This window comes from Pseudogulbenkiania sp. AW2-16 (assembly GCF_056824575.1).
The window spans coordinates 2,521,028-2,578,698 of the sequence record NZ_CP157668.1 but is presented as its reverse complement, the minus strand read 5'-3'; the positions used below and the strand labels follow the sequence as shown (position 1 = coordinate 2,578,698).

48 protein-coding genes, 5 pseudogenes and 1 riboswitch (2 of these 54 running past the window's edge) are annotated in these 57,671 nt (G+C 56.9%); of the genes and pseudogenes, 26 read left to right on the top strand and 27 right to left on the bottom strand.

The window, feature by feature from the left end:
* Nucleotides 1–160, top strand: the end of a protein-coding gene (locus ABKF58_RS12580) for an adenosine-specific kinase (RefSeq protein WP_482581020.1). 326 nt of this gene lie to the left of the window's left edge; 160 of the gene's 486 nt are visible here — the last part of the coding sequence; its start codon lies off the left edge, out of view; the stop codon is at nucleotides 158–160.
* A gap of 389 nt (nucleotides 161–549) precedes the next feature.
* On the opposite strand, the gene ABKF58_RS12575 is transcribed toward ABKF58_RS12580, so the two are convergent.
* From ABKF58_RS12575 to ABKF58_RS12550, 6 genes are all read right to left on the bottom strand, one after another.
* On the bottom strand, nucleotides 550–1,113 hold the full coding sequence (locus tag ABKF58_RS12575; protein ID WP_482581019.1) for a YIP1 family protein: 564 nt from the start codon (nucleotides 1,111–1,113) through the stop codon (nucleotides 550–552).
* 125 nt (nucleotides 1,114–1,238) lie between these two features.
* A complete protein-coding gene (locus ABKF58_RS12570) occupies nucleotides 1,239–1,973 on the bottom strand; it encodes a peptidylprolyl isomerase (RefSeq protein ID WP_294866299.1) in 735 nt (244 codons plus the stop codon).
* Between the two features lie 13 nt (nucleotides 1,974–1,986).
* Nucleotides 1,987–2,697 (bottom strand): respiratory nitrate reductase subunit gamma, encoded by a 711-nt coding sequence (gene narI, locus ABKF58_RS12565; RefSeq protein WP_008953537.1) that lies wholly within the window; start codon nucleotides 2,695–2,697, stop codon nucleotides 1,987–1,989.
* Nucleotides 2,698–2,719: 22 nt separating this feature from the next.
* Nucleotides 2,720–3,388, bottom strand: a complete 669-nt coding sequence (gene narJ, locus ABKF58_RS12560) for a nitrate reductase molybdenum cofactor assembly chaperone (protein ID WP_294866297.1) — start codon at nucleotides 3,386–3,388, stop codon at nucleotides 2,720–2,722.
* The gene (narH, locus tag ABKF58_RS12555; RefSeq protein WP_008953535.1) at nucleotides 3,378–4,937 is read right to left on the bottom strand and encodes a nitrate reductase subunit beta; all 1,560 of its coding nucleotides are present in this window, start codon (nucleotides 4,935–4,937) and stop codon (nucleotides 3,378–3,380) included. Before narH ends, narJ begins: the two co-directional genes overlap by 11 nt.
* Entirely contained in the window at nucleotides 4,934–8,686 is a 3,753-nt protein-coding gene (locus ABKF58_RS12550) for a nitrate reductase subunit alpha (protein WP_482581017.1), read from the bottom strand. Before ABKF58_RS12550 ends, narH begins: the two co-directional genes overlap by 4 nt.
* 1,048 nt (nucleotides 8,687–9,734) lie before the next feature.
* On the opposite strand from ABKF58_RS12550, the gene ABKF58_RS12545 reads away from it, so the two are divergent.
* From ABKF58_RS12545 to ABKF58_RS12535, 3 genes are all read left to right on the top strand, one after another.
* The gene (locus tag ABKF58_RS12545) at nucleotides 9,735–10,808 is read left to right on the top strand and encodes a tellurite resistance/C4-dicarboxylate transporter family protein (protein WP_482581016.1); all 1,074 of its coding nucleotides are present in this window, start codon (nucleotides 9,735–9,737) and stop codon (nucleotides 10,806–10,808) included.
* A 312-nt stretch (nucleotides 10,809–11,120) separates the two neighbouring features.
* On the top strand, nucleotides 11,121–12,443 hold the full coding sequence (locus tag ABKF58_RS12540) for an NAD(P)/FAD-dependent oxidoreductase (protein ID WP_482581015.1): 1,323 nt from the start codon (nucleotides 11,121–11,123) through the stop codon (nucleotides 12,441–12,443).
* 97 nt (nucleotides 12,444–12,540) lie between these two features.
* Entirely contained in the window at nucleotides 12,541–12,888 is a 348-nt protein-coding gene (locus ABKF58_RS12535) for a RidA family protein (RefSeq protein ID WP_482581013.1), read from the top strand.
* A 108-nt stretch (nucleotides 12,889–12,996) separates the two neighbouring features.
* Here ABKF58_RS12535 and ABKF58_RS12530 read toward each other — a convergent pair whose 3' ends face one another.
* A complete protein-coding gene (locus tag ABKF58_RS12530; RefSeq protein WP_482581012.1) occupies nucleotides 12,997–13,920 on the bottom strand; it encodes a LysR substrate-binding domain-containing protein in 924 nt (307 codons plus the stop codon).
* Nucleotides 13,921–14,146: 226 nt separating this feature from the next.
* On the opposite strand from ABKF58_RS12530, the gene purU reads away from it, so the two are divergent.
* The 3 genes from purU to ABKF58_RS12515 all read left to right on the top strand — a co-directional run bounded on the left by purU (nucleotide 14,147) and on the right by ABKF58_RS12515 (nucleotide 16,400).
* The gene (gene purU, locus ABKF58_RS12525; RefSeq protein WP_482581010.1) at nucleotides 14,147–15,001 is read left to right on the top strand and encodes a formyltetrahydrofolate deformylase; all 855 of its coding nucleotides are present in this window, start codon (nucleotides 14,147–14,149) and stop codon (nucleotides 14,999–15,001) included.
* A complete protein-coding gene (locus ABKF58_RS12520) occupies nucleotides 14,973–15,881 on the top strand; it encodes a bifunctional 5,10-methylenetetrahydrofolate dehydrogenase/5,10-methenyltetrahydrofolate cyclohydrolase (RefSeq protein ID WP_482581008.1) in 909 nt (302 codons plus the stop codon). The genes purU and ABKF58_RS12520 overlap by 29 nt, the downstream gene beginning before the upstream one ends.
* Before the next feature lie 309 nt (nucleotides 15,882–16,190).
* Nucleotides 16,191–16,400 carry a response regulator gene (locus ABKF58_RS12515; protein WP_482584372.1) on the top strand — a complete coding sequence of 70 codons (210 nt, stop codon included), beginning with the start codon at nucleotides 16,191–16,193 and terminating at the stop codon, nucleotides 16,398–16,400.
* A gap of 391 nt (nucleotides 16,401–16,791) precedes the next feature.
* Here the strand turns inward: ABKF58_RS12515 and bluB are convergent, their stop codons facing one another.
* The 4 genes from bluB to ABKF58_RS12495 form a co-directional block, all read right to left on the bottom strand.
* Nucleotides 16,792–17,547 (bottom strand): 5,6-dimethylbenzimidazole synthase, encoded by a 756-nt coding sequence (gene bluB / locus ABKF58_RS12510; RefSeq protein WP_482581006.1) that lies wholly within the window; start codon nucleotides 17,545–17,547, stop codon nucleotides 16,792–16,794.
* Between the two features lie 37 nt (nucleotides 17,548–17,584).
* Nucleotides 17,585–17,788: riboswitch (cobalamin riboswitch) on the bottom strand.
* Nucleotides 17,789–18,478: 690 nt separating this feature from the next.
* Nucleotides 18,479–18,706 carry a hypothetical protein gene (locus ABKF58_RS12505; protein ID WP_482581005.1) on the bottom strand — a complete coding sequence of 76 codons (228 nt, stop codon included), beginning with the start codon at nucleotides 18,704–18,706 and terminating at the stop codon, nucleotides 18,479–18,481.
* Nucleotides 18,707–19,560: 854 nt separating this feature from the next.
* Nucleotides 19,561–20,340, bottom strand: a complete 780-nt coding sequence (locus ABKF58_RS12500) for an SDR family NAD(P)-dependent oxidoreductase (protein ID WP_482581003.1) — start codon at nucleotides 20,338–20,340, stop codon at nucleotides 19,561–19,563.
* Between the two features lie 207 nt (nucleotides 20,341–20,547).
* A complete protein-coding gene (locus ABKF58_RS12495; RefSeq protein WP_482581001.1) occupies nucleotides 20,548–21,426 on the bottom strand; it encodes a LysR substrate-binding domain-containing protein in 879 nt (292 codons plus the stop codon).
* Nucleotides 21,427–21,626: 200 nt separating this feature from the next.
* On the opposite strand from ABKF58_RS12495, the gene ABKF58_RS12490 reads away from it, so the two are divergent.
* From ABKF58_RS12490 to ABKF58_RS12450, 9 genes and pseudogenes are all read left to right on the top strand, one after another.
* Nucleotides 21,627–22,904 carry a ribulose-bisphosphate carboxylase large subunit family protein gene (locus tag ABKF58_RS12490; RefSeq protein ID WP_482581000.1) on the top strand — a complete coding sequence of 426 codons (1,278 nt, stop codon included), beginning with the start codon at nucleotides 21,627–21,629 and terminating at the stop codon, nucleotides 22,902–22,904.
* 6 nt (nucleotides 22,905–22,910) lie between these two features.
* A complete protein-coding gene (locus ABKF58_RS12485; RefSeq protein ID WP_482580999.1) occupies nucleotides 22,911–24,320 on the top strand; it encodes a four-carbon acid sugar kinase family protein in 1,410 nt (469 codons plus the stop codon).
* Nucleotides 24,321–24,511: 191 nt separating this feature from the next.
* Entirely contained in the window at nucleotides 24,512–24,700 is a 189-nt protein-coding gene (locus ABKF58_RS12480; protein WP_482580998.1) for a triose-phosphate isomerase, read from the top strand.
* A complete protein-coding gene (locus tag ABKF58_RS12475) occupies nucleotides 24,697–24,927 on the top strand; it encodes a triose-phosphate isomerase (RefSeq protein WP_482584371.1) in 231 nt (76 codons plus the stop codon). Before ABKF58_RS12480 ends, ABKF58_RS12475 begins: the two co-directional genes overlap by 4 nt.
* A 327-nt stretch (nucleotides 24,928–25,254) precedes the next feature.
* A complete protein-coding gene (gene pyk / locus ABKF58_RS12470; protein WP_482580996.1) occupies nucleotides 25,255–26,670 on the top strand; it encodes a pyruvate kinase in 1,416 nt (471 codons plus the stop codon).
* 438 nt (nucleotides 26,671–27,108) lie between these two features.
* The gene (locus ABKF58_RS12465; protein WP_482580995.1) at nucleotides 27,109–28,011 is read left to right on the top strand and encodes an IS110 family RNA-guided transposase; all 903 of its coding nucleotides are present in this window, start codon (nucleotides 27,109–27,111) and stop codon (nucleotides 28,009–28,011) included.
* A gap of 379 nt (nucleotides 28,012–28,390) precedes the next feature.
* Nucleotides 28,391–28,767, top strand: a pseudogene (gene tnpA, locus ABKF58_RS12460) (IS66-like element accessory protein TnpA); the annotation flags it as partial.
* 137 nt (nucleotides 28,768–28,904) lie between these two features.
* Nucleotides 28,905–29,924, top strand: coding sequence for an IS110 family RNA-guided transposase (locus ABKF58_RS12455; protein ID WP_482580994.1), 1,020 nt, complete (start codon nucleotides 28,905–28,907; stop codon nucleotides 29,922–29,924).
* A 370-nt stretch (nucleotides 29,925–30,294) separates the two neighbouring features.
* Nucleotides 30,295–30,630, top strand: a pseudogene (locus tag ABKF58_RS12450) (transposase); the annotation flags it as partial.
* A 268-nt stretch (nucleotides 30,631–30,898) separates the two neighbouring features.
* Here the strand turns inward: ABKF58_RS12450 and ABKF58_RS12445 are convergent.
* The 3 genes and pseudogenes from ABKF58_RS12445 to ABKF58_RS12435 all read right to left on the bottom strand — a co-directional run bounded on the left by ABKF58_RS12445 (nucleotide 30,899) and on the right by ABKF58_RS12435 (nucleotide 33,753).
* Nucleotides 30,899–32,808: pseudogene (locus ABKF58_RS12445) on the bottom strand (TRAP transporter large permease).
* On the bottom strand, nucleotides 32,805–33,230 hold the full coding sequence (gene dctP / locus ABKF58_RS12440) for a TRAP transporter substrate-binding protein DctP (RefSeq protein WP_482584370.1): 426 nt from the start codon (nucleotides 33,228–33,230) through the stop codon (nucleotides 32,805–32,807). The pseudogene ABKF58_RS12445 and the gene dctP overlap by 4 nt, the downstream one beginning before the upstream one ends.
* The gene (locus tag ABKF58_RS12435) at nucleotides 33,136–33,753 is read right to left on the bottom strand and encodes a TRAP transporter substrate-binding protein (RefSeq protein ID WP_482580992.1); all 618 of its coding nucleotides are present in this window, start codon (nucleotides 33,751–33,753) and stop codon (nucleotides 33,136–33,138) included. The genes dctP and ABKF58_RS12435 overlap by 95 nt, the downstream gene beginning before the upstream one ends.
* A gap of 472 nt (nucleotides 33,754–34,225) precedes the next feature.
* Between ABKF58_RS12435 and ABKF58_RS12430 the strand changes: the two genes are divergently transcribed.
* The gene (locus tag ABKF58_RS12430) at nucleotides 34,226–34,468 is read left to right on the top strand and encodes a hypothetical protein (RefSeq protein ID WP_482580991.1); all 243 of its coding nucleotides are present in this window, start codon (nucleotides 34,226–34,228) and stop codon (nucleotides 34,466–34,468) included.
* Between the two features lie 71 nt (nucleotides 34,469–34,539).
* Here ABKF58_RS12430 and ABKF58_RS12425 read toward each other — a convergent pair whose 3' ends face one another.
* On the bottom strand, nucleotides 34,540–35,292 hold the full coding sequence (locus tag ABKF58_RS12425; RefSeq protein ID WP_482580989.1) for an SDR family oxidoreductase: 753 nt from the start codon (nucleotides 35,290–35,292) through the stop codon (nucleotides 34,540–34,542).
* A gap of 96 nt (nucleotides 35,293–35,388) precedes the next feature.
* Between ABKF58_RS12425 and ABKF58_RS12420 the strand changes: the two genes are divergently transcribed.
* The 4 genes from ABKF58_RS12420 to moaA all read left to right on the top strand — a co-directional run bounded on the left by ABKF58_RS12420 (nucleotide 35,389) and on the right by moaA (nucleotide 40,309).
* Nucleotides 35,389–36,312 carry a LysR family transcriptional regulator gene (locus ABKF58_RS12420; RefSeq protein ID WP_482580988.1) on the top strand — a complete coding sequence of 308 codons (924 nt, stop codon included), beginning with the start codon at nucleotides 35,389–35,391 and terminating at the stop codon, nucleotides 36,310–36,312.
* A gap of 1,044 nt (nucleotides 36,313–37,356) precedes the next feature.
* Nucleotides 37,357–38,277 carry a bestrophin family protein gene (locus ABKF58_RS12415; protein ID WP_482580986.1) on the top strand — a complete coding sequence of 307 codons (921 nt, stop codon included), beginning with the start codon at nucleotides 37,357–37,359 and terminating at the stop codon, nucleotides 38,275–38,277.
* Nucleotides 38,278–38,297: 20 nt separating this feature from the next.
* On the top strand, nucleotides 38,298–39,137 hold the full coding sequence (fdhD, locus tag ABKF58_RS12410; protein WP_482580985.1) for a formate dehydrogenase accessory sulfurtransferase FdhD: 840 nt from the start codon (nucleotides 38,298–38,300) through the stop codon (nucleotides 39,135–39,137).
* 86 nt (nucleotides 39,138–39,223) lie between these two features.
* A complete protein-coding gene (moaA, locus tag ABKF58_RS12405) occupies nucleotides 39,224–40,309 on the top strand; it encodes a GTP 3',8-cyclase MoaA (protein WP_482580984.1) in 1,086 nt (361 codons plus the stop codon).
* 88 nt (nucleotides 40,310–40,397) lie between these two features.
* Here the strand turns inward: moaA and ABKF58_RS12400 are convergent, their stop codons facing one another.
* From ABKF58_RS12400 to ABKF58_RS12390, 3 genes are all read right to left on the bottom strand, one after another.
* Complete coding sequence (locus ABKF58_RS12400; protein WP_482580982.1) at nucleotides 40,398–40,700, bottom strand: helix-turn-helix domain-containing protein; 303 nt, start codon at nucleotides 40,698–40,700, stop codon at nucleotides 40,398–40,400.
* A 139-nt stretch (nucleotides 40,701–40,839) separates the two neighbouring features.
* The gene (locus ABKF58_RS12395; RefSeq protein ID WP_482580980.1) at nucleotides 40,840–41,835 is read right to left on the bottom strand and encodes an aminotransferase-like domain-containing protein; all 996 of its coding nucleotides are present in this window, start codon (nucleotides 41,833–41,835) and stop codon (nucleotides 40,840–40,842) included.
* Nucleotides 41,832–42,263: a GntR family transcriptional regulator gene (locus tag ABKF58_RS12390; protein ID WP_482580979.1), complete on the bottom strand. Its 432-nt coding sequence runs from the start codon at nucleotides 42,261–42,263 to the stop codon at nucleotides 41,832–41,834. The genes ABKF58_RS12395 and ABKF58_RS12390 overlap by 4 nt, the downstream gene beginning before the upstream one ends.
* Before the next feature lie 251 nt (nucleotides 42,264–42,514).
* On the opposite strand from ABKF58_RS12390, the gene ABKF58_RS12385 reads away from it, so the two are divergent.
* The 3 genes from ABKF58_RS12385 (at nucleotide 42,515) to ABKF58_RS12375 (ending at nucleotide 47,343) form a co-directional block, all read left to right on the top strand.
* On the top strand, nucleotides 42,515–44,842 hold the full coding sequence (locus ABKF58_RS12385) for an FdhF/YdeP family oxidoreductase (protein ID WP_482580977.1): 2,328 nt from the start codon (nucleotides 42,515–42,517) through the stop codon (nucleotides 44,840–44,842).
* A gap of 72 nt (nucleotides 44,843–44,914) precedes the next feature.
* Nucleotides 44,915–46,309, top strand: a complete 1,395-nt coding sequence (locus ABKF58_RS12380) for a cytochrome ubiquinol oxidase subunit I (protein ID WP_482580975.1) — start codon at nucleotides 44,915–44,917, stop codon at nucleotides 46,307–46,309.
* Nucleotides 46,310–46,356: 47 nt separating this feature from the next.
* Nucleotides 46,357–47,343, top strand: a complete 987-nt coding sequence (locus tag ABKF58_RS12375; RefSeq protein WP_482580973.1) for a cytochrome d ubiquinol oxidase subunit II — start codon at nucleotides 46,357–46,359, stop codon at nucleotides 47,341–47,343.
* Nucleotides 47,344–47,836: 493 nt separating this feature from the next.
* Here the strand turns inward: ABKF58_RS12375 and ABKF58_RS12370 are convergent, their stop codons facing one another.
* The 4 genes and pseudogenes from ABKF58_RS12370 to ABKF58_RS12355 form a co-directional block, all read right to left on the bottom strand.
* Complete coding sequence (locus ABKF58_RS12370) at nucleotides 47,837–48,721, bottom strand: hypothetical protein (RefSeq protein WP_482584421.1); 885 nt, start codon at nucleotides 48,719–48,721, stop codon at nucleotides 47,837–47,839.
* A 15-nt stretch (nucleotides 48,722–48,736) separates the two neighbouring features.
* Nucleotides 48,737–49,027, bottom strand: a pseudogene (locus ABKF58_RS12365) (hypothetical protein); the annotation flags it as partial.
* Between the two features lie 161 nt (nucleotides 49,028–49,188).
* Nucleotides 49,189–50,313, bottom strand: a complete 1,125-nt coding sequence (locus tag ABKF58_RS12360; protein WP_482580972.1) for an AAA family ATPase — start codon at nucleotides 50,311–50,313, stop codon at nucleotides 49,189–49,191.
* 3 nt (nucleotides 50,314–50,316) lie between these two features.
* On the bottom strand, nucleotides 50,317–52,959 hold the full coding sequence (locus ABKF58_RS12355) for a Mu transposase C-terminal domain-containing protein (RefSeq protein WP_482580970.1): 2,643 nt from the start codon (nucleotides 52,957–52,959) through the stop codon (nucleotides 50,317–50,319).
* A gap of 302 nt (nucleotides 52,960–53,261) precedes the next feature.
* Between ABKF58_RS12355 and ABKF58_RS12350 the strand changes: the two genes are divergently transcribed.
* Nucleotides 53,262–53,627 carry a helix-turn-helix domain-containing protein gene (locus ABKF58_RS12350; protein ID WP_482580969.1) on the top strand — a complete coding sequence of 122 codons (366 nt, stop codon included), beginning with the start codon at nucleotides 53,262–53,264 and terminating at the stop codon, nucleotides 53,625–53,627.
* A 130-nt stretch (nucleotides 53,628–53,757) separates the two neighbouring features.
* Here the strand turns inward: ABKF58_RS12350 and ABKF58_RS12345 are convergent, their stop codons facing one another.
* The 5 genes from ABKF58_RS12345 to ABKF58_RS12325 form a co-directional block, all read right to left on the bottom strand.
* Nucleotides 53,758–54,252, bottom strand: coding sequence for a hypothetical protein (locus ABKF58_RS12345; RefSeq protein WP_482580968.1), 495 nt, complete (start codon nucleotides 54,250–54,252; stop codon nucleotides 53,758–53,760).
* A 275-nt stretch (nucleotides 54,253–54,527) separates the two neighbouring features.
* Nucleotides 54,528–55,205, bottom strand: coding sequence for a type IV toxin-antitoxin system AbiEi family antitoxin domain-containing protein (locus ABKF58_RS12340; RefSeq protein WP_482580967.1), 678 nt, complete (start codon nucleotides 55,203–55,205; stop codon nucleotides 54,528–54,530).
* A 331-nt stretch (nucleotides 55,206–55,536) separates the two neighbouring features.
* Entirely contained in the window at nucleotides 55,537–56,193 is a 657-nt protein-coding gene (locus tag ABKF58_RS12335; RefSeq protein ID WP_482580966.1) for a hypothetical protein, read from the bottom strand.
* 26 nt (nucleotides 56,194–56,219) lie between these two features.
* Nucleotides 56,220–56,696, bottom strand: coding sequence for a hypothetical protein (locus ABKF58_RS12330; protein WP_482580965.1), 477 nt, complete (start codon nucleotides 56,694–56,696; stop codon nucleotides 56,220–56,222).
* Between the two features lie 24 nt (nucleotides 56,697–56,720).
* Nucleotides 56,721–57,065 carry a hypothetical protein gene (locus tag ABKF58_RS12325; RefSeq protein ID WP_482580963.1) on the bottom strand — a complete coding sequence of 115 codons (345 nt, stop codon included), beginning with the start codon at nucleotides 57,063–57,065 and terminating at the stop codon, nucleotides 56,721–56,723.
* 102 nt (nucleotides 57,066–57,167) lie between these two features.
* Between ABKF58_RS12325 and ABKF58_RS12320 the strand changes: the two are divergent.
* Nucleotides 57,168–57,671, top strand: a pseudogene (locus ABKF58_RS12320) (IS3 family transposase) (it continues 631 nt past the right edge of the window).

The window sequence follows — 57,671 nt, the reverse complement described above, 5'->3', positions numbered from 1 at the left end:
TTGCGCCACGGCCAATCCCACGGAAGTCATTCTTGCCGAAACGGAACAGGGCCGAAGCGTGCTCGGCGTCGTGGATGGCTCCTGCGCCAATGGCATCGAAGGCAACGACGACATTCAGTGGCGGAAGAATTTTCTGCGGCAGATTGGCTACAAGCTATGAGTCGATGCCCTTATGGCAGCCGCTGGTATTGGTCATGAACAGTGCTCCTTGGTGGAGATTATCCACCTTAAGTTAGTGTCCACGGGGAGCGGGACAGACCAGACTTCCTTTTGCAGGTAGAGCGCAGGGAGCTCATGAAGCTTCTGCGGAGCCTCGGGGTAGGATTGGTTGTTGTCAGCTTCGATAAAAGCATCATGTAGCGCCACGTTACCGTGCGTCGGGTCAAAGCGTTGGCGGTAGCTGCGCGACACGGTTTGCATATCGAAGATTTGGTATTCAACCGGGACGTGCTGCAGCAGGGAAATGAGTGGGATCTCGGCCGCAAATCCCAAATCAGGACCCCTGATGCGGCAGGTGAGTAGCCCATGACTGGCTCGAGCTTCGCTCTTTCAGAGGAGCGGCATGACCAGCAAGGCAACGATCAGTGCCCATACCAGCGCCCCCACCGAAAACACCGTGTAGGCCAACGCTTCCGTCCGAACCGAGTCATCATGCTCAAACAGGGCATCAAGACCGTGATAAATCAGGCCGCCCGAGGCCATCAATCCGAGGATGGCGGCCAAAGCGTTGAATATCGGAACGGGAGCGAACAACGACAGGGCCGACAGCCAGATCGGTACCGGTGCGATGGCGGCCAGACGGTAGCAATCGGCATAGGAGGGGCGGGATTCGGTATGCACCGCATAACGGATAAACCAGGCCATCACATGCACACAACCCCAACTGGTCAGCAGGAAAAGCAGCGCGATACCAGACCAATATTCGAACGTGACATGGGTGGAATAGACCTCGCCATGGAACCGGGCGGCGTACAGAATCATGCCGGTTGCCAGCAACGAGGGAATCAGCACGATTTTCAGGAACGAGCCCAAGGGCGAAGGATGGGTCCGTGATATATCGTTCCACCCCTCCTTGGAGGATACGACCATACGAAAAAGCGAGAGGGGTCTCATGGCAACACTCCTCGATAACAACAGGCAGTGAAATCAGTGGGGGCTTCTTCGACTATATAACGGCATGATCGGTTTGCAAGCACGCTAGTCGTGGTGGTCATGCCCGTGTTATGGACCGACTTTTTTCAATAGCGTCGGTCTGACATCAAATCTATGCCATTCACCTCGGCGTTGGATGCCAGCCTTTCCAGGTACTGTTGCAGCGAACGGCCCAGGCTTTGCTCGGCAAGGTCGGAGGCCACACGATCACGCGCCATCTCCAGGGGCAGAAGTTTCCCCGGCTCACGCCGCTCCACCTTGACAATATGGAAGCCGTAACGGGTGCGCACGACACGCGGCAAGACGCCTACCGAGCCATCGGCAAACAGTACCGCCTCGAATTCCGGCACGGTATCCCCCCGTTGCAGTTGCCCGAGACTGCCACCGACCTGCGCCGACGGGCAGTTGGACATTTCGCGCGCCAATTCGGCAAAACGCGAGGCATCGGCCTGGGCCTGATGCAGTATCGCCTCCGCGCGCGCCAGCAGCGGCTGGATCGGTGTCCGTTCCGTCACTTGCAACAGGATGTGCGAGGCAAACACCAGTTCGCCCACCGTGTAACGCCCGGGATTCGCCAGATAATGGCGCTCGACCTCTTCGTCGCCAGCCTGCGGCACCTTGACTTCACGCTCCAGCAAGTGTTCGAGCGCCGCCACAGTAGCAGTCTGGTCCGCATCCGCCGCCAGCAAACCCAGCGCCACGGCGCGCTGGCGGAGCAGTTCCTGCACGGAGGCAAACCGTAGATCGGCCGGCGTCCCCGCTACGATCTCGACGTCGTTGATGCGTGCAGTCAGTGATTGAGGGGTGGATTCGATGGGCATGAGTCAGGGCTCTTTAGGAAATTCGACGGTTGCTCGCCAGCTTTCTGTGGGTGCGCATCAGCTGATAGGGCCGCGAAAGATAGAAGATTGCCGCAAATCCACTCCAGATGTGGACCAAACGGGTAAACGGAAAAATCAGGAACACGGTGAGCCCGAGGAAGATATGGGCCTTGTACACCCAAGGCACCGAAAGGATCAGCGCAGCATTGTCTGCCCGGAAAATCACGATGCCTTGCACATAGGCAATCAACGCACCGAAGTCGTAACCGGGGACATGACTCGAGGAGTAAACCACGGTCAGCAGGCCAAGCGCGAGCTGGAGCCAGATGATCACCAGCACCACCATGTCCGCGGTACGGCTATTGCTCAGGATGCGTGGATCGCTGACCCGACGGTAAATCAGGATGCTGAGCCCGATGATGGAGAACACACCGGCCACCCCGCCCCCCACCATCGCCAACAACTCATGCGCCCTCTCGCTCATCAGTGCCAGCACGATGGGTTCCGGCATCAGGAAACCGATCAGGTGGCCGAAGAAGACCACAAGGACACCGAGGTGGAATAGCATCGAGCCCAGGCGCAGCTGACTCTTGCGCAGAATCTGCGACGAATCGCTTTTCCACGAATACTGCTCGCGGTCGAAGCGGATCAGGCTGCCGATGAAAAAGACCGACAGCGCAATGTAGGGGTAGAGGCCAAATAGAAAATCGTGCAGCGATTTCATGGTGCTTCTCCTCTCAATCCTGCTAGCGTGGCGGGCGCGGCATGAAACGGACCGTGGCGGTCGCGGGTTTGTGCACGCAGCTGGCATCGTCACCAAAGGCCGGGGGCGACTCCCAGTCGGCATCCAGATTCTCTTCTTCCTGAACCGTCAGGCAGGACCAGTCCAGGCCCGGCTGACGGATGCCCAGCAACAGAACGTCCGGCACGGCGGCGTACAGGCTGCCCTTTTCGATCAGGGCCTGCCCTAGTTTGCGCAGGACATCGGCGCAATCAGCCAGCGTCGCATTGGCCTCGCTGAGGGGGCGCCGACTCAGGAATTCGAGCACGGCGGGCAGATAATCCGGCAGTTCGCCTTCGACCAGTGACAAGCCCGCTCGGGCATACGCCAGATGCAGGTCGACCATCGCCGGCCCGCGATCGCGCGACTCCCCATGCACGTGCTCGAACAGGTACAAGGACGTACGGCGGCCCCGGTCGAATAGCGCGACGTAGTCTTCTTCCAGTGATAGCGGCTCTCCTGCTTGCAGCGCCTCGATCAGCCGCCGCAGCCGTTCTCCCGACTCGGCCGGCAGACGCCGGACAAGGGGCGTCAGCAGCTCGCCGATTTCCGGCAGCGCCGCCAGCAGAGCCGGTCCGGGATAGGTTAGCAACGCGCCCAGCGCGTGCAGCTCACGTGGGGTGTCAGTAATCAACGCTGTTCTCCGGATTGTGGCCCGCGATGGTTTTGAGCGGGATGACTTTCTTGCCACCCATCTTGCCGCCGAACAGACTCAGTTCACTGCTGCCGTCCGAGCAGCCGTTGCCAAAGGTAAAGCCGCACTCGCCGCGCAACTGATAGGCATTTTCGGCGTATTCGCGGTGTGAGGTCGGAATGACGTAGCGGTCTTCGTAGTTGGCGATGGACAGGTAGCGATGCATATCCTCCGCCTGGGCGACTGACAGCCCAGCCTGGGCCAGAATGTCCGGACTGTCGCGGCGTTCGAGCTGACGCACCCGGTAGAAGGCGCGCATCGCCAGCATCTTTTCCAGCGCCGCCGCCACCGGCGCTTCCTTGCCGGCGGTGAGCAAATTGGCAAGGTAGCGCAGCGGAATGCGCAGGCTGGAGACGTCGGGGATATGGCCCTTGGCGCCGATCTCGCCGGCGTTGGCACGCGCCTGGATCGGGGAGAGCGGCGGCACGTACCAGACCATCGGCAAGGTGCGGTACTCGGGATGCAGCGGGAAGGCGATCTTCCACTCCACCGCCATCTTGTAAGCCGGCGACTCGCGAGCAGCATCGAGCCACGCCAGCGGCATGCCCTGCTTCAGGGCTTCTTCCCGCACCGAGGCGGAATGGGGGTCGAGGAAGACGGCCAGTTGCGCTTCGTACAGGTCCTGTGGGTCTTCTACCGAGGCGGCGCTTTCGATCCGATCGGCGTCGTAGAGCAACACCCCGAGATAGCGGATGCGACCGACACAGGTTTCCGAACAGACCGTCGGCTGACCCGACTCGATGCGCGGATAACAGAAGATGCACTTCTCGGCCTTGCCGCTCGACCAGTTGTAATAGATTTTCTTGTACGGGCAGCCCGAAACGCACATACGCCAGCCACGGCATTTGTCCTGATCGATCAGGACGATGCCGTCCTCCTCGCGTTTGTAGATCGAGCCGGACGGACAGCTCGCGACGCAGGCCGGGTTCAGACAGTGCTCGCACAGGCGAGGCAGATACATCATGAAGGTGTTTTCGAACTCGCCGTAGATCTCCTTCTGCACCGCCTCGAAGTTGTAATCCTGGCTGCGCTTGGCGAACTCGCCGCCGAGGATTTCCTCCCAGTTCGGTCCCCATTCGATCTTTTCCATCCGTTGTCCGGTCACGATGGAAATCGGCCGGGCCACCGGCGGGGTCGGCATCTCCGGCGCGGTTTGCAGGAATTCGTAGTCGAACGTGAAGGGCTCGTAGTAGTCGTCGATCTCCGGCAGATTGGGATTGCCGAACAGGTTGAGCAGCAACTGCAAGCGCCCGCCCTGCTTCAGCTTGAGCTTGCCGTTGGGCTTGCGCTCCCACCCCCCGCGCCAGTGTTCCTGATTTTCCCAGTCTTTCGGATAGCCGATGCCGGGTTTGGTTTCGACGTTGTTGAACCAGGCGTACTCCATGCCCAAGCGGCTGGTCCAGACGTTCTTGCAGGTGACCGAACAGGTGTGGCAGCCGATGCATTTGTCCAGGTTCAGCACCATCGCGATCTGGGCGCGGATCTTCATGAGCGTTCTCCTCGTGCCGCAAGCGGGGTATCCATCCAGTCCACCTTGTCCATCTTGCGCACGATGACGAATTCGTCCCGGTTCGAGCCGACCGTGCCGTAGTAGTTGAAGCCGTAGGCCAAGTGCGCGTAGCCGCCAATCATGTGCGTCGGCTTGACCACGGTGCGGGTCACCGAATTATGGATGCCGCCACGGTGACCGGTGATCTCTGAGCCCGGGACATTCACGATCTTTTCCTGTGCGTGATACATCATGCACATGCCCTCCTTCACTCGCTGACTGACCACGGCTCGTGCGGCAATGGCCCCATTCAGGTTGTAAAGCTCGATCCAATCGTTGTCGACGATGCCACCTTTCTGCGCGTCGACCTCCGATAGCCAGACGATCGGCCCGCCGCGCGAGAGCGTAAGCATGATCAGGTTGTCGGTATAGGTGCTGTGGATGCCCCACTTCTGGTGCGGGGTGATGAAATTGAGCACGACCTCGGGATGGCCATTCGGCTTTTTCCCGACCAGCGGCGCGACGGTTCGGGTATCGATCGGGGGCCGGTAACTGGCAAAGCCTTCGCCGAAATCCCGCATCCAGGGATGATCCTGATAAAACTGCTGGCGCCCGGTCAGGGTTCGCCACGGGATCAATTCGTGCACATTGATATAGCCTGCGGTGTAGCTGACATGTTCGCTTTCAATGCCTGACCAGGTCGGCGAGGAAATGATCTTGCGCGGCTGCGCCTGGATGTCGCGATACCGGATCTTCTCGTCTTCACGTACATCGGCAAGATGCACATGCTCGCGCCCGGTGAATTGCTCCAGCGCCTGCCATGCCTTGACGGCAACTTCGCCGTTGGTCTCCGGCGCTAGCGACATGATCACCTCGGCGGCATCGATGTCAGTTTCGATGCGTGGCATACCCTTGGTCGGTCCTTCCTCTGACACGATACGATTGAGCCGTCCCAGCCCTTCGACCTCAGTCACGGTATCCCAGCCAATACCCTTGCCACCGTTGCCGAGCGTCTGCATCAGCGGCCCAAGGGCGGTAAAGCGTTTGTAGGTGTTCGGGTAATCGCGCTCGACCACCACGATGCTAGGCGCAGTCTTGCCGGGCAGCAGATCACACTCGCCCTTTTTCCAGTCACTCACGCCATAGGGTTGGGCAATCTCCGCCGGCGTATCGTGCTGCAGTGGTTGCAGCACGATGTCCTGCTCGACACCAAGATGGCCGGGCACCAATTCGGAAAATTTCTTGGCAATGGCCTTGTAGATTTCCCAGTCACTTCTTGTTTGCCAGGCAGGATCAACCGCCGCCGAGAGCGGATGAATGAAGGGATGCATGTCCGAGGTATTGAGATCATTCTTCTCGTACCAAGTGGCGGTCGGCAACACCACGTCGGCGTACAGACAGGTCGTGGACATGCGGAAGTCAAGCACCGTGATCAGATCGAGCTTTCCTTCCGGCGCTTTCTCGTGCCAGACCACCTCCTCCGGCTTGGCTCCGCCGGACTCGCATAGGTCGACACCCTGCATGCCATGTTGCGCCCCGACAAAGTGACGGAGAAAGTATTCGTGCCCCTTGCCGGAAGAGCCGAACAGGTTCGAACGCCAGACGAACAGGTTGCGCGGGAAGTTCTCTGGACTGTCCGGGTCTTCGCACGCCAAACGCACCGCACCGGACTTGAGTTCACGGACCAGGTAGTCCTTGGCATCCAGCCCGGCGGCTCGCGCAGCGTCGGCAATGGACAGAGGATTGCGATCGATCTGCGGCGATGAAGGCAACCAGCCCATGCGCTCGGCACGGACGTTGAAATCGATCAAGCTGCCGCCATAGCGGGCCGGATCGGCCAATGGGGAGAGCAGCTCGCTGGCATGGAGCTGCTCGTAACGCCACTGATCGGAATGCGCGTAGAAGAACGAGGTGCCGTTCATGTGCCGCGGGGGGCGAACCCAGTCGAGGGCGAAGGCCAGCGCCGTCCACCCGGTCTGAGGCCGGAGCTTCTCCTGACCAACGTAGTGCGCCCAACCACCGCCGGACACACCGACACAGCCGCACAGCATCAGCATGTTGATGGCGGCCCGGTAGTTCATGTCCTGGTGGTACCAGTGGTTCATCGCGGCGCCGATGATGATCATGGCCCGGCCTTGAGTACGCTCGGCGGTTTCGGCAAACTGGCGCGCGACGGCTACCACCTGTTCTGCCGGGACGCCGGTAATGGACTCCTGCCATGTTGGCGTATACGGCACATCGTCGTCGTAATCGCGGGCGACGGCCCCGCCCAACCCCCGGTCCAGCCCGTACTGGGCGCAGAGCAGATCGAACACGGTCGCGACATGGATGGTCTCTCCGTTCTGCTCCAGCCGCTTCACCGGGACATGACGCAGCAACACGTTGCCCCCCTGCTCGTTGTGCCGGAACTGCGGGTGTTCGACCGCGCCAAAATAGGGAAAGGCGACTGTTGCCACCTCGTCGCGACGGTCGATCAGCGTCAGCGCCAGATCGAGATCACGGCCATCGGCCCCGTCTTTTTGTTCGAGATTCCACTTGCCGAGATCGCCGCCCAGTTGCTGGCCCCAGCGGAAACCGATCGCCCCCTGTGGTACGGCATAGTTGCCACTGGTCCGGTCGATGCCGACGGTTTTCCATTCCGGGTTGTTGCCCTGCCCGAGCTTGTCGGGAAAATCGCCGGCCCTCAAATAGCGGTCGGGCACGAACTGGTCGCCGTGCTGCTTTAGCGTCACTAGTAGCGGCAGATCGGTCAGCCGGCGGCAGTAATCGTCGAAATAAGGGACTTGCCGTTCGAGATGGAACTCGCGGAGGATGACGTGGCCCATCGCCATGCCGAGCGCCGCATCGGTACCCTGCTTGGGGTGCAGCCAGAGATCGGAAAGTTTGGCGACCTCGGAGTAATCCGGCGTGATCGCCACGACCTTGGTGCCGTTGTAACGGGCCTCGACAAAGAAATGCGCATCGGGGGTGCGCGTCTGCGGGACGTTGGAACCCCAGGCGATGATGTACGCCGAGTTGTACCAGTCGGCCGATTCCGGTACATCGGTCTGCTCGCCCCAGGTCTGCGGGCTGGCCGGCGGCAGGTCGCAATACCAGTCGTAGAACGAGAGCAGCGTGCCGCCGATCAGGCTCAGGTAACGGGAACCCGCGGCATAACTGACCATGGACATGGCGGGAATCGGCGAGAAACCGACCACGCGGTCCGGGCCGTGGTGCTTGATGGTGTACACGTTGGCAGCGGCGACGAGCTCGGTTGCCTCATCCCAGCTCACTCGGACGAAACCGCCGCGCCCCCGAATGGACTTGTAGTCCTTCACCCGTTGTGGATCCTCAATGATCGAGGCCCATGCCGCCACAGGGTCAAGCGTCTTGCGCGCCTCACGCCACAACCGTACCAGACGCCCCCGGATCATCGGATACTTGAGCCGGTTGGCGCTGTACAGATACCAGCTGTATGAAGCCCCGCGCGAACAGCCGCGTGGCTCATGGTTGGGCATGCCGGGGCGGGTCCGCGGATAATCAGTCTGCTGCGTCTCCCAGGTAACGATGCCGCCCTTGACGTAGATCTTCCAGCTACAGGAGCCGGTACAATTCACGCCGTGCGTGGAACGTACGATCTTGTCGTGCTGCCAGCGCTGCCGGTAGGCCACCTCCCAGTCGCGGTCCTCTTCCCGCACCTCGCCATGACCGTCGGCATAGGGCTCGCGTGGCCGGGTGAAAAAGCTCAGACGATCCAGAAAGTGGCTCATGAGGTTCCTCCTCTTTGGCGTCGGCCGCCGTTCAACAGGGCAGGCTGGCGTGCTTTCTCGCGTAAAACACCCAGCAAATCAATGTGCAGCTCAGGTAGAACAGTATGAATACATATAGTGCACCTTCCGTGCGGCTGGTAAGCTTTATCGAAGCACCGAATCCGTTTGGAATGAAAAAACCGCTGTAGGCACCGATGACGCCGGCAAAGCCGGTTATCTCCGCCGCTTCGGTCACGTTATGGGGTCGGCCACGCTACGACTCCTCGCTGTCGCCCTTGACCTTGCACTGGCTCAGTGCAGTGAACACCATGGGGGTCATGCGGGACACCGAGCGATTGCCAATTCCCGATAACAGGTACCGCAGTTGTACTACCTGCCCCCCAGTAATTACCCCCCAGCTACCGTTCCGTTGGACAGTTTTCAAGGCAGGGACCTCAACACACTGAATGTCACCAGCGCCAAATACGACCAGCGACACCCGTGCACCACCGAGATAGTCGAAATCGCTATCCATTTCCAGCCGCGGGTCATGGCGGGCAGAACGCGATAGAAAATGCGTAGCGTCGCACCAGACAGCGATGGCACGGCGGTTAGCATGAAAAGCTGGGCCTTACTGTAGGAGAAACCGGAGAACCACGATGCTCCAGATGACCTGAGGAGAAAGCCAGGATCGGGCAGAGGATCAATACCCTAGACTGCGGCAAGTGATACCCGAACCTTGCGGGCCCCAGAATCGCTCGTCTTCATGCTCTCGGTACGTAATCGGCACTCCACTCACGGCAGGCCCTTCATTGGCGCAGCCAGTTACAACACTAGAATATGCTGCCGTGGTTTCCTAGGAAGACGACCAAAGGAATTATGCTGGTGATATGCCGATTTCAAATATTTTTGGATGAATAGGTCAAAAGTATTGATCTGCCTAGAGTTCAACGTTTGGCATGGCTCTACTTGCGTAATCCGGCGGAGGCAGAGAACTTCCCTGTGATTTCAAGTCCGTGTAGGGTAAGCGGACATCGCCTCGTTCCTTTACCTTGAAGGCCTCTTTTCGATGAACTTGTCCCCCACAACGGTTCAAATGTCCGTCGACTCCGACTTGGCCAACATGTCCCCAGCCTACTTCGGCATGGTCATGGCTACCGGCATCGTCTCGTTGGCTGCCTACCAGCAGGGTATCCTGGGCCTGGCACAGGTACTGTTCTATGCAAATATCGTCTTTTATGCAGTGCTATGGATGCTGACGGTACTGCGCGCAGTGCGTTATCCGCAACAGTTCCTCGACGACATGATCGATCACCTGCGCGGGCCAGGTTTTTTCACGATGGTGGCTGCCACCAGTCTCATCGGCAGCCAAGCCGTTGTACTCAATGGCAATTTCGCAGTCGGCATGACGATGTTCGCCGTCGCCGTCGGGCTGTGGGTCCTGTTGACGTACACAGTCTTCACCGGCTTCATCGTCAAGGAGACCAAGCCCACGCTCGACAAGGGCATCAACGGCGCTTGGCTGTTGGCGGTGGTGGCGTCGCAATCGCTGGCGGTGCTCGGCACGCTGGTGGCGGCCCATATCCAGCAGCCCAACCGGCTAGAAGTCAATTTCCTCGCACTATCGATGTGGCTGTTGGGCGGCATGCTCTATATCTGGACGATGTCGCTGATCTTCTACCGCTACACAATGTTCCGGTTCTCGCCAGCCGACCTGTCACCGCCCTACTGGATCAACATGGGCGCCATGGCCATCTCCACGCTGGCGGGCTCGATGCTGATCCTCAATGCCCCGGATGCGTGGTACTTGCGCTCGCTGGAGCCGTTCATCAAGGGCTTCACCGTCTTCTACTGGGCCACCGGTACATGGTGGATCCCGATGCTGCTGGTACTGGCCGCGTGGCGCCACATCTATCGACGCTTCCCGCTGCGCTACGACCCGCTGTATTGGGGCGCGGTGTTCCCGCTGGGCATGTACTCGGCCGGCACCCACCAAATGCTGCAGGCGATGGACTTTGGCTTCCTGTGGTTCCTACCACAGGCGTTCTTCTGGGTCGCGCTGGTCGCCTGGTCGGCCACTTTCCTCGGGCTGGTGCGCCAACTCATGCAACTCGTGGCGGCACGCTACGCGCGCCGGAGTTGAGCCGGTACGCCCCCGGGAACCCGCAGCGCGTGGGGCCTATCCGCTGCTGCCAAACCGCTTCCTGCCAGCTTCTTAGCCCAGCCACCCAGGTTACTTTCCATAATCGCAGGCTTTGCATAACCGGCCTTAACAGTCACGCTGGACATAGTCGAGTATTGGCTGCGTTACACAAAAATTCGGACTCACTCACGGTAGTGAGCAATTGGACTGCTGCTCAATACATTCCATCATGGAATCCATCAATGCCAAAGCTTCGTTTGAAAACATGCCATAGCAAGTTGAAACTTAGGCAAGTTTCAAAGGAGCAAGGCCATGCACAAAGTAAGCAGACTTCCGCGCATCGATGGTGACCTGGGGTGGTTCGAGACCGCGCCGGATCGCCAGATTCGTCTCGGCAAGCGCCTCAAGGGCGTCCATCAGTTCGACGTGGCCATCATCGGCGCTGGTTTTACTGGTGTTTCGCTGGCATATCGTTACGCCGAGATCAATCCTGGCGCGCGCATTGCCTTGATCGATGCGCTGCAGGTCGGGCAAGGAACGTCTGGCCGCAACTCGGGCTTCATCATCGATCTTCCCCACAACCTGGATGCGGGCAAGCCGGACGTTGAGCATGATCGTCGACTGTATCAGCTCAATACTTTCGCCATCGAACGCTTGCGGCAATTCAAGAATTCTCTCGACATCAACTGCAGTTGGCTCGACGTGGGCAAATATATGGCGGCCCATGAGGAACGCAATCTATCTGGCCTCGACAGTTTTATCCAAACCCTGAAGGCTTCGAATTTCGAATACGAGGTCGTTGAAGGCAAAGCCCTGGAAAAACGTCTCGGCACCAACTATTACCGCGCCGCGGTTTACACACCGGGCAACGTCTTGGTTAATCCCTCTGCGCTGATACGCGGATTGGCTGCCGGGCTGCCCAAGTCGGTCTCGCTGTTTGAAGAGAGCCCGGTCATGGCGTGCGAATACGGCTCTCCCCATGTGCTGAAATTCGTTGGCGGCACGATCAAAGCCAAGGTTGTCGTGCAAGCAGCTAACTCGTTCAACGAGGAGTTCGGCAAGCTTTCCAACCGGATTGCTCCTGTCTTCACCTATGCGAGCCTGACCGAGCCGCTGACAGATAAACAATATTCAGAGCATTTCAAGGCTGTTCAGCCTTGGGGAGTAACCTCGGCACATCCGGCGGGAGCCACCGTGCGGTTTACTGCCGACCGCCGCATTTTCGTTAGGAACATGCTCGATTTCGAACCCGGCCTGCAAAGCACCCAAGAGGGGCTGCACAAAGCCTGGATGCAACATCGCCGGTCATTCGAAGCACGCTTCCCATTCTTGAAATCGATGGCTTTCGATTTCACCTGGGGCGGCATGCTGTGCATGACGCTCAATCACGAGCCGGTGTTCAAGGATACCGGCGACGGCGTGTATCTGCTCGGCGGCTGCAATGGCGTGGGCGTGGCGAAGGGGACCTACCTCGGCTACTACATGGCGGACCATATGAACGGCATCAAGAGCGATAACCTCGGTTTCCTCCTTGCCAATAGCAAGCCAAGCTGGGTGCCGCCGGATCCTTTCCGGAAGGCCGGAGCCCGTCTGCGCCTCAAGTACGAATCGGAAAACGCCGGCGGCGACATATAACCTGATGGGGCTGGCGCGGGGCATCCGGCCGAGTGTTGTCTAGGCAGGCAATCGACGTTTCATGGACTTTGATGGAAACTTAACCAGGACTTGCATAATGATTACCCGAACAAAGCAAAACCAGCGGATGTCGCAACTCGTCAAATACGATGGGTTCATCGAAACGGCGGGGCAGGTGGCGGAAACCCCTGCGCTCGATATCAAAAGCCAGACCCTGGAAGTGTTGGGCAACATCGAAGCCCTGCTGGCTTCCGTCGGGGCGAGCAAGCAGAACCTCACGCGCATCCAGATCTGGTTGGCCGACATGGGCGATTTCGATGCCATGAATGCGGTCTACGAAGACTGGCTCGCGGATGTGGAAAAGCCGGTCAGAGCCTGTGTGGAGAGTCGTCTGGCCGCACCGGAGTACTTGATCGAAGTACAAGCCTTCGCCTATCTCAAATAGCGCCTGGCATCCCTTCAGTAATGAAATCCATAGCCCTGGGGTTTTCAATCTCAGGGCTTTTGCACAATTTATCCAGGAATACCAGGGGAAGCGGGACCGATATGCGGGCTATCCATGTGTATTGGCATGCTCTGCCTGCAGGTCGGCCAGCAGCCAGTCCCGGAATACCATGGCGGAAGGGCTCAGGGAGCGGCTTTTCCCGTAGACCAGATAGTCACTCTTGCCAGGCGCGTAATAAAACTCACTGACGCGCTTGATGTCCTTGTTCGCCAATAGGGCATGCGTCATGAACTCCCATCCCAAACCGATGCCCATGCCTTGAACGGTCGCATCCAGGGCGAGGGTGACCTGATTGAACAACTGGGCATTCTTGGGGATGGTGTAGGCAATGCCGAAATGGGCGAACCAGTCGATCCAGGTGGGCCAGCGCCATGCGCTGGGGTCGAGATGAATCAGACGTTGTTGGAGCAGTTCTTCCGGCGTCAGCAGTTTGTCGATGGGATAGTCGTAGCGACTGACGGGATAGATCCGTTCTTCGAAGAGCATGTGGCTGTGCAAGGGCACTCGCCAGTTGTTGTCACCGTTGAGAATGCCGAGGTCGAAGCGCAAGCAGGACATTTCCGTGATCTCATTCGTCGCATAAATGTTGACGGTGATATCCGGGTGCTGCGTGTTGAACCGCGCGATGCGCGGGAACAGCCAGTAGTGTGACACCGCCTGGGTGCAACTGATGGTCACGCTTTGCCCTTCCGCCCAGCTGCGGATGCGGCTGATGCTCTCCGTCAATTGCTGGAGCATGGCATTCACGTCGCTATGGAGTTCCTTCCCGGCATCGGTCAACAGCAATTGCCGCGCCTCCCGCCTGAACAGTTCGAACCCCAGACTTTCTTCCAGAATCCTGATCTGCTTGCTGACCGCACTCTGGGTAATGAACAACTCATCCGCCGCCTTGGTGAAACTGCGATGCCGTGCCGCCGCCTCGAAAAACACTAGCGTATTCAAAGGTGGCAGATGCCGAAAAGTTGTTTTCATGGAAACGTTCCCGTATGCGGACTATTGCAACAGTTTACCTCGGTTAGGCACGGTTTTCGCATTCCATAATGGAATGCATATATGCCAAGAAATCCTTTGTTGCAAAAAGCCGATTGGCTCATATTTCACCATGAAAACCGCAGCTTATCGAACACGGTGAACGGTTTGAAGAAGAATGATGAGCTACCAGAAAACATCCACCCCAGCTTCTTTTTCGGAGCCAACCATGAGCGTCAAGAAATTCGTTCTCACCCTTGCCTGCGACGACCGTAAAGCGATCGTCGCAGCCGTCGGCAACTGCATCGCGGCCCAGAGCGGCAACATTATGGAGAGCGGCCAGTATGTGGACCCGGATAACCACCGCTTCTTCATGCGCGTGTGCTTCGAGGTCCACGAGAAAATGACCATCGACGATTTCAGGCAGGGTTTTGCGCCGGTGGCGCTGGCTTATGGCATGGATTGGCACGTGTTCGACTTGGATATCAAGCCGCGTGTGATGATCATGGTGTCGCAGCTCGGCCATTGCCTGAACGATCTGTTGTACCGCAACAGCATTAACCAACTGCCGATGGAGCTGATCTCGATCGTCTCCAACCATCAAACCTTTGCCCGCCGTGCCGAGCACGAGGGCGTCCCGTTCCATCATCTACCGATCACCGCTGACATCAAGGAGGAGCAGGAGGCAAAGCTGCTCGAACTGGTGCGGGAGCAGAAAATCGACTTGGTCATACTGGCGCGCTACATGCAGGTGCTGTCCGACGATCTGTCGCGCGAATTGGCCGGCCATGTGATCAACATCCATCACTCCTTCCTGCCCAGTTTCAAGGGTGCACGCCCCTACCATCAGGCGCACAAGCGCGGCGTGAAGCTGATCGGCGCCACCGCGCACTACGTGACGGCGGATCTGGACGAAGGCCCGATCATCGAGCAGAACGTGCATCGCGTCGACCATTCGGCCACCGCCGACGACATGGTCGCCATCGGCCGCGACACCGAGTGCCAGGTACTGGCCAAGGCGGTGAAGCTCCACCTCGAACATCGGATTCTGCTCAATGAAGATCGCACCGTCATCTTTCACTAACCAGCCTTACCTCATCGATGGCAAGGCTTCGGCCAGCCAAGTCATCGCCAGTGTGACAGCGGCAGTCAGGGCGGAGCGACTGCGTCCCGGCCTGGCTGTCATCCTGGTTGGAGACGATCCTGCCAGCACCGTGTACGTGCGCAACAAGAGCCGCCGTGCCGAAGAGTGTGGATTTCTCTCGCGGCAATACACCTTGTCGGCCGAAACGCGGGGAAGCGAGCTGTTGGAATTGATAGGCCGGCTCAACGGCGATCCAGAAATTCACGGCATCCTCGTGCAGTTGCCATTGCCCAGGCATATCGATGCCTGCCGGATCATCAAGGCGATTGATCCGAGCAAAGACGTGGACGGCTTTCATTACGTTAACGTCGGACATCTCGCCACCGGGGCTCTGCACGAGGCGCTGGTGCCCTGCACCCCACTGGGGGCGCTGCACCTGATCCAGGAGGTGCTCGGCGACAAGCTGTGCGGCCTGCACGCCGTGGTGATCGGACGTTCCAATATCGTCGGCAAGCCAATGGCCAACCTGCTGCTGCAGCACGATTGCACCGTGACCATCGTTCATAGTCGTACCTTGTCCCCCGAGGCGGTGTGCCGCCAGGCCGATATCGTCATCGCCGCTGTCGGGGTGCCGGGCCTGGTTAAGGCCGATTGGGTCAAGCCGGGGGCCGTGGTCATCGACGTGGGCATCAACCGTATCGACCAACCGGGGGACTATTCGCGGCTGGTGGGGGATGTGGACTTCGACGAGGTGAAAACCGTGGCGTCGGCCATCACGCCCGTTCCCGGCGGTGTTGGCCCGATGACCATCGCGATGCTGATGCAGAACACGCTGAATGCCGCCAGGAGAAGCCGTATCCAGCAAGCAGCGGTGGTTTGAGGCGATGGCCCCCGCTCTTTTGCCTCGACTTACTATGGTCGGAACAGATGAGCGATGGGGCAGCTCAATGGCGCACCGCTTGGGGCTGCTAGTAGTGGACGAAATGGCGGAGACGGAAGGACAAGTGATGCTACTGGCAGCCCATGGTTGTGAGCTGGTACAGGGACATTACTTCAGCAAGGCACTCTCTGCCGAGGCCTGCGAGAGGTTAATTGGGGCGGGCCCTTTAACGCTGCCGGTGGTCTCAATAAACAGAATCATCCCCCCACGCTGTTGGTTCTGGACGATGATCCTTTCGTCACGGACTTGGTGAGTAGGGAGCTACGAAATGCCAGCTATCGCATACTGGTGGCCAATGACGTCGATGCCGCCTTCGAACTGCTGGCGTGTCATCAGGTTGGAGTGGTGCTGAGTGACCAGAGCATGCCCAAACTGACAGGAACCGAGTTTCTTGGCCACGTACAAACAACTGTACCCACAGACGGTAAGATTATTGTTCAGCGCCTACCGGAACTTTGAGCTCGCCACTGCAGCAATCAATCTGGGCGCGGTACACCACTTCCTGACGAAACCGTGGAACCCAAATGAGCTGAACCAGCTTATCGCCCAAGCCTTCACTACTCATGCACGCATGGCATGGAGGAGTCCCGCATGTTCAAACGAACTAACCCTTTCGTTATGCAGAAGGGCTCCGACGAGCTAGGGTGTATTCACAGTAGGAAATTAATTACGTGGTCAATGTCGACAAAGTGTAACCCGAAGAATTCTCACGCACACAGAAAAACTGACAGGCTTAGCCGGTCAACCGAACCGGCGCGCTCAACATGACAGATGAGCGTCTCAGAAGGCAGAAGCACTCTATCATTTCGTCGCTAGGGCCTGCCAGTTGCTGTACAACATTTCTCTCCATTTATTTCCAGTCAACGAACCCGTTATTCTGTATATCCGCCTGTTGTTGGCGTATGTGATCGACCACCTTCCCATGGCTGTCGACTCCATGCGACCACTGCTCAAAATAGACTAGTTCGTCGAGCGGCAGACGCGGTAGCCAACCAGCCTCCTCCAACTCTGGCCTCTGGTAGAAATGGCTCACATAACCGAGGCATAGATAGGCAATCGGCGTAATGGACAGTGGAATGCCCAGAATCTGTTTCAATTCGTTCGGCTTGAAAATGCTGACCCAGCCTACTCCCAGTCCCTCCGCTCTGGCGGCTAGCCATAGATTCTGGACTGCGCAGACGGAGCTGTAGAGATCCATCGTTTTCATATGTGTCCGCCCGATAACGATAGGGCCAGTCCGCTTCCGGTCGCAGGTGATGCACAAATTCACCGGCGATTCCAGAATGCCTTCGAGCTTCAGGCCTCGATAGATGTCCCTACGCTCGCCATCGAACATAGCGGCGGCTTCGTCGTTTGCGTTTTGGAAGAGATCATGGACGCGCCGTTTGACGCCCTGCGAGCGGATCACGATGAAATTCCACGGCTGCATGAAGCCTACCGACGGCGCATAGTGCGCGGCCATCAGGAGGCGGCTGAGCACCTCGTCTGGAATCGGGTCGGGCAAAAACTGACCGCGCACGTCGCGGCGGCTGAAAATGGCACGGTACACCGCATCACGGGCATCGTCAGAAAAATGATGAGTATTTTGGATGGTTGGGCTTTCCATTTTGTCCCCTTCTGGAAAATGGACTGCCAGTCCAGGCAGCCTGCTTCATCTTCCGGCCGGTCTTCTGACTCGGACTCATCCGTCCGGAACGCCTTCCCGACCTGAGTCAGTGGCTTGGGGACTTACAATTCCCGTTGTTCCGTTCGTCCTCCTCACAGCGTTGGGCACGTGGCGGAATTGCACCGCCTTCCCGATTCTCCCCAGGGCTTCCCCTGTAGGCACCGAAAGACGAGCCGTGTAAGAACCCTCACGGCTTGGGGCGATGCTAACTTGTGGTTTCGACAGCGGCCATACGTCATTGGAACGGCAAAGACTCATCACAAAGGATACGTGCTTGTGTGGCGTGTAAAGGGTAGGCCGCCCAGCCGCCAGCCTCCGCTGCAACGTCCGTCCAAGGCGTACAGAGACAGACAGGTGGCATTCCGAGTGCGATGTGCCCAGTTGCGGCATACGGGGCTGCCATCACCCACTCCCCGGTTCTGCTTGGGGTGGATTTGCACACACTGCGTTCTCACCAAGTTCCTCTAAACAAACAGCTGGGCCATCTGCTCATAGGGCGATAGCCCTTTCGAAGGGGCTTCATGATGGGTAAAGGGGCGCAAATGAAAGGAAAGCAAGGCAGGAAGCATAAGCTGGCCACGCACCACGATTCGGAAGCATAAGCTGGCCGCGCTCTGGGGCGGCTGGGTCAAACGAATTGGCGGACCAAACCCTTGCGTGGCAAGGGTTTCAGGCGATGGGGAAACTCAAACGGCCGGAGTCGATCAGAAAAAGCGATGAAATTTGCGACTCATCGGAAGCATAAGCTGGCCGTTTGGCCACTTTATGCTTCCGGTCACACACAACTGAAACAGGACGCATTTTTATGCACATGCCTAGAACCATATTTCTGCAGAAAATCGGCAGATTTGGGTATCAATGTGGACCATTTTCAAGCCTGGTGATACCCAATTTTTTGCACTTTGTCAGAAAGTGACTCATATCCTTGCAGTTTGTAAGCGATGACATCGCTGTGTGGGCGCAGGGGAGGCTGACCGCTCGTTCCGGTATTCGCAATCGCTTCGGCATCGTTGGCGCCGTTCTTCGTGTGCCGGCTCATGCGAAACGGCTTCACAAACTCTGGCGCCATGATTCTCAACACCAATCCCATCGTTTTCATCTTCCGACCTCAGTAGCGGATCCGTACTACACGTCCCGACCCTGAACTCCACAAGCCCTTCGGCTAGGGCCGTGAAGCGGAGGTAGCGCCGCTCTGCCGGCTTGCCGTCGTCCAGCCCACGCACCTTGATGATGTTCTTTGCCAAACCGATGCCAACGGTCTTAATATCCATAGTGCCTTCTCCTCCGCAATTCAGATCGAGCTACAGGCGGCGTTGCGTTCAACCTGGAATGGGGAGATGGATTACACGCGACAGGAAGCGGTCCTTACGCTCCTTATGCTCCTTATGCTCCTTGATCGGAAAGAATAAAGTCTGTCACGTGACAATGAAGTCTGTCATGGCAATGACATGATCAGTTTGGTACCACTAGCTCGAAACAAAGAGGCCCGAAAGGGCCTCTTTTCGTATGCGATTGCTTGGTTTGGTGAGTAGGAAATTCCTGGGCTACAAGGTCTGATGGTCGGCCATTGCCGCCGTTCGGCTTGCCGGTCCGATAAGTCGGCAATGGGTTGGTTACCAGCCACTCACCCCAGAATTCCTTTGAACGTCAGCTATTCGATCCAGCGAACTCACACTGCCGACCCTAAATTGCCGTTCAGCCTCCCGTAAACCGAACGGCCGCCTCCGAGGGCATAACTGACACTCGCACGCAGACATAGCGCGGACTGATCTCTTGCTATCCCAGGGCAAACTCATCCAGACAGCTGTCCGCCTGCTAAATGCCTCAGGAACCGCTGGAAGGTCCGCTGGGGCCAATCAAGCCGTTGGTCACCGACCCGGCCGGATTTAGAACGCAATCCGGGCACTATCTGTTGATTCCTGCGGTTGCTGTAAAGGAACCCTCAAATGCCGTTCAAACCGCCCCTGCTCCCCACGCGAGAAAGCCACCGTCCACCGGAAGCACGACCCCGTTTGTATATCCTGCGTCCTCTGATGCCAAGTAGCAGACGGCCGCCGCGATTTCCGATGTCGTGCCGTATCGCTTCATCGGAATCGCATTTGAGTATTCAGCGCGGAACTCTTCGCTATGGAGCGCCTTAGTCATCGGCGTATCAACTGGACCCGGAGCGACTGCGTTAGCGGTGATGCCGTAGTCACAGAGTTCCACCGCCATCTGGCGCGTTAAAGCGATGACAGCCCCTTTCGACGTGCCGTAGGCCGTGCGTCCTTTACCGACCGCTCGCATGCCTGCCACCGAAGCTATATTGATTATGCGGCCCCAGCGGTTCTTTACCATCAGGCGCGCGGCATGCTGAGAACATAAAAACGCGCCAGTTACATTGACCTGCATGGTTTTGAGAAACGTGTCGAGGGGATAGTCTATGAATGGCACCAGCTTGGCAATGCCGGCGCCGTTCACCAAAACGTCGCAACGCCCATGCGTCTTGTCGATCGCATCGAACGCAGCGGCAATCGATTCGGCGTTTGAAACGTCCATCTCAATAGCCGAAACTGACAGGCCCGCGCGCCGGAAACCTGACGCCGTTTCTTCTGCAGCGCTCTTATTGATATCGGCAAGAACGACGTGATAGCCACGTCTTGCAAGCTGTTCTGCCGAATCTGCACCAATGCCCATAGCGCCGCCCGTGATCACGGCTACGCGACTTGCGCCGTTTTGCTTCGTCTGCTCCACGTTGTCTCCTTCAGAGTAAGACCGCTGTGCGGCTTCGCGTGCGATGCCTGGTAGCGGATCAAATGACGGCGCTGCGCGCCATCTCGTGTGCAGATTATTGGAGCCTTGGCTGGCAAGGTCAAAGGATAATAAAGCTCGATATCGTGAGAAAATGTCACACACTAAAGAAACGGATTTCGCATGCTAGCAAGCAAGCCGATGCATGCTTCATGCCTCCATTTCACGCAACTCGTTCCTCAGCCATTCCACCAAAGCAATGGTCTTCGGCTGACTCCCGGCGTGAGGAGCAACCCACAGCACGAGGCTCACGGGACCTGGGACAAAGCCGAACGGTGCGACAAGACCAGCTGAGTCGAGTTCGTCTCGGACGAGCATTCTCGGCACTGCTGCGACTCCCAATCCGCACTTAGCGGCCTGAATCTGAAGATAGAAATGATCGAACGATTCAGCGATTTCGGGCGGGTTTTCGAGCACAGTCGAGGTCGCCTTGTACCAGTCGGCCCACGCGGACGGTCGCGTATTGGTTGCTAGAAGGCGCACACGTTCCAGGTCGCTCGGCTTTTCGATCCGTTTTGCGCGCATGTACTCTGGCGAGCACACTGCGCCGATCCATTCCTCAATCAACGGAACCGGGGTGACACCTTTAGGTACTGGGATGGAGGAAAGCCGTATCGCCACCGTTATCTTGTCTCGGGTAAAGTCGATTTCGCCATGACCAGTGTTGAAACTCAGCTCGAGCGATGGGATCGCATTTTTCAGCTTAGAGAGGCGCGGCAGGAGCCAGTACATCATGATCGACGCCGAGCATGAGAGCGTCAACGGCCCCGGCTTTAACTGATCGACGGTCTTTTGTATAAGGTTGAACGCCACGCTCAGGCCTTCGGCCATCTGCGCCCCTTCAGGCGTCGGCTCCGTCAAGTGTGCATTGCGCGACAGCAGTAGGACACCCAGCTGCTCTTCAAGAGCACGTATATGTCTGCTAACCGCACCATGAGTCACGCAGAGTTCTTCGGCGGCGGCACCGAAGCTTCGCAGGCGAGCTGTGGCTTCAAAGGCGCGCAGCGCATTCAATGAAAGGCGAGGCACATGGGCTCCTATGGGCCCGCGGCCCACTGCTTATGGAAGTGACCTATTGTGAGTTTTTCGCTCGGCGTCGAGAAATCATATCGTTTGATGTCGAAAGTCGTCAAATCTATATTCTCCTCATCCCCGGCTTAAGCGCATGCTTCCCACGGCAAGTCCATGCGCCCCGGTTCAGCTCGAATACCCAGGAAGAAGAGTCAAACATGGTCGAAATCTCCCATCAAAGAGCGGAATTCACTGCGCGCTATTTCGTCGAAAGCTCAGTGCCGATTGCCAAAGCCGCAGAAGTCATCGCAGGCGAACAGTCTAGCGGAACGTTTCTGGCGCTCCCGGGAGAGACTGATGCCCTGAAAAATCGTGCCCGGGCTCGTGTCGTCAAGGTGGATTCGCATCCCCCCGTTCTCGAGCCGTCGCTGCGCAGTGCTCACGTCGAACGGAAGGGTTCGCCGACTGTCTATTACCGAGGCGAGATCGAGATCGCATTTCCGGTGGACAACGTCGGCCCCAATCTGCCCACCCTTTTATCCACTGTTGCAGGCAACCTATTTGAGTTAGGGGAAGTTACAGGGCTGCGCCTGCTTGACATCGATCTACCGACAACGTACGCGGCACAATTCCCCGGCCCTAAATACGGTATTGCCGGAACGCGTGACTTCGCTAAGGTCTACGACAGACCAATGATCGGGACGATCATCAAGCCAAGTATTGGCTTGCTTCCAGAACAGACGGCTGCAATCGTCGATAGTCTTTGCGCCGCGGACATCGACTTCATTAAGGATGATGAGCTGCTCGCCGACCCCTCATATGCGAGCTTTGATAAGCGTCTCGCAGCCGTCATGCCGGTCTTGCATCGACATGCCGACCGCATCGGCCGCATGCCGATGTACGCGATCAACATCTCCGGCACAATCGATGAGATGCTCCAGCGGCATGATGCGGTTCTGCGGGCCGGCGGTACGTGCGTGATGGCTTGCATTAACTGGGTCGGTTTTGCTGGCATCGAGCATCTTCGCAAGCATGCCCAACTACCCATCCACGGCCATCGTAACGGCTGGGGTGCGTTCACTCGCTGCCCGCAACTCGGGTTCTCTTTCAAGGCGTTTCAGAAGTTGTGGCGACTTGCTGGAGTGGATCATTTGCACGTCAACGGAATTCGCAGCAAGTTTTGGGAGCCAGATGCATCAGTCATCGATTCGGCCCGTGCCTGCCTGGCACCGTTCGCGGGTGTGCAGCCGTTGATGCCAGTTTTCTCGTCGGGCCAGTGGGCGTCTCAAGCTCCTGACCTATACGCTCAGCTGGGCTCCGTGGACCTGATGCATTTGGCCGGCGGCGGAATCATCGGACATCCGGACGGAATCGCCGCGGGTGTTGCCAGTATGCGAGAAGGGTGGGAAGCGGCAGTCGAAGGCGTAGATTTGAAAACCTTCGCGGAGTCTCGGCCTGCGCTGCGTGCCGCACTGTCTCACTTCCAATCGGCGTGATCCAAGATGAGTGCAAAAACCGAACAATTGGACGCGGCATTGCGTCTAGCTTTCTACGGCGACGACTTCACCGGATCGACTGACGCCCTGGAAGTCTTAGCTTTCGCCGGGCTGCGGTGCGCCCTTTTCTTGAAAGCGCCTTCGTCCGAAAGACTGTCGCAACTCGGCGGATTTGACGCTATCGGTGTTGCAGGCGACAGTCGAGGCATGAGCCCGTCCGAAATGGAAGCATCCCTTCCATCGATATTCGGGGCTCTGCGCGCCCTAAATGCTCCGATCCTTCACTACAAAGTCTGTTCAACTTTCGATAGTGGCCCGGCGATAGGGAGCATCGGAAAAGCGTTGGAGATAGCCCGCGCTGGAATCACCAGTACACCAATTCCGATTGTTGCCGGTACTCCAGCATTAAAACGCTACTGCGCCTTTGGCAACTTGTTTGCTCGATCCGGTACCGACAACAAGACTTATCGAATCGATCACCATCCGATTATGAGTGTCCATCCGGTCACACCGATGATGGAAGGTGATCTTCTGCGTCATCTGGGACTGCAGACAAACTTACCTCTCTCCGGGATCTTCCTACCCAGTCTGGAAGGAACACGCGAAGAAATAGACCAGGCATGGTCGGAAGCAACTTCAACGGGTGACGCGGGAATCTTGTTCGATACAGTGACTCCTCGTCATCTAACCGAAGTCGGTCGCATTCTTGACAATTATGCTACAACCGTCGGTCCCATATTTACCATTGGCTCGTCCGGTGTCGAATATGCCTTAACCCAATGGTGGCGGGAACTCGGCAATCTACCAGATACGCGCCGATCTTACGACCGTATCACGCCCACGAGTCAAATCCTTGCCATCTCTGGGAGTGCATCACCGCTCTCTTCCGCACAGATTGACACGGCGATCGCGGCAGGCTTCGCTGAGATTGGCATCGACGCAAAAGCGCTTGTACGGGAAGAATCTTGGCAGCAAACAGCTGAAGATATCATCGGGCGCACGATTTCGCTGGTCAGAGAAGGGCGAAGTGTCATCATGCATACTGCCCGTGGCCCGCGCGATACACGCATCGCCGAAATGCTCGAGTACTTTACCGCTGATGGACTGACCCAGGACGAAGCTCGGCATCAAGGCGGTCGATTGCTGGGCCAACGGCTTGGCTCGGTCGCGAATGCTGTCCTTGAGGCCACTCATTTGCGCCGCTTGGTTCTCTCCGGCGGCGATACGTCGAGTCAAGTGACACAAACCCTCGGTCCCGATGCGCTTGAGATTGACGGCCGCCTCGCCGCGGGCGCGCCGCTGTGCCGTGTGCTTTCCGATAAGCCCCATTTGCAAAACCTGCAGCTTGCCCTGAAAGGCGGCCAGATGGGCGACGAGAACTTCTTTGTCATCGCACGGGATGGTCTCTCAAGATGATCGCCGCGTCGCACGGCGCAGCCACACTTTTTGGCACTGCAAAGTCGACGCTACCGGAAACTGCGACGGAAAGCGCTTTTCTGTTTGATCAAGCAAACACGTCAGACAATGACCCGACGTTTCGTCGGTTACCAAAAGGAAGATCTTCGCATCGAGTCGCTGGCGTCGCTATCGAATAAGTTTTTGTTCGGATGGAGAACGACTGCAATGTCGTCGCGTTTGAAGGTGGTATTGGCTGGGGCATACAGGATGTTTCTGCACATCTTCAAGTTGCATTCACAGGCGAAGTTGGCGCCACCATGGCGGCTGATTTTGGTTTCCGAAATGTGCTCATGGCCATTCAGAACGTCGGAACTACCATGCTGAGACTTCACAGATAATCGCAACGAAAGCACGTCGTGTACTCGAAGCGAATTTTTTACCTATCTTGTGCATCGAAGAAACACTAGAAGAGCGCATGTCAAACAGGGCAAAGGAGGTTGTGACTTCCCAGCTGGACACTGTCTTTGGCCTGCTTTTGAAGCAGGAACGTCGCCAACTGGTGTTCACGTATGAGCCTATTTTGACAATTGGAATAGGCAAGACAGCTATTCCTGCAGAAGTATAGGGCGTGCATGCCCACATCAGGACATCGTTGGTGGCACGCGCCCCTAATCTAGCTTGTGTACCGCTCATTTATGATGTGAGTGTGAAAGCAGCTAATGCCTTCGAATTGTTTTGAGAAACCGACTCAATGGTGCCTTTGTTGGAGGAGCCTCTCTCGATGCCGACGAATTCACGACTATTTGAGCTGCAGCGAGCCGAGTAATAACACAACCAGCTTCCAGCACTCCCATGTGACTTGCTCGAACTATAGATTTGCGAGTGGAGTGCAAAGCAGCCTATCAAGTACTGCAAATCCAAATCGTATTCGACCGCTATCGAAGGAAATGAGATGTTCAGAAATCGAGCCACCAAAATCATCGCCACGCTGGGACCTGCCAGCACTAGTGAAACCGTTATTGAGGCGCTGCACCAAGCCGGCGCCGACGTTTTTCGCCTGAATTTCAGTCACGGCAGTTACGACGACCACGCCGCACGCCTGTCTTGCATCCGCCGCATCGAGGCACGCCGCGACCGCCCGATCGGCGTGCTGCTCGATCTGCAGGGCCCCAAGTTGCGCGTATCTACCTTCGCGGATGGCAGCGCCGAACTAAGCGCCGGGCAGGCCTTTGTATTTGACCGCGACCCGGCGCCGGGCACTGCCCAGCGCGTTTGCCTGCCGCATCCCGAAATCTTCGCCGCCACCAAGGCTGGCGACATGCTACTGGTGAACGACGGCCAGCTGCGCTTCGAGGTCACTGCCGTTAGCGCCGAGCGCATCGAAACCACCGCGCGGGTGGGCGGCGTCATCTCCGATCGTAAGGGTGTCAACGTGCCGAGCGCGGCGCTGCCGCTGCCGGCGCTCTCCGACAAGGACAAGAAAGACCTGGCCTTCGGCCTCGAGATCGGTGTGGACTGGGTGGCGCTGTCGTTCGTGCAACGCCCGGAGGACGTGCGCGAGGCACGCGCCCTGATCGGCGGGCGCGCCAAGCTGATGGCCAAGATCGAGAAGCCGACCGCGGTGGACTGCCTGGCCGACATCGTGGCCGAGGCGGACGGCATCATGGTGGCGCGCGGCGACCTCGGTGTGGAACTGCCGCCCGAGGAAGTGCCGGCGATCCAGAAGCACATCGTGCGGCTATGCCGCGACGCCGGCAAGCCGGTGGTGGTGGCCACGCAGATGCTCGAATCGATGATCAAGTCGCCGGCGCCGACCCGCGCCGAAGCCTCGGACGTGGCCACTGCGGTGTACGATGGCGCCGACGCGGTAATGCTGTCGGCCGAAACGGCTTCCGGCCAGTACCCGGAGGAGGCGGTGGAGATGATGAACCGCATCATCGAGCGCACCGAAGCCGACCCACTGCAGCGCCAGCTGATGCACGCGGTGGCCACGCGTCACGACGCCACTTCGACCGACGCCATCGGCGCCGCGATCCAGGCCGTGACCGGCGTGCTGCCGGTGGCCGCCACCGTGACCTATACCACTTCGGGAGCCACCGCCTTCCGCGTGGCTCACGAACGCCCGGCCTCGCCGATTTTGAGCCTGACGCCGAACCGCACAGTGGCGCGCCAGTTGGCGCTGCTGTGGGGCGTAAGCTCGCACGAGACGGCCGATGCCAAGAACGTGGAAGACATGGTCGACAAGGCGAGCAAAGCGGCCAAGGATGCCGGCTGCTACAAAGCCGGGAAGCCTCTGATCGTGGTGGCCGGCATGCCGTTCGGCACGCCGGGTTCGACCAACCTGCTGCGCGTGGTGTGGCCGGAGTAAGTTAGACATTGGGAACGGAAAATCCCCCTAGCCCCCCTCTTTGACAAAGGGGGAAATGGTTCGATGGCTGCCAGCGGCAGTGGTGTCGCCCCAGCGTCCCCCTTGTCAAAGGGGAGCGGGGGATTGTCGCCAAGTCACTCGTAGGATGGGTGAAGGCCTTGTGCCAATACCCATCGGCCAGCAGGAGGAAGATGGGTATCGCTTTGCTCAACCCATCCTACGAAAAGGCGGGCTTGGAAAAGGTAGGTTAGGCTGATAAGCCCAACATTTTCAGGAGGGCCAGAAGTTGGGCTTATCAGCCCAAGCGACGTGAAGCCGGATTGAAAAAGATAGCATAAAGGCAAACCCGAGCGGGGTAACGCCCCGAACGTGGGCCAAGAGTCCGGGCGAATGAATATTGATCGATAGAGAGAGCTACCTGCCGGTTGCGTGGTTGGCATGGAAGCGTGCAGTTCCTCACACTATTGGGCCCGACGCATGTTGGCGCTCGGGCTACAGCCACGACTGATGGCCGCCGAATTCGTCAAACCGTTCCGCAAGAGCCGGCGCACCAAGAACGACCATAATGATGCCGAAGCTATTGCGATCGCAGCCCAGCAGCCGACCATGCGTTTTGTCACGATAAAGAGCGAAGCCCAACAGGCCCGCCTATCCTGGCACCGACTGCGCGAAGGCTGGAAGGAAGAACGCACGGCACTGATCAATCGCATACGTGGCCTGCTGCTTGAGTTCGGCTATCCACTCCCCCGCAGTGCGAGCGCGTTCACTCGCGGCTTGCAGGTTGCTACCCTGCACCAATCGTTGCCTCTGCCATTCCGACAACTGCTAATACGCGCGCAAACTCAGCTCAAGCAACTGGACGAGCACCTCGCGGCCTGCGACCGCACCATTGCTCTCTCGGCGCGTCAGTCTGAAGACAGCCAGCGCCTGCAGCAGGTCGGCGACGTCGGACCGCTTACCGCAGATGCCATCCCGGCCACTGTTGGTAAGGCGCTCGATTTCAAGAATGGTCGCCAATTCGCCGCTTGGCTTGGGCTGACACCGAGGCAGTACAGCAGTGGAGGCAAGACCAAACTTGGGCACATCAGCCGGCGTGGCGATGCCTACTTGCGCACCCTTCTGATTCAGGGAGCCCGCTCGACACTGCAAATCGCGCTGAAACGCGGCCCCGATAAACTTAACCGACTCGAGCACTGGGTCGTCGAGCTATACGGTCGGGTTGGGTATCACAAGACATTAGTTGCAATTGCCAACAAACATGCGCGCCAGCTGTGGGCGATGTTGGCTAAAGGCGAAGCGTACAACCCAGAGGCCTGGAAGAAGGGTTCAGCTACGACATAAAGGAGTTCCCCCGACCCTGCGACACACACGTGATAGCCAAACAGGTCAGACCGACCCCCTGCGAACCTGATATGCCTGATGGGCCCGAAGCCTATTACGGTTGATCCCCGTATGACGGTAGCCCGGTAAGGGAATGAGGGCAGGTGGAGCGGTTTATATCTTGGCCCGGGCAAGCTAAGCCCAACAAGGCCGGTTATGGAGATGCAGTCTGCTCTTGTGACGGAAATCGCAGGGGGTCAGGGTCAGGAAAAAGGTGACAGGTTTCGGTTTCGACCACGCACCACTGGTGGTGCGTGGTCGAAACCGATTGAATCAAACCCTGTTTAGGGCATTGGGGGTTGCCGGGGAAGTCCTTATGGATAGGCATACGACTGTGTTTATGACTCACACTAACAACTCCTCCACCGAGGTTCTGGGGCCGGAGCGCCGCCGTCGCTGGTCCATCGAAGAAAAACTGGCCATGGTCCGTGAAAGCTTCGAGCCAGGACAAACCGTGTCGCTGGTGGCACGCCGCCATGGCATCAATCCGAACCAGCTATTCCACTGGCGCAAGCTCCATCAGGACGGCAGCCTGTCAGCGGTGAGTGCAGGCGAAGCCGTGGTGCCCGCCTCGGAGTTAGCCGAAGCGATGAAGCAAATCCGCGAGCTACAGCGCCTGCTGGGCAAAAAGACCATGGAAGCGGAGATTCTCAAGGAAGCCGTGGAGGTCGCCCGCTCGCGAAAATGGATTGCGCGCTCGCCCTTGTTACCGGGGGAATGTAATGAACGTCTCCCATCCCGGTGTTCCGTGAGAGTGAGTGCATAGAAGAAGGTAGATTCTCACGGACCAGCTGCATCAGAGCGCCCATGGAGGAAGATCATAAAAGTCTTCACAGGCAAGCCGGAGAATCCTCATGAAACTTACGCCCGTTGGGATTGATATCGCAAAGTCTCTGTTTCAAGTGCACCACGTGGACATGGAAACGGGAGAGATCGTGAATAAGGCGCTCAAGCGCGCCGGGTTCCTCAAGTACTTTGCAAATCGGGCGCCCTGCCTGATTGGCATGGAGGCGTGCGGGGGATCTCAGCACTGGGCGCGCGAGCTTGTGAAGCTTGGGCATCAAGTCAAGCTGATGCCGGCGCGCTTTGTCAAAGCGTTCAACATCGGCAACAAGAACGATGCGGCAGATGCGAGGGCAATCTGGCTCGCAGTGCAGCAGCCCGGCAAGGCCGTGGCGGTGAAGACGGAGGATCAGCAGGCAGTGCTGGCCATGCACCGAATGCGCCAGCAGTTGGTGAAGGTCCGCACAATGCAGATCAACGCGTTGCGCGGCTTGCTGACTGAGTACGGCGAGGTAATGGGCACGAGTCGTGCCTCGCTGGATAAACGCGTACTCGGAGTGCTGGAGCGGCTTGCCGAGCGCCTGCCGGCGATGCTGATCGACACTCTGCGTGAGCAGTGGAATGGGCTAGCGAAGCTGGACGAGCAGGTCGCAACAATCGAGCGGCGTCTGAAAGCTTGGATGAAACAGAACAAGGCGTGCGCGGCGATTGCCGAAATACCCGGCATCGGGCTGCTCACGGCTACGGCGGCGGTGGCAACGATGGGGGATGCGAAGGTGTACAGGTCCGGGCGGGAATTCGCGGCATACATCGGTTTGGTACCGAGGCAGTCAGGATCGGGAGGCAAGGTCAATTTGCTGGGCATCAGCAAGCGTGGCGACACGTATCTGCGCACGCTGCTGATTCACGGTGCGCGCAGCGTGTTGGCAAATGCGAAAGATCTTGGCCCATGGGTTGAGCAGATCAGGAAGCGTCGTCCACCGAATGTGGTGATCGTAGCCTTGGCCAACAAGATGGCACGAACGATTTGGGCAGTCCTGGCACACGAGAGGCAGTACGAGAAAGCCTATGTCAGCGTGAAGCCGGCATGACTGGCAGCACAGCGTAAGAAAATTACCGTTTTACAGAGGACGAATCATCGAAAGGTTGCGCAGGCGTTTTGCATGTGATGACAAACCAGGTAAGACCGTGACTCGCCAAGCCTGAACTGGTCGTAGAGCCTTGAGCTCGCCGGAGGAATGAGGCACGAGTCAGCGGATTTCATCGGGGCCCGCAGCGGCAATACCGGCTGCAAAAAAGGCCGGATATAGAGCTGCAACCTATCCTGTCCGTCAACACACAAGAAAACCTGCTCAAATGGGAGACGTTCATATAGACGACCAGTGAAACTGGTCAGTGACTGCCTTGGTGTAGCGCGCTCCCATCTGGCCGCCCGACGCAAACGTTCTGCGGATTGGCGCGACGCTCGCCGCCAACCAGGCGTTGATGACGGTGTACGTGATGAAGTCCAGCCTGAAAGCGATCTGGTCAGCCCCGACGGCGTGGGCTTGGAGAACGGCCTGGAAGGAGTGGATGAGGCAGGCCGCCGAGAGTGGGATTGCGCCGCTGATGAGCTTTGCCAAACGGCTGTCTGGCTACTGGCGAGGCATTGTGAGCGGGGTACGCTGGCCGATGCACACTGGCCAGCTTGAAGGAATCAACAACCGGATCAAGGTGATGAAACGGATGGCTTACGGCTACCGGGACAGCGACTACTTCTTTCTGAAGATCAAAGCCGCATTCCCCAGTAATCCGTGATGAACCTAAAATTAACGGGGACTAATCATCCATCCAGCGTATCTTATCGGCACAGGCGAGCTTGTTGCGCGGCACCGCTGTGTTCTCCACTTGGTACCGGCGGCAGCGCCACTGAAGCCGTGTTCAGATCCGCGCTGGCGATAGTTTCTTCGCAGCATCTAATCGTATTATCAACTTATCAACATCGCCAACAATTGCTTGAAGCGACTTCCAAACAAAGAGGCTGGACGTGTATCCAGCCTCTTTGATCTCTGCGTGTACACGCCTCTTAGCTATTCAGGAAGCCGGTCGAAATCCATGGTACCGCTGCGATCACCACGATTCCAATGAACAGTGCAGCCATATAACCCATAATTGGACGAATGCCCAAGTTCGGTGAGATCTTGCTGACTGCACACGCGCCGTAATAGCCAACCCCGAACGGCGGCGAAAACAGCCCCAAACCCATCGAAAGAATGACAACCATTGCGTATTGAACTTCATGGATGCCGACAGCCCGGGCAATGGGGAAAAGTAACGGCCCGAAGAGAACGATGGCTGGTATTCCCTCGAGGACGCTGCCTAAGATGATGAACGTGAAAACTGACACAACCATGAAGGTGAACGCGCCCCCTGGCAGTTGCTGCATGAAATCCGCCAGTCCGTGAGAGAAACCGGACTGTGTGAGCGCCCACGCCATCGCGGTAGCTGTACCAATGATGATGAGAATCGCACCGGAAAGAGCGGCCGTCTCCACGAGCATCGGGCCAACGCGCTTCCAATCAAAGCATCGATACACCATGAGCCCAGCGACAACAGAATATGCGATGCCGACTGTCGAAACTTCCGTTGCTGTGGCCACGCCCTCCACAACAGCCATGCGGATGACAACCGGAAGGGCCAACGCCGGGATGGATACCACAAACGCCTTTCCGACCAAGGACCACGCGGCCCTCGTGGAGGACGTGGGCTCGAATTTTCGAGCCCGCCACCAGACAAGCATGCATAACATTAACGCCAGTACGAGCCCCGGCAAGAGACCGCCGGTAAAAAGCGCAGAGATTGATACGCCAGTAACCGATCCGATCGTGATAAGCACGATGCTTGGCGGGACCGTTTCGGTCTGTGCGCCGGTTGCCGATAGCAGTGCGACGAGCTCGCCGGGATTCTCACCACGCTTTTTCATCTCAGGGAACAGAATCGGAGCAACGGCCGCCATATCGGCCGCTTTTGACCCCGAAATCCCAGAAATGAGGTACATCGCGCCAACCAAAACATATGAGAGGCCCCCCGGACGTGACCCAGCAACGATGCCAGGAAGTTGATCATCGCCCGTGCCATTCCTGTCATCTCAATGAGAAGCCCGAGGAAGATAAACATCGGCACAGCCAACAGAAGGATTTGAGACATTCCTTCGTCCATGCGGCTGACGACAATTTCCAACGGCATGGTGGTTGACATTGAAAGATAAGCAAACACGGAAAGGCCGAAGGAGAATGCGATAGGCATTCCGCTCAAGACGGTGAAACCGACCACACCAACGAAGAAAATCACTAAATTCAGGTTTCCAAGCGATTGCAAAACAGGTCCGGCATGTTCCAGCGCAAACACAGTCACTAGCGACACCGCAATCCCAGTCATTGCAGTCTTCCAACCGATTGCTAACAACTTGACCACGCAGATCAGCAGCATCGACACAATCCCGAAGATGATAGCCGCGACGCGTAGGCCATCATTGAGCTCCATTGTCGGTGTCAGAATGTCCCACTGCTGCTTGAGATAAGCGATCGACGGAACAAGTACGAGGCCGAGAAAAAGCATGCTCGCCATCATCGACATGGTGTCCCAGAAGGGATTCCACTGCTCGCCCATGCGGTTGACCAGTGCCGTCATGCGCATGTGGCTTCCTCGATGCAACGCCGTAGCGGCACCTGTCATTGCGAGCCAGAGAAAAAGAATGGAAGCGAGTTCGTCGCCCCAGATTAGTGGATGGTGCAGGACATAACGAGCAACAACACCGCTGAAAAGCAAGATAACTTCTGCTAGCACCAGCAGTGCCGCAGGCACAGAGACGCACAGGCCTAGCGCGAAGTCCACATGGGACAGCCAGCGGGGAACAGTCTTCGTCGTCTGATGGATGGTTGCGCTAGTTTGTTGCTCGAGTGCGTCGTCAACGTCTTTCAGCGTTTGCGTTCTCATGCCAGCTTCCCCGTGTACTTCTCCACAAGACCCCATTCTTTGTCGCCGAAGAATTGCTTCTGCTCCGTGTAGTAGTTCGCAGATTGCAGGGCGTGGCGGAACGCGTTCACGTCAGCGGTGTTAAACACAAGCCCTCTGCCCTCAAGGGTCTTCCGCAGGGAGGCGTTCAATTGAATCACGTCTTGCCGTTGCTTCAACGCCCCTGCATTGAGGTGCTTTGAGACGATGTCACGGACGGAGGGCGGCATCTTTTCCCACGCTGTCTTGTTACCCAACAACCAGTAGCCGTCCCACATGTGGTTCGTCATCGAGCAGTATTTCTGGACTTCATAAAGCTTCGCGGCGTCTACTACGGCCAGCGCGTTCTCCTGCCCGTCGACGACTTTTGTCTGCAACGAAGAATAGACTTCGTTGAAGCTGATCGACGCCGGGGCTGCGGAAAGTGACTTGAACAGCGAGATCCAGAGACGACCACCAGTGCACGCGAATTTTCATGCCCCGAAGGTCGGCAGGAGCCTTGATGGGCTTCGTACTGGTCGTGATCTGGCGGAACCCGTTGTTCCAGATCTTGTCCAGCACGATCAGATTCGCGTTTCTAATAAGCCCGCGAATATGGGCGCCAAGGTCGCCATCGAATGCTGCAAATACTTGGTCATAGTCTTTATACGCGAAGCCGACGCCAGAGATAGACGCCTTCGGAACCAGAGTCGAAAGGGTATTAGCACCTGAGACCGCATAAAACTCCAGTGCCCCGGCTCGCAGCTGCGAGAACATGTCCGGGTCGCCGCCAAGCTGATTATTGGGAAACACGCGGAGGTCGATTCGACCGTCTGTCTCCTTCCTGATCGCATCCGATGCCTCTTGGAGGCGAACGTTCAGCGGGTGAGCTGCCGGCAGATTCGTCCCGACCTTGTAGGTGAACTCCGCTGCGTAGGCTCGGCGCACCCAAGGACCACCAAGGAGACCTGTCGCTGCAACTGCAACTGCTCCAGTTCCACAAATGAGAAAGCCTCTACGATTTAATCCCATGTTGTCTTCTCCAATGATTTTTTATAATGGCTTGTGACGGACTCGCGCTTTAGATGCTTGCCCACCGATCTCGACTCAATGGTCGAACGGTGCGTGCTCATGCGACTGGATCCGAAGCACCGGTCACATCGGTGCTTGTATTGAGAGTAGCGGAGGTGTCGCCTCGCAACAAACGACTTTATTTCGTCGTATTGTGAGGAAAACTCGCTGTCGCGATCCCCAAACGCGATCGCTCCACCAGAAACTTCCCCGTGTGAAGCAGCCGGCGGCCTAGTGCAGACACATCTTGGCGCGATCTTTTGCCGTATACCTTTGGATTGCCAAGTCAATCAAAGACGGCCTCCGAAAGGCCTGAACGCCGCAACGTCACCATTACAAGCACGCGCGCATGACAATTAAGTTCGCCGTTGCCGCAGGACAACAGCTCGTCACTCTGGATTTTCTTGAAACTCTCCTCGGTGACAAAAAATCGCGGCGCGGAAATAAACGCCCGGGTTCCCATCGCTCAACAATCTGCACGGGCCAGATTCGGATGGAAACGAGCTCTAAATTTTTTCCATCAGCAAGGCCTTTTGGCGCCGCAAGTGGGCTCGTAAAAGCGCCGGATAATCCGCAGAAACAGCGGCTATAACGCTAGCTCTTACCATGAGCTTTTTACGCCAAGCATTGACCTTAGGAAAGTCGGCGAAAAGCGACGCGCCACTAGCCGTTGAGCATGCGGCCTCCATCAACGACGATTTCCGATCCGACCGTCCAACGGGACTCGTCGGAGGCCAGGTACAGCACCGCCTTGGCCACCTCCTCCGGCGTACCGAAGCGGCCGAGCGGGATGGTGGCAGCAATGTCCTTGTTGACTTGCTCGCGATAGGCGTCGGGGATGCCGATCTTGTCGTACAGCGGCGTTTCGATCGGGCCGGGACTGACCGCGTTGACGCGAATCCCGCGTCCAAGCAGTTCGGTCGAAAGGGTCTTCGACATGTTGAGGACCGCGGCCTTGGTGGCGGCATAAACGGAAGAGCGCTCCGCACCGACATGCGCACTAATGGACGTGTTGAGCACTACGGACGCTGGGCGAGCGAACACTGGAAGCAATGCCTGGAACAGAAAGTACGGTCCCTTGACGTTGACATCGAACGAGCGATCGAACATCTCTTCCGTCCATTCCTCGAATGGCAACCAGACGGATACGCCGGCATTGAGGAAGGCAACGTCAAGTTGGCCGTAGTGGTCTTTGACGGCTTGTGCCAGTTCCCTTTGCGCTGCGACGCTGGCCGAGTCGGCGCGCAGAACCGGAACCTCGGATCCAAGTTCGGCTTGGGCCTTCGCGATCGAATCGGGATTGACGCCCGTAACGACGACGCGGGCGCCTTCGGCCAGAAACTGCTTCGCGGTTTCCAGACCGATGCCGCTGGTGCCGCCCGTGATGAGAGTACGTTTACCTTGCAAGCGCGACATTGATTTCTCCTGTAAGTGACAACCAACCGTGGTCGACAGGGAGAAGTGTGCATCCATGCTCGATAATCGATAAGATGTCTCATTTGAATATATTTCATGCTTAAAATGCATGAATTGTGGGGTAGCTTGGACCGATTTCTCTTGATGACATGCTTCGCACGGGCTGTAGAGACGGGAAGTTTCTCTGCTGCAGGGCGAGATTTGGGCTTGGGACAACCCAATGTCAGTCGTTACGTGGCGGCGCTGGAAGATCACCTCCAAACGCGGCTGCTGCACCGATCCACACGCAAGCTTGCCTTGACGCCGGAAGGCGAACGCTACTACGCAGACATCCGGCGAATTCTTGATGCTGTGGACGAATCTGAATCGTCATTCAGGAACAACGTTGATCCATCGGGGCTCTTGCGCGTGGCCTGTCCCACCTCGCTGGCGCATACATATGTGTTGCCACACGTACCGGCTTTTTTGGAGCGTTATCCCAGATTGACGCTGGATCTTCAGATCAGCGATCGCTACGTGAACCTTGTGGATGAGGGGATCGAACTCGCAATTCGCATCGGACATTTGGAGGACAGTGCGCTACGCGCTCGGCGCATAGGAATGTACGAGCGTGTGGTCGTGGCCAGTACGGACTACCTGGCTAAACGCGGAGTTCCGCATATACCGAATGACCTGCGCGACCACGACTGCGTGATCTACACCTTGCTGTCGTCCGGTGCGACATGGCGCTTTCATGACACCGATATTCCGGTTTCTGGCAAGCTGAGGGTTAACTCACCCGACGCCGTTCGCGCAGCGGTCACCACAGGTTTAGGTATTGGGCATGGACCGGAATGGCTGTTTGAGGAAGGGTTAAAAAGCGGTCGCTTGCAGTTAATTCTGACGGGATATACTGCTTCGGCCGTCCCTGTTCAGATCGTCTATGTCGCAAACAGGCTTCTTCCAACACGGGCGATCGTGTTTATTGAATTCATTGCCGACGTATTTTCAAGGATTTCCGCTTTCAACAAAAATATCTGATTGCCCAAGCTGTGGGTGATTGATTGCTACCCGCGCAGGAGCATCCTGTAGACCTCTAGAATGAACACGTTTGGAGGAGCGAGCGCAGCTTCGCTTTAGATAGGATAGAGCAAGTCTAACCCAATTTTGTGGCTGCAAAAGCTTTTGGCAGACCAGCGCTGAGTCCGACGGCGGGCATTGGCCGTTTTTGATGATCCGCTATTGCTAGGTTACCTGCCATTAAGGCGACGAGGGTGTAATCGGCAGCATTGGGTTGACAGTACATGTTCCAACGGTCAGAAAGCTGACGAACTTGGTGACAGAGAAATGGCAGGTATCTGATCCTGAGTTGGCACTCAGACCTGAGGGGGGCGCTTTGGCCGAGTTGTTTGCATAGGGCACCCCCGAAGGTGGCCGTCATAACTGCACTGGAGCAAACCGCAGCAGAGTAACAGCCCCTTCGTCACATCTTAGGCGGCCAATTATGCGTCTCTGCCTCGCGCTGCTTGCACCAGGTATACAGCGCTCATACATCGCCAAATCGGAACATGTCCGAAATCCTTTGTACACCGGCAACAGACTGGACTCGTAGATCGGCAGGTTTGGGTGACCTGCTGTCTATAGGAAGCACAGGCAGTTTGTCGACCAAACCGGACTGTCGGCGCCTATCTCATGATCGGCTGCTACCGACCCGTAGCTGCCGGTCGATCCGTCAACGGTTCAACGGTAGGTATCCGAGTGAAGTAGTCACCCGGTATGGCTATTGACGGACAGCGGTTCGGCCAGAGCGGTCAGACGAAAGAGTCTTCGGATCGTCCGCTTCAAGCAGATGAACCGTCTTCAGAAATACAAATCCTGAACGGAACCGATTACGCCAACGGGCGTGACTGCCGCGCGAACCTGACAGAAGGCCGTCCTGGCGGCAACTGTGCTCTTTTCCCCTACGCCGATGTGTGATCACTAGGCACGCCGGATTGCCCATAACCTTGGAGCTAATCCGATGCCGGCTGTGATGGCTGGTCAACACACGCACCGCTTTCCATCGACTCTTTTAGTGTATCCGTCATGATCATCAGACCCACACCCAACTGGTTCCGCATGCTCTTCATCTGGCACGGTTCGGTTCTCCCATCGATCATTCCGCAACTGGTCTTCATGGCGCTGATCAGCGTACTCGCAATGCTCACCGATGGTCGCCTGTTGGGCGAGAAAATTCCCTTGAACGCGATACCGTTTACCCTGTGCGGCGTTGCGCTGGCCATCTTTCTCGCGTTCCGCAACAACGCCAGTTACGAGCGGTTCTGGGAAGCGCGCCGGCTGTGGGGAAACGTACTGATTTCCGCGCGCGCACTGACGTCGCAGGTGATTGCCTACGCGCCGGACGACCCCGCCGTATTCGATCGCGACGGCTTCGTGCGGTTGCTAATTGCATTCGTCTACGCGTTCAAGCACCAACTGCGGCGCACTGATGTGGCAACCGATCTGGCGCGACTGCTCGGGCCGGACAACGCGATGGCCGTGGCGGGCCGTTTGTTCCGCCCCATCGTTCTGCTCAACGAAGCGCGCTGCCGCCTCGGCGAGCTGAAGCGCAGCGGCGCGCTCACCGACAGCCAGCTTTGGCTGCTCGACACGCAGCTCAACGAACTCGGAGCGGCCGTCGGCGGCTGCGAACGCATCGCGGCGACACCGATTCCGTTCGTGTACGGCGTGCTACTGCACCGTACCGTCTATGCCTATTGCGCGATGCTGCCGTTTGGGCTCGTCGACACGATTAACATTGCGACACCGCTCGTGTGCACGTTCGTGTCATACACGATGATCGCGCTTGAGGCGATCGCGGGCGAGATTTCCCAGCCGTTCGGCGTCGCGCCCAATCAGTTGGCACTCGACGCGATGACGTGCAACGTGGAGAGGGCGCTGCTCGATCTCTGCGACGAGACCGTGCCACCGGAAACCCTGCCCGACGCACGCTATCAACTAACTTGATCTCATCGGAGGAACCCATCATGCAGCCCTGCCCCACCTCTGCCGATCACACCGGCAGCGTCGCTCGCACGGTGATCCGTCGCCGGCACTGCGACACCCGCCGGACTGGCGACCGCATCGTCGAGGAGGTCCCGGTCGCGCTGGTCTTCAACGGCATCGCGCACGCAGTGATGATGGCGACCCCGATCGACCTTGAAGCGTTTGCGCTGGGCTTTGCGCTCAGCGAAGGCATCGTCGAGCGTATGGCTGAGGTGTTCGATATCGAAACGTTCTCGGCAAGCGACAGCGCCGAGGTGCAAGTCACCATCGCGCAGAAGGCCTTCATGGCGCTGAAAGGGAAGCGACGCGCGCTGGCAGGGCGAACTGGCTGCGGGGTCTGCGGAATCGAGAGCATCGAGCTGCTGGATCTGCACCCCGCCCGTATCGCCCATGCCGGCGCCGCCTCCAATATCGGGGCCGATGCCGTCGAGCGCGCAGCGCGCGAATTGCCCACTAGACAGGTTCTGATGCACGAGACCGGAGGCATTCATGCCGCCGCATGGTGTGACCGTGACGGTGCGGTGATCGACGTATTCGAGGACGTCGGCCGACACAACGCGCTCGACAAGCTGATCGGCCACCTCGCGCGCCGTCAGGCGGATACGCGCGATGGCTTCGTGTTTCTGTCCAGCCGTGCCAGTTACGAGCTGGTGCGCAAGGCAGCTCGCTTGCATATCCCGATGATCGCGACCATTTCGGCCCCAACGTCTCTTGCGATCGACGTCGCACAGCAGGCCGGGATACGGCTGCTCGGCTTCTGCCGCGACGACAGCTTCGTCGAATACGCGGCTCCGGAAGACGAAACTGTACTCCTGGGATGAGGAGCGGACTGTGTATCCGGCCCAACGCACCTACGTACTATCCTGCTGGTGAATCGTTTCATCCTCCGAGGAGCATCGGACAGATCATGAACGCCATCGACCACGCGGCACTCGCAGCCGCACTTGCTGACGCCGCCGCGAATCCCATCGACCAACTCGACCGCCCGTTGCGGGATCTGCGTCTGTCTGTGATCGACCAGTGCAACTTTCGGTGCACTTACTGTATGCCACGCGATGTTTTCGATGTGAATTACCCGTTTTTGTCATCATCCGAGCGCTTGTCGTTCGATCAGATGGTCAAGATCGCGCGAGCGTTCGTGTCGCTCGGCGTCGAGAAGATCCGCATCACCGGTGGCGAGCCGCTGCTGCGACGCGGGCTCGAAACGCTGATCGAGCGGCTAGCGGCACTAACAACCTGGAACGGCAAGCCGGTCGAGCTCGCGCTCACCACCAACGGTTCGCTGCTCGCCGGCAAGGCACGCTCGCTACGCAACGCCGGCCTGACCCGCGTGACGGTCAGCCTCGACGCGGTAGAAGACGCGGTGTTCCGCCGCATGACCGATGTCGACGTGCCCGTGGCACGCATCCTTGACGGCATCGACGCGGCGTGTGCCGCAGGGCTTATGCCCATCAAGGTCAATACGGTGATCGAGCGCGGCGTGAACGATAGCCAGATCCTGCCGCTGGTCCGCCTGTTCAAGGGCAGCGGCGTGGCGGTGCGCTTCATCGAATACATGGATGTCGGCGGCGCGGCATTCTGGGCAAGCGACAAGGTGCTCACGTCGCGGCAGATGCAGGACATCATCGAAGCGGAATTCTCCCTCGTTCCTCTCGACAATCACGAACCCACCGAGACATCGGTCAACTATCGCCATGCAGACGGCTCCGGCGAGGTCGGGTTCATCTCGAGCGTATCGCATCCCTTCTGCGGCTCGTGCACGCGTGCGCGCTTATCGGCCGACGGCCAACTGTATACCTGCCTGTTCGCGACGCATGGTACGGATCTTAAGCCCTGGCTGACCGAGGCCGCTTCCATCGAGCAACTGGCCGATGCGGTCCGTCGGAGTTGGAGCCACCGCGACGACCGCTACTCAGAGCTTCGCGCGACGAAGCGCAAGGCCGGATCGGGTAAGGTCTACCCCACCGTCCGCATGTCGCTGGTCGGCGGTTGATGCCTGCCCACCCCGTACGGCAAAGCCCCCCTGAAAAAAGAGACGGCGCGCCCGAAAGCCCGCCGTCTCGCGCTGACAGTCCCCTGCATCAACCCGCGCCGTCGGCCTCGATCCCCGCCACCGTCTCGCAGAGCGCGCGCCCTTGCTCGGTCAGCACGGCCATCCCGCGTCCGTTCTCGTCGATGCTAAAATCGGCCAGTCCTGCAGACTTCAGCACCGTGAGTGTCCGTCGCAACGTGCTCATCGGCAGTCGGGCGCGTTTTGCCAGCTTGGCCAAGGCCCATGGCCTGTCAGGACCATCCTTGGACGACACCCACAGTTGCTCGAGCACCACGGCGACGACCGGGTCGAATTCGCCGTCGTTCGTCTGTCCTGCTTGCACTTCGTTCATGCTCGTCCTTCCCTCGCAACGATGACGACACAGCCGATTCTAGCCGCGGCGCGCAAGCTTGAGGGTGCCTGACGCGCGATCCGCATACTGTACTGGCTGTGCCGCCCGCGAGCTGTACTGCTTTCGCTGACCTCACGCGTCAGCGGGCTAACGTTCCGACCAGCTTGCCGACGGTAATCAACGCCTGTTCGATCTCGCTGGACCATGGACTGCTGTAGTTGAGTCGGATGAAATTCCGGTAGGTGTCCGAGGTCGAGAACATATAGCCCGGCCCGATCGTGATACCCCTCTCGAGAGCCAGCTGATAAAGCCGCATCGAGTCGACCTTGGGCGGCAGCTCGATCCACAGTACATAGCCGCCCGCCGGAGAGGACATGCGCGTGCCGTCGGGAAAGAAGCGAGACACCATCGCCCGCATCAGATTGGCCTGTTGCGCATAGGCCTTCCGGACCCGGCGCAGGTGATGCTCGTAGCCATCCCGTTCGAGAAATTCCGCTATCGCGAGTTGCGGAATGGAGGGCGTCGTCAAGGTGTTGAGGAACTTGAGCCTCTCTACCTCGTCGCGATAGCGGCCGTGCAGCGCCCAGCCGATCCGGTAGGCCGCCGTCAGGCTCTTCGAGAACGACGCGCAATGCAGCACGAGCCCCTTCTTGTCGTAGGACTTCAGTGTGCTCGGGTGCGAAGCGCCGAAGTACAGCTCGTTGTACACGCCGTTCTCGATGACCGGAATGTCCTTCTTGGTGACGAACTCGACCAGCTCGCGCTTGCGTTCGTCCGGCATCTGGAAACCGAGCGGATTCTGGAAGTTCGGCATCACCATGCACGCGGCGATGGGTTGCGATTCTACGATCGCGGCGAGCGCCGCAATGTCGATGCCGTGCTCCGGATGCGTCGAAACCTCGATCGCCTTCATCCCCATCCGCTCGATCGCGTGCAGCATCGCGTAGAAAGTCGGCGATTCAACGGCGATCACGTCACCGGGTTTGGCGACCGCCTGCAGACAGAGGTTGATCGCCTCCGTCGCACCGACCGTGATGATGATCTCGTTCGGATCGACCGACATGCCGTTTTCGAGGTAGCGTCGCGCGATCTGGCGCACAAGTTCCGGATTGCCGGGCGGCAGCGCATTCGTCACGCCCCATTGCCTTTTTCCCGGCCGGCCAAATACGCATAGCGGTTCAGCTTTTCAAACGGAAACAGGCCCGGATCGGGATAGGGCGAGCCGAGCGGCACGGCACCGTCTGTGCTGATCGAACGCAGGGTCGACAGCACCAGCCGGCTTACGTCGACCGACGACGAAATGGCGATCGGCTTGGTGGGCCGGAGTTTGCGTACTTGGCGCTCGCCATCGTCACTGCGCAGGTTGACGAAATAGCCGGACTGAGGCCGGCTTTCCAGCAGGCCGCGGCTCTCCAGCAGCAAATAGGCACGAATCACAGTGGTGATGCTGAGCCGGTGCTGCTGACTGGTCTGCCGTACCGACGGCACGCGATCACCGTGACTGTACACGCCTTGCCGGATCAGCTTCTCCAGATCGTCCGCAAGCTTTTCGTAAAGTTTCATCGCCCCACTCCCGCATCCGATCGCAGCCCGGCCGAATGCGGTGGCATGGGGACGAATGCACTTCAGTATACAGTCCACGCGAATGCGGGAGGATAACAGAACTGTACTCTTGTAAATCGAATGGATGTGTGTGCCCCGCCCCTCCTCCTGCGCTTTTACTCTTCGGCTCATGGAACGCGCCGCATGGCAGAACCCGACTTCAGGCTGCTCGGGCACGACATAGACGACGCGTCATCAATGGAGCCAAGGTTATGGAAAAGGCAACACCGAAGGGAAAAATCGAGGCATACGACCATCCGGCCGCAGGCTGGGGCGCCCTCAAATACGTCGCGATCAATCTGATCAAGGAGCGGGTCGCGGGCGGCAACTATCGAACGCTGTTCAAGCAAAACCAGCCAGATGGCTTCGACTGCCCCGGCTGCGCGTGGCCCGACCGGCAGCACGCGTCGACCTTCGAATTCTGCGAGAACGGCGTAAAAGCAGTCGCGGCCGAGGCGACGACAAAACGCGTGACCCCGGCGTTCTTCGAGGCCCATACCGTCGAGGAGCTGATGAAGCAGACGGACTACGAACTCGAGCAGCACGGCCGGCTGACCGACCCGATGGTGTATGACCCACGGACCGACCGCTACCAGCCGATCGCGTGGCACGATGCCTTCGCGCTGGTCGCGAAGCATCTGAACCAGCTCGACTCGCCCCACGAAGCAGCGTTCTACACGTCCGGCCGCGCGAGCAACGAAGCCGCGTTCCTGTACCAGCTGTTCGTACGCATGTACGGCACCAACAACTTCCCCGACTGCTCGAACATGTGCCACGAAGCGACCAGCCGCGGTCTGCCGACGACAGTCGGCATCGGCAAGGGCACGGTCACACTCGACGACTTCGAGCTCGCGGACACCATCATTATCTTCGGCCAGAATCCCGCAACCAACCATCCACGCATGCTGGGTGAACTGCGCGAGGCATCCCGCCGTGGCGCCACGATCGTCTCGGTCAATCCGCTGCGCGAACGGGGGCTCGAGCGCTTCGCGAGCCCCCAGCATCCGCTTGAGATGCTCACCTTCGGCAGCACGAAGATCGCATCGACGTTCATCCAGCCGAAGCTGGGGGGCGACTTCGCGCTGATCAAGGGCGTCGCGAAGCATGTGATCGAACTCGACGACCTAGCCGTCGCGAAAGGCACTGAGCGCGTGATCGACGTGGATTTCATCCGCGAGCACACGCTCGGCTTCGACGCGTTCGCCGCGGATCTGCGCGCCGAGAGCTGGCCGCTGCTCGAATCCGAATCCGGCGTCGCACACGAAGACATCGAGGACCTGGCCCGCATATATGCAAACGGAAAGAGAGTGATCGCAACCTGGGGTATGGGCATCACGCAGCACAAGCACTCGGTGCAGACCGTGCACATGCTGTCGAACCTGCTGATGATGCGCGGAAACATCGGCCGCGAAGGCGCGGGGCTCTGCCCAGTGCGCGGACACTCGAATGTGCAGGGCAACCGCACTATGGGGATCGAGGAGAAACCCTCGCAGGCCTTCCTCGACCGCCTCGGCCAGGTTTTCAGCTTCGAGCCGCCACGCGAGCATGGCCTCGACGTCGTCGAGACCATCGAACACATGGTGGAAGGTCGTCTGAAGGTGTTCATTGGCCTTGGGGGCAACTTCGCGATGGCGACGCCGGATACGCTGCGCACCTTCGACGGCCTGCGCTCGTGCGATCTCACCGTCCATATCACGACGAAGCTGAACCGCAGCCACCTCGTGCACGGCAAAGAAGCCCTGATCCTGCCGACACTTGGCCGCACCGAGATCGACGCGCAGGCTGGCGTGGCACAGGGCATCACCGTCGAGGACTCGATGAGCATGGTGCACATCTCGTACGGGATGAACAAGCCCGCCTCTCCGAACCTGATGTCTGAGACCGCAATCATCGCGAACATTGCGTATGCAACACTCGGTTATGCCAAGGTGGATTGGCTCGGGTTCGCGCGTGACTACGCGATAATCCGCGACGCGATCGAACAGGTGTTCGATGGCTTCGAGGCCTACAACGCGCGTATTCAACAACCAGGCGGCTTCCACCTGCGCGTAGCGTCGCGCGAGCGCGAATGGGAAACACCAACCGGCAAGGCCAACTTCGTCGTGCATCCGGTGCAACAAGACACGCCGATCGCCCGTGCGAAGAAAATCCATGGCGAGCGCCTCATGACGCTGATGACGACCCGTTCGCACGACCAGTACAACACCACCATCTATGCGCTCGACGACCGCTATCGCGGCGTGTTCGGACAGCGCCGCGTCGTGTTCATCCATCCGGCCGACATCGCGATGCTCGGCTTCAAGAACGGCGACTGGGTAGACATGACGACGGTCTGGGACGACGGGATCGAACGCCGCGCAAATTATTTCCGCCTGGTCGAGTACGACATTCCGCGCGGCTGCATCGGCGCGTACTACCCGGAAACGAACCCGCTGGTCCCGCTATCAAGCGTCGGCGACGTCTGCAATACGCCAACCTCGAAGTCGATCCCGGTGCTGCTGCACCGTTCAGTGGAGCCGGCCAGCCTGCCTGCCTTTTGAATTTCGTTCGATCCATGCGGCCGCATCCCGTCGGGGGTGTCCCCCACGTTCTCCATCCTTAGGGTGACCATCATGCCTGTAGAAGCTCTCAACCTCGCGCGTGGCCAGTTCGCCATGACCGCGGTGTTCCACATACTCTGGCCGATCCTGACGATCAGCCTGTCTGCCTTCCTGCTCGTTATCGAAATCCTGTGGGTCAAGACGAGCGACGTTGTCTGGTACCGCCACGCACGGTTCTGGAGCAAACTGCTGTTGCTCAACTTCGCCGTCGGTGTCGTGACCGGCATTCCGATGGAGTTTCAGTTCGGCACCAACTGGGGGCCGTTTTCGGAGTACACCGGCCAGTTCTTCGGCAACATCCTCGGCTTCGAGGGGGCGATGGCCTTCATGCTGGAGGCGGGCTTCGTCGGCATCATGATGCTCGGCTGGGGGCGCGTGCCGAAGGGCGTCCACCTGTTCGCGACAGCGATGGTCGCGCTGGGCTCATCGCTCTCGGCGTTCTGGATCATGGTCGCCAACTCCTGGCTGCAGACCCCGAGCGGCGTCGCCGTCGTGAATGGCAAGCTGGTGGTGACCGACTACGTGGAGGCGATCTTCAACCCCGCCATGGCGTGGGGCGTATCGCACATGTGGTTTGCGGCGCTGGAAACCGGCCTCGTCGTGGTCGTCGGCATCTCCGCCTACTACCTGCTGAAGCGCCGCCATCCGGAATTCTTCGTCCGCTCGTTCAAGCTAGCGCTGCTGATCCTCGCGTTCGTCACCCCCGTGCAGATCTGGTTGGGCGATTCGAGCGGTGTCACCGTGTTCGAGACCCAACCCGCCAAGGGGGCCGCCATCGAAGGCCACTGGGAGACGAACGCACCCGGCACGGGCGCAAGCTGGTCGCTGATCGCCTGGCCCAACGCCGCGCAGCAGCGCAACAACTGGTCACTCGAAGTGCCGGGCATGCTGAGTATTCTGGGCACCCACAACCTGCACGGCCAAGTGAGGGGGCTGAGGGACATTCCGGTTGTCGACCAGCCGCCGATGCTCCCGTTGCTGTACTACGCGTTCCGTGCAATGGCGGGGATCGGCTTCCTCTTCATGCTGCTGGCGTTCTGGACCCTCTACGCACTGCGCAAGGCGCGCGGCCGCGTCGACGCGCTCCTCTCGCAGCGCAAGCTGCTACTGGCGTGGGTATTCACGATCCCGCTGCCGTATATCGCGGTGGAGTGCGGCTGGATCGTACGGGAAGTCGGCCGCCAGCCGTGGGCCGTCTACGGCTTGCTGCGCACCGAACATGCTGCATCCGCCATCTCGTCGACCGCCATCACGGGCAGCATGGTCATGTTCGCGGCGTTCTTCGCCGTGCTGATCTCGTCGTTCTTCATCTTCGCGTACCGCTGGCTGCGCAAGGGCCCGGACCTCACGCTGATGCCGCCCGCCGAGCCTGACCGCGAGAGCCCGTCGCACGCCGTCGATTACTGACGCATGGCCCGCTCAATCCTTCGCGCCTACTTTGTAAGGAACCCAAGATGACTTCCCTCTCTACCCAGGCCCTGCTGAGCCATGCGTGGTTCGGCCTCATCGGCCTGATGCTCGTACTATACGTCGTCACGGACGGCTTCGACCTCGGGGTCGGCATCCTGACCTTGCTGCGCAGCCGTGAGAGCGACCGCGACGTGATGATCCAGTCCATCGGCCATGTCTGGGACGCCAACGAGACTTGGCTTGTCGCCCTCGGCGGCGCGCTGTTCGGCGCGTTCCCCAGCGCCTATGCGATGATCCTCACCGATCTTTATGTTCCCGTGATGATGCTGATCGCGAGCTTCATCATGCGTGGCGCCGCGATCGAGTTCCGCCACGCCGCGCATAGCAGCAAGACGGCATGGGACCGCATGTTCGGCTTGGGCAGCCTGCTTGCGGCGATTTCGCAAGGTATCGTGCTCGGCAAGGTCCTCACCGGACTCGCGCCCGGCGCGGCGAACACCGGCTTCGTTATCGCCACCGCGATCGGCGTCGTGGCCGGTTACAGCCTACTCGGCGCGACCTGGCTGATCAAGAAGACAACCGGCGGCATCGAGGATGCGGCCCGTCGCTATTCGGTCGCCGCCCTGTTCGCGACGCTCGCCGCTGCGCTCGTCGTATCTTTCGCGACGCTGAAATTCAGCACAGTGGGTATCACGCGCTGGCAGCAGGACGGTGTCTTCCAGGTGCTGGTCGTGCTCGCAGTGGTGGCCGCATTGGCATCCGTCTACGTGCTGTACTCGGTGCACATGCGCGGTGAGCACGGCCCGTTCGTGGGGGCGACGTTGCTCTTCGTCGTGTCGTTTGCGGGCCTTGCAATCAGCCTGTTCCCGTATATCGTGCCGGGCCGCCTGACCGTTGCCGCTGCCGCTTCCGACAGCCCGACCCTGACGTTCATGCTGTTCGGCATCGGCTTTGTGTTCCCGATCATGCTCGGTTACAACCTGTACCAGTACCATCTGTTCCGGGGCAAGGTGGTGCTGGTCAAGCACTGATCACGGGAGCTGCCGGGCGCAAACAGATCGATGCCACGGACCACGGTCCATTTCATGGATGATAGCGTGGATCGACCGTCGCCGCTTCGGATTAGCCTGCGGCACAATGAAGCATTGCCCCCTAGTCTGCTCGTCATTTTGGTGGCTGCTTCTCTTACTGGAGCAGCCATTGTTCGTCTAAGGCCAAGTGGCTGCTCCGGCTGAAATGCACTCGTAGGCTATCTGGCGGGTTCCGTGGCGGACCAGCCGCTCGAATGGCAGCTTTGTGGGATGGGCGACTGACAGCAGTTGGCCGAGATCAGGATTTCCAAGCTGGTTCCCGATAGTAGACCGATGGAAACGTAAGGGCAGTTTTCTGGTGATGTCAGCTACGTCAGCGCCCGGCCATAAGCGAAGCGGACATTGTGCCGGATAAAACGAGGTTTATCTGCCAAAGGCTTGTTGGAAAATCGCCGTAACCACAAGCTCCAGCATCAAGGCACATCCTCAACACTTAGCAAAACAACCTTTTCTGCCGTTCCTCCTCCACCGCCGCCAAAACATGCGGCCGTGATAGAACGACACCACGCAAAGAAAGCTCATGCTGCAAAACCCTATTTGTAATTCTTGCCCTTTTAGCCGTAAGGACTTCAAACACTTCCTTAACCACATCAACATCTTTCTGTTCGTTTTCCATTCTACAACTATGGCGATACTCTTTATAAAGACGCGAAATAGCTTGGCATTCTTCTTTAAACCAATATCGCAACAAGGTAACTGTATAACCAAGATCACGCGCGATTGATCCAACAGGACTTTTTGAGACGCCAGACGCAATTACTGACTCCAAAACCGACTTCACCCGAGAAAATTCAGATGCCAAGAGCCCTTTGCGTTTACTAGCTTGCTTCCGATGATCCAAGCCAACATGCGGATGAATGTGTTGATGGTCTAGCAATGTAATGAATTCCAATGGAGAAACACCAAGCCGGTACGAGAACAAAAGAAGGCTTGGGAGAGAAGGCGAAGCATTTGATTTAGACCAATTCGCCACTACCCCTCTCTGGAACCCTAAGTCACGCTCCATTTTATAGACACTACCATCATAAAGCTCACCAGCAACGACTTTAATAGAATTAATAAATGACGATGAATTTAATAAGCTTAAGCAACGCCAGCCATTAACAATCATCTCTTCAATAGAGTTATATTGATACAAAGCAAAATTATCGATATTCCCCAGATCAGCTACAGTAGATGAGGCAAGCCACTTACCACAGTGCGAACAGTGATCAAGGTAAACGTGTTTAGGTAAGAAAGGCTGCGTTTTTCGACAGTGAGGACACATGTCCGACAGAGCGCACTGGTGTGTTTTACAAAATTTTACTGGTGCGGCCATCCATATTAATGGGAAATACGGCTCACTGCCCGAGGTACGCCAATCCCGAAGGCATTCCGAACACCAATGTGGTCGAGCATGTAGTAGCCCATTCCCCCTAGGATCTAAAATTTCCGTCCACGGGAGAAAGCTACATCTATCCAACTCAGGTCGCCCAGTCAGACTCTTTAGTGCCTCTGTCAGCTCCGTGGCGTAAAAACTTACCCCATTCATAGTCCTAATATAATCCGATGTAAACCTTGAAGAGGCCTCTCGGTTATATTTTATTTTTGTCCACCCCATAACCTCGTTTTTCAACAATATCATCGGCGAGCAGGAATGCTTCCTTGCCAGCCTCACAAAATAACTTGACAATGACTCCTGAATAGACGAAGCATCATTCATTGGCTTCACAGGCATAAGCCGCGACCTTGGAGGCAGGGGGTCATACTCTTCGAGCAGCGATAAGACTTGCGGCTGATACATTATCAATTCCCAACAAAATCACGAGAAGGGTTTCGTTTGCCTGGCTTACGAGAATTCTTCTTACTGCTCTCTTCCTTATCTTTTTTATACCCACCACTCTCCTTACGAAACCCCATAAGACTGGCCAACTCCTCTTCAGAATCATCACTCAACAGCTTTTCACCCCATTGATTTTCTTTTTCAATTTTTATTAACTGCCGAATGGGGAGAGCCGTTTTTCTCATGACATCCATATCGATCTTGGGCTCCGTTTGCGACATAAAAGCAAACTCCAAAGCGCGCATACACCAATCTTTTAACAAACCAACGGACCCTAAGCTCATTTTCATCATGTAAAAATAATTCTCACTCACATCATCACTGATAGGAATCCGCATTGCGTTGAAAAAAGTATGCACCGCATTCACGAAAGACTGGCCGTATTTATTATTTTCCGACTCTAGCTCGTTCGGATGATATCGCTCAAAATGGATTATTTTCGTTCTACGGATCAACTGTGAATTAAAATCTTCAATTTTTAGCAGATCATAAGCACCCGACAAAATTAATGGACGCCCCCAGTCATTAACAATGCTTTTTAGAATCTCAAATTGATATTTGTAGCTCCTGTCGTTTTTAGTTGCGAAAATACTTGATGCTTCATCAATTCCCACAAAGTGGGTCTCACGTTCAAGCAGCCCATTTTTGAATGCTCTTGCCAACGCCGACGTCACCAGCTTATGGACGTTCTCAATTCGCTCACCTTCGAGATCCACAACTATCCTTGGCAGGATCTTTTTACTTATCAAAGGCTCGAAAAACACAGCTAGCAAACGCTGCAGAGCGTCCTTCCAATCAAACTCCCCTTTGAATCCCGTTGGCAACGTGGCTAACACAGTGGGAATAAAACCAGGGTTTTTCACCATTTCATCAATAAAACGCTGGTTATATGAATCAAAAAAATGACCCAAGGCTGTTGACTTACCAGCACCAGTAGCGCCAACCACAGCAAAAATCTTCCCTTGAGAAGACGGAAGCGGCACCTCTTCAAGTCGATCAAAAAGCTCGTTTAATTTTTCATGCCTCGCCCGGACTTTTTTAAAATCTTCCAAAGCTGATAACGATTCTTTTCTAAGCACTGCAGCCACCCATCAGAAGGTATCCAGAATTTTAGGCGTCCAGCTTGGATTGACGTTGTCATCTGCGCCCGTCCTATTTTCCCCCGCATCTGGCACAAGTAAATCCTGGCTAATTCGCGAATTTACCGCTTGCACCTCAGAATCGTGCATGGTTTGCATAGCAAGCTTCTCTTCTTCTTCGGCTGAGGATAAAAATTCAGCGATTCGCTGAGCGGTAATTTCGTACTCCTTGCCCGCCATCCTATATTTTTGTCTCAGGCACTCAGTAGCTATAGCTATTTTTTTTACACTCATGCCTTTGAATACCTTGTAATACTCACTAAAACACTCAATCCATTCGTTATTGCAATACACATAAGCATGACCACCATCCCAAGGGTCGTATCTAACCGGAACCCTTGAATTAACGACAGAATAACTATCTAACGCAACAGAGTTATAAAATATGTAATTAATTTTAACCCCTCTATTGGTTACCTTCGCATCACCTTTTGAGGTTGTTGGCATAGTCGTAACAATGAAATTCTTATCGTAGCTAATCAATACACTCTTCCTAGCCCCATAAATTCTCATCCCTTCCAAGAACTTTTGATCTGGCGTACAACCAAGTGTTGAATGAAAATTTCGGTGATAGGTTCTAAAGTATTCTTCCAGCCTTGCAGTCAGTCTTTCCAAAGTCCAATTGGCTAATTTTATTGGATTTACCTCAGGAGAAACTTGCCGTATATAACGCTCTGCCTGTGTATTACCCAACAAGGCATTTGCAAATTGTTCTCTAGTCAAACGAAACATACGTTCGATAACTCCACCATCACGTGGTTTTCCGGTCTTTCTTGACTGCTTGTCTACATAATAGACAGCTACCAATTTTTCGTAGTAAGCCGACTGAAATTCTGCCCCGCCATCAGAAACAATCCTTTGGGGCAATCGTCCATGTCGTCGCACGCAATCACGTAACACCATCATGCAGCTTCGGTAACTTGGCTTGTCAAAACTAAAGTACCACGCAAGTATTTTTCTTGAATATGCGTCAATAAGTAGAGATAAGATACCGGTCTTCACAACCGACTCTAATTTTGAATTGGTAAGCCGCACATCAAATGGAGAATGATCGATATGAGCAATATGAAATGGATGAGTACCATGAACTGGAGTTTCATACCCTATATACCAGTACTGAATGGCCTCCGATTGATAGGCTTTTTTCCTTCCTTCCCTCTCCCTCACATCCTCTGCAGTTTGAATCCTTTTAATTTCAGCTCTTAATGTCTTTGCACAGATTTTTGAAAATCCGCGCTTCTCGCATTCATTGTTGACAGCGCCAATAAAATGAGTAATAGATTTTTGCTTGGGGTTAGCCCAGCAATCAGGGTATAGTTCTTCAATAATGGCAATAACACCTGCTTCTATCTTCCTATCGTGGTTGCCTTGAGTTTTATCCCAATTCGGCACCAATCCAATAAAGCCATAACCATACTTAACCTCCGCTTCTCTCCACCTTGCTTTCCAGTTAAATTTCGTTCTTGTACTTTTATCAACATATGGGTTGTTCTTTCCAGGAGTGCCAAATAGTATTTCATGTCGATGTAAAGCAATCCGAATATCTTTTGGTGAGCACTTCTTCAATAGATCATACGAATTATCAGAATTATTCCGACCGACAGATATGATTTTTCCACTTTTTGCCAACCCCGCCATTTCTTGGTAAGTCAGATCCATCAACATGGAGTCTTGCGAATCCACACACCTTGCGGCCACCCCCACATCACCAACATTTACTATTTCCCAGGACCTGCCATCCCAAAGAAATACACATCCGGGCCGTAGTTCAATTCCTGCGGGCAAGCCAGGTGAAGTTGATTTTGATTCAAGATATATTTTATAGGCTTGCGCACTTATCTCATCTCTAAACAAATAAGCATCTTCTACTTCTTTTAGACGACTGCCATTTAAATCAAAGATAAACTCTTTTGTTACGATAGAGTTGTAGACAACATCTGCATCGACAGCTTTTATCAAGTCACAAATAGCCCCCCATGGATTACGGGAGAAAAATTCACGAAGTTTCTGCAACTCATCACCATTCGACTCAAATGGATGAATGTAGTAATCCTTAAGAAGCTCTAAATTTTCTATTAGAATCCAGTTATTCTCAGATGAAGGTCTAACGACAAAATCACAGCCAAATTCGCGAGCCGCAACTTCAGCGGGTGGAGAACACCACTTACCGTTATCACCCAGAATAAATCGCACCGGATCTTTCTCATTTAGCTCAAACAAGTCTTGATCGGTTTTGCATTCGACAAAATAGAACCCTGATCGGCTAATACAAAACAGATCCGGCGTGATACTGGTCGCCGCCCGGCGGCCATTGGCTTTTTTCCATGCGATATTTAACCGGCAAGGTTGGTGATAAAACTCAAGAATGTCATTGTCATTATCAAATGACACAATCGTTGCGAACTCTGTCCTAAGGGCTTCAGCCTCGATGACAAAATTCATTTTGCGACCGCAGTAACGAATTGTTTGACTGATGCCGCCGCCATGGACCCGTCGCACGGGTGCGTTCTCGCGTATCCAGCGAATACGGTTTCGTCCCACGACGGGGATGTTGAATTTGTCGAACAGTCGTTCGACCTCTGCTTCGGACAACACAGTATTGCTCCTCGAAGTCCCAAACGAGCAGGAGACAGGAACTGAGAGCAACAACCACCCATCGCCGTGTTGACACACTACGGTCGCTGTCCGAGAATCAAAGTGTCTTCCCGCAAAGTTGACACCTAACTCTCTACGGCCTCATGACGAGGCCGTTCTCACTTCTCCTGCTCGGTTGTCTCTTAGTTCATTGGCATACCCTGTGGGCTGTTGTTTCGTAGATTCGAACAACCAATACAAACAACGTATAGATACGTGTTATACTGGATTTGTTATAGGATTTATTTATTGGAATCGAAATTATGAATTCGCAAATTCGAAGTATAGTTGATGCGAAGAATCTCATCCAGGCCGATGACAAAAATGCTCCCGTCATCGAGTGGATATCGGTGATCGACTCGATCAAAGAGGAGCTTGAGTTTGCTGAGGATCGGCAACTGGCCGAGTACCTCGGTATTGCCCCGAGTACGTTAAGTGAGTGTCGTAGCGGACGCCTGAATCTGAGCCCACTAGCCAAGCTTCAGGTTCTGATCCAACTGGGATTCTGTAAAACCGAAGATGCCCGCCAGATTCTCCTTCAAGAAGAAGTTGCAGAGAAAAAGCGGCGCGCCAAGGAACGGCAAGACAAGAAGCTAGAGATGCTGAAAGCGAAGAAGCAGGTTGACTAGTATTGTCCCCGGGGACCATTCACAACTTTGCCCCTATGCTTAAAGGAAGCAGCGGAGCAGGCCCTCAATACGAATGACTTGGGGCAGATTCAACGGATCAAACGATGCTGTAAAAAGGACTTGTGTCTGCCTAGGCTGACGCAGCCAGCTTCCATGATAAGAACCCGGACCGCAATGCACGAGCATCGGCCAATGCATGATGTGGAGGCCAGTCTGCACTATATGTTGCTGCCATGGTTTGCTGGAAAACCGAATCACCGATGACTTCGAACGTCAGAAGCCACTTCTCCCCCAGGTTGCTGGGTAATGGTTGGCCACCCTCCCCCTGGAGGGCATCAGCGAGGAGATCCCAGTCAGAAGCGTAATCAAACACCAAGGTTACCGACTGGCCGAGCGACGCGAACCAGGCGTGAAGACGCAAAGTCAGCTCTTGTGCGGTGCAACTGGCATCCTTCACTCGGCCTAACAGCGGAAGAACGTAGGCCCGCACAAAATCGCTACAATCCTCCCGACGATAGTCATTCCGCTCGGCATAGAACTCCCGGCCATCCTCGGCCACTAGACCGATGGCTATCAAATCAATTTGGATGAAATTGGTGAATTCGGTGTCGACAAATACGAGCATGGTCCTCGACCTCAATCAGATTGTCGTTCTTGGGATGTTCTGTAGATTGCAACGCCCATTAGCCACAGGCTTGATTGACCTCGGCATGGCCATAGCTTCTAAAAAATAATGAATGCGTGCGCGGAAGACACTACCGATGTGACCCAGTACAGCGAAGCCACTCTTCCTTGACACCTCTAACTACACCGATCAGCGGGGCGAAATACAGTCGTGGGCCTTCCTTCGCCGCTAGCCAAAATTCACGTAGAAACTCCCGCATATTCTTGCTCCTTCCATCATGGCTTCAGCGTCAGTCTTTCACCATCCTTCGCCAACACTGACCAACGCTTGCCTTTACTGATACGATCAACGTGCTTCTGCAAGTCACATCCCCACTCATAACCAGACGCCAGCCCCAAGTCACGTGCCAGCCTCACCACTTTCACTCGGGTGCAATGTATGAGTAGTTCATCCAGCACAACGGTGCGCAGGTTCCGTAGTGTCACCATCAGATTGCACGCTTCTTCTATTGATTGCCCCTTTCCAATGTCTGAGGCCAGCTCAAGTAAGGCGCGCTCCATGCTGGATACGAGCACGCCGGGGTGGCCTACGGGGATAGGCGTCAGCCAAGAGTCATACGGCAGGCTGTCATCGAAAAGGCGTGTTGTCTGGTAGGAATAGTGCATCACCTCACTGATCCAGGACGGAAATGTGTACGGTTTACGTCCCCACAGAACCACCCGTTCCTTGAATGCGACATTGTGCCGCACCCCTCGCCAGGCCAGAGCGGTCTTGCCGCCCACATGCAAACCGCCGATCTTGCGGCTGAGGTAGACGATCGTCCCGTCCCGGGTGGGTTTGTCTCCGGTCAATAGGTACGCCCCTTGTGACAAGCGGTACATCCATCCTTGCTTCACCAGATAGGATGCCATAGCCATGCTGACGCCAAGCTCAGCCAGCAGCTTTGCATCCATAGGCTGCCCCTTGGGAGCATCTCGCATCAAGTGCTGCACAGTATGGCTAATCATGGCCTATCCAAGCCGCGTGGTTTATTCGTGCTTGTTCTACACAATATTTGAAAATTATTCTGTAAAACACGCAATGACATGATCAAGGCCCCCGAGGACTTGCCTACCGACCGGTCGATGGGACTGGACTGTGGATCTGTTGTTACTCTTTAAATCGCTGCGCTCCACCCCTCAATGACTCAGCGGTCGCCGGCTGAACCCTTTACTTCGCAATAGCTCGCCCCGACGGAGGCCGGGAGTGCTGTGGCCACTCTGCTGGCCTACCCGCAGTTGAAGTTTACTTCTTCAACAACAAGCTTCGCGGAAAACCCTCCCGCGCGTTGGCCAGGCGAAGCTGGTCCAGACTCACCACCGGGTCGTACGCCAACGCCACGGACAACGAGCAGGACCTACCGAGCACGGTGCAGAGCTTGGTGATCACCATAGACGTGGCTTGATTCTGCCCTTCAGACAGTTTGGGAGCTGTACGGTGTATCGCCTCGGCTTGGGCACTTTCGAGACTATCGAACGCCATATTGGCAGCAATGCCTGGATCGTTACAGACATGCAGGGTGGCGCATGTCAGCCCATTGGCCAGCAGATGAAAGATAGGGAACCGTAATCCCGTGGTTTCGCTTTCTTTGGGGAAGGTATAGCCGTCCGGCTTTCCGGCATAGATCTCTTCGAGCGTGTAAAGCTGGGATTTCTCCGGTGGCGTCGCAACTTGGTAGCCTGCTGCTGCCACTTCTTCCAGCAGTGCTTTGGCCAGTTCAGGATGCTGCTCATCAACCGCACTGATCTTGCTGTTGAACACCTTCGTCAGGAACGTTGGATGAGTGCCAATCTCCGATGAAAATACTTGGATCTTGTCGAGATCCACATGAAAAGTTTCTGCCGCCAAGCAGCCTGCGCTTGCCAGACATGCCAATCCCCAAAATAGGGCTTTCTTGATCACAGCTCCTACTCCTCAGGTTTGTCCTGCTACTCGCATACATTCTTTAGGGCGTGATCAACGAGGTCGCCATCAAAGCTGATGAGCACATCCAGGTTCTTGCATGATGACCCGACCGCCCCCAATGCTCGAGCCTGGATCAGATAACCATCGTTGTCGCTCTGGCTGTCCTGTCCGTAGAGGATTGCATTCTGGACTACGGCCGCCAGCACCCGTTTGTTATCCGGCCCTTCCGGCCACGTCGGCGCCACGGAGTGGCGATCTATGACGTTGTTGCCGTAGATACGGAAGTGTTGGTCGTGGCCATTGGAACGCACTGATACGGCTTCGCAATCGTTAAATTGCCCGACATAAATCACGTGGGCCGCATGGCCCTGGATAGTGGCCTGGGTGGTTTGATGAGTACGTGCCACCATGGAAACGGCTTTGCTCAACTCCCCAGCCTGAGAGAAGGCCGCGGCCAGGCCGATTCCGGTAATTGCCAGTAGCCGTATGACCGCACCCATCACATTGCCCCCTGAGTACTGACCTTACAGGCCCGCCAGACAGTCGACCGGGGTCAAACTATCGATATGAACCTTAATGGACTTGGCATCTGCCTTCGTAACGGTCAACTTGGCCCCTGGCAACGACACCGACCTTACCCCCACCGCAAACGAACGAACCTGCTCGGCGTTCACCTCACCGTTCGCATCGGAGCGAACCAGCTTCAGCTTGAGTGTCCCTTCAGACTGCCCCAGAAAGACAGTCGACAGGCTGCATCGCGGCTGGCCCGATTTCTCCTCGAGATTTAAGGTAAAGCGACCACTAGCAACCTTGACCTCTTCCCGTGTGAGGTAGCCGTCCGGCTGGGTACTGAATGCTCGATCAAGCACCTTGAATCGCCCCTGATTTACTAGTCGCCTAGGTGGCTGCTTTGGACTGCCCCGGCTCCTGTAGGCAATCCTGCCCTATGATTTGAGCATAGGAGGATGTCCATGAGCACACAGCGTTTCACCCCTGAATTCAAAGAAGAAGCCGTCAAACAGGTCACTGAGCGCGGCTACTCTGTGGCCGAGGTTTCCGCTCGGCTTGGGGTTTCCAGCCACAGCCTATACAAATGGGTGAAAGCGGTCAGCCCAGATAATTCGGAGAAACAGGCTGCCGAGCTGATCGAGGCAAAGAGCGAAATCCTTCGCCTGAAGGCGCAACTGCGGCGCACAGAAGAAGAGCGAGATATTCTAAAAAAAGCCGCGCGGTACTTTGCCAGGGAGTCCGAGTAAGGTACCGCTTCATGAACGAGCATCGACATACCTGGCCGCTGACGACCATGTGTCGTTTGTTGCAAGTTGCCCGTGCCGGCTTCTATCAATGGCTACACCGCCCCGAGTCTGACCATGCCAAGGAAGATGCCAGATTGCTGGCGTTGATTCGCGACTCCTGGCGAGCCAGTGGCGGGGTGTATGGGTCTCGCCGCGTACTGGGTGATCTACGTGAAATCG

What these genes read in the sequence shown, in the direction of transcription:
- ABKF58_RS12575 (WP_482581019.1), bottom strand. Translation starts at nt 1,113, where the DNA reads ATGAGACCCCTCTCGCTTTTTCGTATGGTCGTATCCTCCAAGGAGGGG.
- ABKF58_RS12570 (WP_294866299.1), bottom strand. Translation starts at nt 1,973, where the DNA reads ATGCCCATCGAATCCACCCCTCAATCACTGACTGCACGCATCAACGAC.
- narI (WP_008953537.1), bottom strand. Translation starts at nt 2,697, where the DNA reads ATGAAATCGCTGCACGATTTTCTATTTGGCCTCTACCCCTACATTGCG.
- narH (WP_008953535.1), bottom strand. Translation starts at nt 4,937, where the DNA reads ATGAAGATCCGCGCCCAGATCGCGATGGTGCTGAACCTGGACAAATGC.
- ABKF58_RS12550 (WP_482581017.1), bottom strand. Translation starts at nt 8,686, where the DNA reads ATGAGCCACTTTCTGGATCGTCTGAGCTTTTTCACCCGGCCACGCGAG.
- ABKF58_RS12545 (WP_482581016.1), top strand. Translation starts at nt 9,735, where the DNA reads ATGAACTTGTCCCCCACAACGGTTCAAATGTCCGTCGACTCCGACTTG.
- ABKF58_RS12540 (WP_482581015.1), top strand. Translation starts at nt 11,121, where the DNA reads ATGCACAAAGTAAGCAGACTTCCGCGCATCGATGGTGACCTGGGGTGG.
- ABKF58_RS12535 (WP_482581013.1), top strand. Translation starts at nt 12,541, where the DNA reads ATGATTACCCGAACAAAGCAAAACCAGCGGATGTCGCAACTCGTCAAA.
- ABKF58_RS12530 (WP_482581012.1), bottom strand. Translation starts at nt 13,920, where the DNA reads ATGAAAACAACTTTTCGGCATCTGCCACCTTTGAATACGCTAGTGTTT.
- purU (WP_482581010.1), top strand. Translation starts at nt 14,147, where the DNA reads ATGAGCGTCAAGAAATTCGTTCTCACCCTTGCCTGCGACGACCGTAAA.
- ABKF58_RS12520 (WP_482581008.1), top strand. Translation starts at nt 14,973, where the DNA reads ATGAAGATCGCACCGTCATCTTTCACTAACCAGCCTTACCTCATCGAT.
- bluB (WP_482581006.1), bottom strand. Translation starts at nt 17,547, where the DNA reads ATGGAAAGCCCAACCATCCAAAATACTCATCATTTTTCTGACGATGCC.
- ABKF58_RS12505 (WP_482581005.1), bottom strand. Translation starts at nt 18,706, where the DNA reads ATGAAAACGATGGGATTGGTGTTGAGAATCATGGCGCCAGAGTTTGTG.
- ABKF58_RS12490 (WP_482581000.1), top strand. Translation starts at nt 21,627, where the DNA reads ATGGTCGAAATCTCCCATCAAAGAGCGGAATTCACTGCGCGCTATTTC.
- ABKF58_RS12485 (WP_482580999.1), top strand. Translation starts at nt 22,911, where the DNA reads ATGAGTGCAAAAACCGAACAATTGGACGCGGCATTGCGTCTAGCTTTC.
- ABKF58_RS12480 (WP_482580998.1), top strand. Translation starts at nt 24,512, where the DNA reads ATGGAGAACGACTGCAATGTCGTCGCGTTTGAAGGTGGTATTGGCTGG.
- pyk (WP_482580996.1), top strand. Translation starts at nt 25,255, where the DNA reads ATGTTCAGAAATCGAGCCACCAAAATCATCGCCACGCTGGGACCTGCC.
- ABKF58_RS12465 (WP_482580995.1), top strand. Translation starts at nt 27,109, where the DNA reads ATGGAAGCGTGCAGTTCCTCACACTATTGGGCCCGACGCATGTTGGCG.
- ABKF58_RS12455 (WP_482580994.1), top strand. Translation starts at nt 28,905, where the DNA reads ATGAAACTTACGCCCGTTGGGATTGATATCGCAAAGTCTCTGTTTCAA.
- ABKF58_RS12430 (WP_482580991.1), top strand. Translation starts at nt 34,226, where the DNA reads ATGACAATTAAGTTCGCCGTTGCCGCAGGACAACAGCTCGTCACTCTG.
- ABKF58_RS12425 (WP_482580989.1), bottom strand. Translation starts at nt 35,292, where the DNA reads ATGTCGCGCTTGCAAGGTAAACGTACTCTCATCACGGGCGGCACCAGC.
- ABKF58_RS12420 (WP_482580988.1), top strand. Translation starts at nt 35,389, where the DNA reads ATGCTTAAAATGCATGAATTGTGGGGTAGCTTGGACCGATTTCTCTTG.
- ABKF58_RS12415 (WP_482580986.1), top strand. Translation starts at nt 37,357, where the DNA reads ATGATCATCAGACCCACACCCAACTGGTTCCGCATGCTCTTCATCTGG.
- fdhD (WP_482580985.1), top strand. Translation starts at nt 38,298, where the DNA reads ATGCAGCCCTGCCCCACCTCTGCCGATCACACCGGCAGCGTCGCTCGC.
- moaA (WP_482580984.1), top strand. Translation starts at nt 39,224, where the DNA reads ATGAACGCCATCGACCACGCGGCACTCGCAGCCGCACTTGCTGACGCC.
- ABKF58_RS12400 (WP_482580982.1), bottom strand. Translation starts at nt 40,700, where the DNA reads ATGAACGAAGTGCAAGCAGGACAGACGAACGACGGCGAATTCGACCCG.
- ABKF58_RS12390 (WP_482580979.1), bottom strand. Translation starts at nt 42,263, where the DNA reads ATGAAACTTTACGAAAAGCTTGCGGACGATCTGGAGAAGCTGATCCGG.
- ABKF58_RS12385 (WP_482580977.1), top strand. Translation starts at nt 42,515, where the DNA reads ATGGAAAAGGCAACACCGAAGGGAAAAATCGAGGCATACGACCATCCG.
- ABKF58_RS12380 (WP_482580975.1), top strand. Translation starts at nt 44,915, where the DNA reads ATGCCTGTAGAAGCTCTCAACCTCGCGCGTGGCCAGTTCGCCATGACC.
- ABKF58_RS12375 (WP_482580973.1), top strand. Translation starts at nt 46,357, where the DNA reads ATGACTTCCCTCTCTACCCAGGCCCTGCTGAGCCATGCGTGGTTCGGC.
- ABKF58_RS12370 (WP_482584421.1), bottom strand. Translation starts at nt 48,721, where the DNA reads ATGGCCGCACCAGTAAAATTTTGTAAAACACACCAGTGCGCTCTGTCG.
- ABKF58_RS12350 (WP_482580969.1), top strand. Translation starts at nt 53,262, where the DNA reads ATGAATTCGCAAATTCGAAGTATAGTTGATGCGAAGAATCTCATCCAG.
- ABKF58_RS12345 (WP_482580968.1), bottom strand. Translation starts at nt 54,252, where the DNA reads ATGCTCGTATTTGTCGACACCGAATTCACCAATTTCATCCAAATTGAT.
- ABKF58_RS12340 (WP_482580967.1), bottom strand. Translation starts at nt 55,205, where the DNA reads ATGGATGCAAAGCTGCTGGCTGAGCTTGGCGTCAGCATGGCTATGGCA.
- ABKF58_RS12330 (WP_482580965.1), bottom strand. Translation starts at nt 56,696, where the DNA reads ATGGGTGCGGTCATACGGCTACTGGCAATTACCGGAATCGGCCTGGCC.